Below are 55,852 nucleotides of genomic sequence, written 5' to 3' on the forward strand. Positions count from 1 at the left end.
ATGGCAAGGTGCCGCTGATCACCCGCATCGTGTCGAAGCTCGACGACACCACGCCGGCGCAGATGGCGCCCGACCTGCTGCGCTACACGCGCCGCCTCACGGCGGCCTGGGCCTGGCTGCTGGCCGGACTGGCGGTAGTGAACCTGGTGCTGGCGCTGGTCGCCGTGCCCGACGGCCTGCTGGCCACGCTGGGCCTGCCGTCGCCGCTGCCGGTGACGCGGGCGCAGTGGTCGTGGTTCGCCAACATCTGCAACTACGGGATCGTGGGCGGCTTCTTCATCGCCGAGTACCAGTTCCGCAAGCGCCATTTCCCCGGGCGCTACGACAGCTTCCTGGACTTCCTGCGCAAGCTCGCCACGCTGGGACCGGCCTTCTGGCGGGATTTCCTGAAGCCCTGAGCGGTCGATCGGGCGATCGGGCACCGCCAACGGCCAAGCCTGGCCAGCGCGTTCCGCCCCGGATCCCCGATCCCCGATCCGGCTCTTCGGTATCCTTCGCCCGTGCAACAGCAAGACGACATCATGGACATGCCATCGTCGCCCACGGGGCGAACCGATCGGAACCTCGCCTGGACGGCATTCAACGCGGTGCAGTTCGCCTTCACCCTGGCCTGGACAGCGGTGATGATCGTCATCGCGCTGCTGGTCCACGCGGTGCTGCGCGACCGCCACTGGCCGCTGCGCATGGCGTCGCGCTGGTGGGCCCCCGGCCTGCTGCGGGGCGCCGGCGCGCGGCTGCGGGTGAGCGGGCTGGAGCAGGTGGACTGGTCGCGCAACCACGTCTTCGTCGCCAACCACCAGTCGACCATCGACATCTGCGCGCTGTTCCGCGCGATCCCGGTGCCGCTGCACTTCCTGCTCAAGCAGGAAATGACCCGGGTGCCGCTGGTGGGCTGGTACGCCAAGGCGATGGGGATGGTCTTCATCGATCGCAGCAACCGCCGCGCGGCGCTGGGCTTCATGCGCCGGTCGACCGAACTGCTGCGCGACGGCGGCAGCCTGTGCATCTTTCCCGAAGGCACCCGCAGCCGCAGCGGCGCGGTGGCCGGGTTCAAGGGCGGCGCGTTCCAGGCCGCGATCGACGCCGGGGTCGAGGTGGTGCCGGTGGCGATCGCCGGTTCGGGCGCAGTGCTGTATCCGGAAGGGTTCTTCCGCGTGCGCCCCGGCGTGATCCGGGTAAGTTTCGGGACGCCGCTGCCCACGCGCACCGTCGATGGGCCGGTCGATCGCCAGGTGCTGGCCGACGAGGCGCGCGCCGCGGTGCTGGCGATGCTGGGACGCCGCGCGGACCCGGCATGAGCGGCTTCGTGATCGTCGACGACCACCCGGCGCTGCCGGGGCATTTCCCCGGGCGGCCGATCGTGCCCGGCGTGGTGGTGCTGGACCGCGTGCTGGCCGCGATCGAGGCCACGCACGGCCCGCTCGGCGCGCTGCGCCTGCCGCAGGTGAAGTTCCTGCGGCCGCTGCTGCCGGGTGAGCCGGCGCAGGTGACGCTCGAGCCGATGCCGTCCACCGGGCCCGATGCCCGCGCATCGCGCTGGCGCTTCCGGGTCGAGCGCGCCGGCGAGCTGGTCGCCAGCGGCGAGGTGGCCGCGGCATGAGTACCGGTGGGGCCGGTGGCTGGAAGCAGCGGCGCGAGGGCGGCGGCTGGTTCGCGCTGTGGCTGATCCGCGGCATCGGACGCTACGGCGGGCGCTCGCTGGCACGGCTGTTCCTCTATCCGATCACCGGCTATTTCCTGCTGCGCCGCACGGCCGAGCGCCACGACTCGCGCGCAAGCCTGGCCCGCATCCTCGGCCGACCGGCGACGCTGGGCGACGTGGCCCGCCACATCCATACCTTCGCCGCGACCATCCTCGACCGGGTGTTCCTGCTCGGCGGCGAGATCGAACGCTTCAGGGTCACCGTGCACGGCGTCGCCGCATTGCACGCGCAGCTCGATCGCGGCCAGGGCGCGCTGCTGTTCGGCTCGCACCTGGGCAGCTTCGAGGTGTTGCGGGTGATCGCGCGCCAGCGCCCGGACTACCGGATCCGCGTGGTGCTGGACAAGGCGCACAACGCGGCGATGACCCAGCTGCTCGACGCGCTCAGCCCGGAGATCGCGGCCGGGGTGATCGACGCCAGCCAGGACGGCCCGACGCTGATGCTGGCGATCAAGCAGGCCGCGGACGAAGGCGCGCTGATCGCGCTGCTGGTCGATCGCACCCAGCCCGGCGCCCCGACGCAGGCGGCGCGGTTCTTCGGCGCCCCGGCGCAGTTCCCGGTCGCGCCGTGGCTGATCGCGGCGGTGCTCAAGCTGCCGGTCTCGCTGGCGTTCGGCCTGTATCGTGGCGGCGACCGCTACGACCTGGTGTTCGAGACCTTCGAGGACCGCGGCCTCGACCTGCCGCGCGCGCAGCGCGCTGCGCGCCTGGCCGCGCTCATCCAGCGTTATGCCGACAGGCTGGAGCATTACGCCCGGCTGGCCCCCTACAACTGGTTCAACTTCTATGATTTCTGGAATTCCAATGAGCAACCGCAACCCGCGGCCGAAGTGGCTGCCGATGCTGCTGTCGGCATTGATGCTGGGCGCCGCCGCGACGGCCTCGGCGGCGCCGCAGGCGGCTGATCCCGGCGCCGCGATCGATAGCGACTGGGTGCTGCGGATCCTCGCGCGACCGGCGCCGATGCGAACCAACTTCGTCGAGATCCGCAGTTCGCGCCTGCTCAAGGAACCGCTGCGGCTGTCCGGCGAATACCAGCGTCCCGACGAGAACACCCTGGTGCGGCAGGTGCGCGTGCCGTACGTCGAAACCACCACCATCACCACCGACGCCGCCGGCGCCAGCCAGGCGACCGTGGCGCGTGCGGGCAAGTCGCCGCGCACGTTCTCGCTGGCGCGCGTGCCGGAACTGGCCCGCCTGCAGGCGAGTTTCGGCGCGTTGCTGGCCGGCGACCGCGCCGCACTGCAGCGCCACTACGACGTCAGTGCCCAGGGCACGCGGCGCAGCTGGGTCATGCGGCTGGTGCCGAAGTCGGCCCCGCTGGCGGACAAGCTGCGCGACATCACCCTGTACGGCCGCGGCGTCGAGCTGCGCTGCATCGAAAGCCGGCCGGTGCAAGGCGACGTCCAGCGCACGCTGCTGGCGGGCGCCGCGCGCGTCGCGCACGAAACCACCAGTGCCGCCGGCGTGGTGGCGCTGTGCCGCGGCGAGCAGAAGCCGTAACCGGGCCGCGCCAGATGGCATGCGGCCAGCCGGTGGGGACCGGCATCCGGACGCTGATCAAGGCGAAGATCGTGTGCCCGGTCTCCGTACCCGCGTTGCCCGAGACGGGTAGCGGAACGCTGCGTCCATGAGCGCGCGCCTGCGCATCACGAGCGCCCTGCTGTGGCTTGGCCTCCTGCTGCTGGCCGGCTGGTGGATCAGCGCGCACCTGCAGCTGACCGGCGACCTGCGCAAGTTCATGCCCGCGCCGGAAACAGCGGAGCAGAAGCTGCTGATCGACGAGCTCGGCGAAGGCCCCGGTTCGCGCTTGCTGCTGGTGGCGCTGGCGGGCGCCGATGCGCCGGCGCTGGCGGCCCAGTCCAAGGCGCTCAACGCCGCGCTGGCGGCCGACGGACAGTTCGCGCTGGTCGCCAACGGCGACGCCGACCTGGAGTCGATTCCCGAGCGTCTGCGCCCGTATCGCTACCTGCTCTCGAACACGCTCGACAGCCAGCAGCTCGACGCGGACTACCTTGCCGCGCAGCTGGACGAACGCGTGCAGGACCTGGGTTCGCCCGCCGGCGTGCTGGTCGAGCCGCTGGTCGGCAGCGACCCCACCCTGGAAACGCTGAAGGTCGCCGAGGCGCTGCAGCCGGCCAATGCGCCCCGGCGCCTGCACGGCGTGTGGTTCGACCGCGCCGGAAAGCGCGCGCTGCTGGTGGTGCAGACGCGCGCCGCCGGCTTCGACCCCACCGGCCAGCAGCGCGCGGTGGATGCGATCCACGCCGCCTACGAGCGCGCGCGCGGCGACGGGACTGGCACCCTGGTCCTCAGCGGCCCGGGCGCGTTCTCGGTGGAAATCGGCGGCCGCACCCAGGCCGAGGCGCAGTGGATCGGCACCTTCGACACCATCGGCCTGGTGCTGCTGATGATCGTCGCCTACCGCAGCTGGAAGATCCCAGTGCTCGGCGTGCTGCCGCTGGCGAGCGCGGGACTGGCCGGCCTGGGCGCGGTCGCGCTGCTGTTCGATGGCGTGCACGGCATCACCGTCGCGTTCGGCTTCACCCTGATCGGCGTGGTGCAGGACTATCCGATCCACCTGTTCAGCCACCAGCGTCCGGGCGTGTCGCCGACGCAGAACGCGCGCGCGCTGTGGCCGACGCTGGCCACCGGCGTGGTCTCCACCTGCATCGCCTATGTCACGTTCCTTTTTTCCGGCGTCGACGGCCTGCAGCAGCTGGCGGTGTTCACGATCACCGGGCTGGTGGTGGCCGCGCTGTCGACGCGGCTGTTGCTGCCGCGGCTGATCGACCCGTCGTCGCGCGACTTCGCCGATTCGCGCCTGCTCGCGCGCCTGTGGTCGGCGATCGGCCGACTGCCGCGGCCGCGCTGGTCGCTGCTGGCGCTCGCGCTGGCCGCGCTGGCCGCGATCGCCCTGGCGCCGGGCGCGTTCTGGCAGAACGACCTGTCGAAACTCACCCCGGTGCCGGCCGACGCGCTCGCCCGCGACGCCGACCTGCGGGCCGAGCTCGGCGCCCCCGACGTGCGCTACGTGCTGACGTTGCAGGGGCGCGACGACGAAGCGGTGCTGCGGGCCTCCGAGCGCCTGCGCCCGGCGCTCGATGCGCTGGTGCGCGACGGCGCGCTGTCGGGCTACGACATGGCGGCGCACTACCTGCCCAGCGCGGCGGTGCAGCGCGCACGGCAGCAGGCGCTGCCGGGTGCCGCGGCCTTGCGCACCGCGCTGGACGCGGCGCTTGCCGACAGTCCGTTCCGCGCCGATGTGTTCGACGCCTTTGTCGACGACGTCGCCGCGGCGAGAACGCTGCGGCCGCTGTCGCGGGCCGACCTGGCAGGCACCCCGCTGGAGGCCGGCGTTGGCGGCCTGCTGCTCGGCGGCAACGGCCACGCGATCGCGCTGGTGTCGCTGAGCGGCCTGGAAGACCCGGCCACCGTGGCGCGCGTGGCAAGGCTCAACGGCGCGTCGCTGCTGGACATGAAGGCGGCCTCCGAATCGCTGGTGGTCGCCTACCGCGGGCGCGTGCTCGCCGCGCTCGCGGCCGCGTCGCTGCTGCTGGCGCTGACGGTGTGGATCGCGATGCGCATGTCGGTGGTGGCGCAGCGACGCATGGCGCAGGCCGGAGCCCCCCCCGCATCGCCGTCGACGTCGTCGGCGTCGCGCGCCGAAATCACCCGCGCCACGGCGCAGCGCACGGTGCGCGTGCTGCTGCCGATGGCGCTGACCACGATGCTGATCCTCGCGGTCCTGCGCCTGTGCGGGGTGGAGCTCACCCTGTTCCATCTCGTCGCGCTGATCCTCGCCGCCGGGCTGGGGCTGGATTACGCGCTGTTCTTCGACCATGCCGGCGACGACTACGCCGACCAGCTGCGCACCCTGCACGCGCTGATCGTGTGCAGCCTGATGACGCTGCTGGTGTTCTTCCTGCTTGCCCTGTCGTCGATCCCGGTGCTGCGCGCGATCGGCAGCACGGTGGCGCTCGGCGTGCTCGGCAACTTCGTGCTGGCGCTGCTGGTGTCGCGGCAGCCGGCGGCCAAGGGGCCACGAGCGGCCGAAACCGCCGCGACCCCGACCGCATGACCATCGCACGCGCGCATCGCGGCTTCCGCCGCTCCTGCAATCGCCCGGCCATGCCGCACGCGCCGCTGCCATGATCGATCGCGACGAAATCCTTGCGCTCATCCCGCACCAGGGCGCGATGTGCCTGTGGGACGAGGTCGTGGACTGGGATGGACAGTGCATCCGCCTGCGCGCGCACAACCATTGCGACCCGGCGCACCCGCTGCGCTCCGGCGACATGCTGCGCGCGATCCACCTGTGCGAATACGGTGCGCAGGCGATGGCCGTGCACGGTGGACTGCGCGCGCGCGAATCCGGCGGCGCGGCCAAGCCCGGCATGCTGGTCGCGCTGCGTGGCGTGCAGCTGCAGGTGGCGCGCATCGACGACCTGCCCGGCGCGCTGGAGTGCGAGGCGCGGGTGCTGATGGAAGGCGGGGACAGCCAGCAGTACGAATTCCGCATCCACCACGCCGGCACGCTGCTGGCCGAAGGTCGCGCGGCGGTGATGCTCGGCGCGCCGTCGTAGGCGCGACGGAAGCCGCCGGCCCTCGGCGCCCCGCGACGGCCAGGAAGGATCGGAGGAGTTGCACGGCGCCGGCACCATTCCTCCCGGCCTCTCCCTGACGCCGCGGGAACGACAAGCGCCTGGGGCTGGCTGCCGCTGGGAATCGCTGCGCGAAGTCGCTGCCGTCGCAGACCGGCGATAATCGCCCGATGGACAAACACCCGACCACTCCGCGACGCGCCCTCGTCACCGGCGGCAGCGGCGACCTCGGCGGCGCGATCTGCCGCCAGCTCGCCGGCGACGGCCTGCACGTGATCGTGCACGCCAACGCCAACCTTGCCCGCGCCGAAGCGGTGGTCGCCGAAATCGCCGCGGCCGGCGGCAGCGCCGAGGCGGTCGCGTTCGACGTCGCCGACGGCGAGGCCGCGCGCGCTGCGATCGCGGCGCTGCTCGAGGCCGGGCCGGTGCAGGTGGTGGTCAACAACGCCGGCATCCACGACGACGCGCCGATGGCCGGCATGACCCACGCGCAGTGGAAGCGGGTGATCGACGTGTCGCTGCACGGCTTCTTCCATGTCACCCAGCCGCTGCTGCTGCCGATGGCGCGCGCCCGCTGGGGCCGCATCGTCAGCGTGTCAAGCGTGGCGGCGGTGCTCGGCAACCGCGGCCAGAGCAACTACGCCGCGGCCAAGGCCGCGCTGCACGGTGCGTCGAAATCGCTGGCGCGCGAGATGGCGTCGCGCGGCATCACCGTCAACGTGGTCGCGCCGGGCGTGATCGCCGGGCGCATGGCCGACGCCGCGTTCCCCGCCGAATTGGTGAAGCAGATCGTGCCCGCCGGGCGCGCCGGCACCCCGGACGAGATCGCCGCGGTGGTGCGCTTCCTGTGCTCGGACGCTGCCGGCTACGTCACCGGCCAGGTCATCGGAGTCAACGGCGGGATGGGGTAGCCGGGCCGCTGGCGCAGTGGGCAGCGCTGTTTTTTATGGAACCAGGGGGGTCCGGAATGCGCCGCGCCGCCTTCATCTCCCGGTGCGCGGCGGCGGCGTAGCATCCGCGCATCCCGAGACTGAAGAGGCAACCGCCATGCGCCTGTTCCTGACCGTATTGCTTGGCCTGGCGCTGTCCGCCTGCGCCAGTTCCGCCCTGGTCACCGGCACCCCGCGCGCGCCGATCGATCCGTCCCAGGTGCGGGTGTATTTCCAGGCGCCGCCCGGTGGCTACGAGGAGATCGCGATGCTGGAAAGCAACAGCGGCGCATTCACCTACGGCGAACAGAACAAGATGAATGCCGTGGTGGCCAAGCTGCGCAAGGAGGCGGCCAAGCTGGGCGCCAACGGGGTGCTGTTCCGCGGCACCGACGACGGCTATGGCGGTGGTGGCGTCAGCGTCGGCGCCGGCGGTGGCCGGGTCGGCGGCAGCAGCTTCAGCGGCGGCGGCGTCGGCATCAACATCAGCCCGCGGCAGAAGTACGCGCGCGGCATCGCGATCCATGTCGCCCACCCGGCGGCGGTGGACGAAACCCCGCCTGCGCCGTCGGCCGAGCCGCAACCGCAACCGCGCTGAGGCGGTAGGCCGTCAGGCGGCGCTGGCGTACCACGACGCGGACAGCGACGGCGGTGGCGACGCGTCGCCAACGGCCAGTGCGTCCAGCCCGTGGTCGCCGATTTCGGCGTGTTCGGCGCGCGCGCGCTGCAGGATCTCCGCCCCCAGCCAGCCCATGCGTTCGACATTGGACGTGATGCGCGCGGCGAAGGCGTCGTCGTTGAGCTGGTCGGCCAGCGCCCGGTTGAGCTCGTGGAACCAGTCGATGCGGTACTGGTCGAGCACGCGCGAGTCCAATGGCAGCGCGCGTCCCGCGTTGCGTTTGCCCCACTCGCGCAGCAGTGCCTGCATCGCGGTATTCAGCGCGCTGCCGCGTTCGAACTGCTCGCGCAGGCGGCCGAACATCCCGATATCCGCGATCCGGCCGGCAAAGAACATCGGCGCCAGCAGCGCCCAGTAGAACGTGTAGTCCCAGATGATCTTGACCGGCATCACCTGCGTGTCGCCGAACAGCGCGTACTGGTCCTGGAACAGGGTCATGGTGTTCTCGTAGAACGAGAAGTACAGCTGCTGGTAGATCTCCGCGTGCGAAGTCCAGTTCTGGCCCGCGCGCTCGCGCGCGATGACGTTGCAGATGAAGGTGTTGGAGATGGCGATGAAGTCGCTGCCCGGCGAATAGAACGGATCCAGGAACAGCCCGGCTTCGCCGGTGAGCGCCCAGCGGTTGCCGAACACCTGTCGGCAGCCGTGCGAGAAGTGGCGCAGGAAGCGGAAGTCGCACAGCGCGTGCCCGGGCTGCTCCAGCGACGCGGCCACGCGCGGCTGGTGCTCGCGCAGCCAGGCCATCGCCTTTTCATGCGTGTTCATCGTGTCCAGCGGATGCGTCTTGCCGTCGCAGACGATGCCCAGCGAGTGCGCGCCCGATGCCAGCGGGATCAGCCAGAACCAGTAACCCGGCCCGCACATGTGGTTGGTCGAGCGCCAGCGGTCGGGCGGCGTGCAGCGCGCCAGCCACTGCGGGTCGTCGGACCAGTCGTTCGGATCGATCCGTCCCTCGACGCGCCACCACGCTGCGTTGGCGTCGTGGTCGTTGTCCTGGGCGAGGTCGAGCTTGCGCTTGAGCAGGCCTGCGCGGCCGCTCGCATCCACCACCCAGCGCGAGGACAGCGTGGTCGTGGCGCCGGCGTGCTCGAAGGTGACTTCGTGCGCGGCGTCGCCGTCGTCCAGCGCGATCGCGCGCACCGTGGCGCCGTCGCGGAAGTCGACGCCCAGGCTGCGTGCGCGCAGCCCGAGGAAGTTCTCGAACCGGCCGCGGTCGATCTGCCACGACGGCGTCGGCAGCAGCCGGCTCACGCCCAGCTCGGTGCAGCGCTCGATGTCCTCGCGGCCTTCGGAGAAGAAGAACCGGAAGCCGAATTTGCGCACGTGCGCCTCGTCGAGGTGGTCGCGCAGGCCGAGGACGTGGGCGAAGTAGTGCGCGCCGATCTCCACCGTCGACTCGCCGACCTTGAACGCCGCCTCGCGCACCGGGTGCGCGTTGCGTTCGAGCACGGTCACGCGCAGGCCGGGATCCTGGCGCCGCAGCTGGATCGCCAGGGTCAGCCCGGCGAGGCCGCCGCCGAGGATCGTGATGTCGGTATCGGTGTCGGCTTGCTTGCTCATCCTGCGCGCTCCACTTCCGTGTTGGTCGGCATTGCGTTGAATTCGCCGTCGGGGTCGTCGATCACCGGCGGTCGCGCGCGTGTTCCGCGGTAGGCGCCCATGAGGTCGCCGTAGCCCAAGACCTGCTTCACCACGTGCGAGGTGATGTTCCACAGGTCGCGGAACAGGCGGAAATGACTCTTGCGGAACTGCATCGGCGCATCGGCGCTGGCGTAACGTGTCTCGATCGGGACGGCCACCACGCCGGCGCCGGCGCGACGCACCGCCGACAGCAGCATCTGCGCCTCGAACACGAAACCCTCGCCGGGGATGTCATCCAGGGTGTACACGGCATGCGGATACAGACGCTGGCCGCTCTGGCTGTCGATGATGCGGAAGCCGCAGCCCAGCCCGATGCCCCAGTCGCCGAAATCGTTGCCGATTCGGCGGTACACCGGCTGGTTGGCGCGCTTGCGCAGGCGTGCGCCAATGATGACGGCGCCTGGATTGCGGTTGGCCGCGGCCACCAGGCGCGGGATGTCGGCGCCGCCGTGCTGGCCGTCGCCGTCCATGGTCGCCACCGCCTGCGCGCCGATCCGCTGCGCCTGCGCAAACCCGCTGCGCAGCGCCGCGCCCTTGCCCAGGCGACGCGGATGGCGCAGCACGGTCGCGCCGAGATCGGCGATGCAGTCGGCGGTTCCGTCGTCGGAGCCGTCGTCGACGACGATCACGTGGTCGCAGTGCGCGAGCGCGTCGCGCACCACTTCGCGGATCCGCAGCGCCTCGTTGAGCGCCGGGATGACCACGGCGACGTTGCCGCGGTGCAGGTACGCGGGCGCGGCGGCGTCAGCCATGCGCGAGTTCCACCCGCAGCGCGCGCTCCGGCCCGGCGGGCAGCAGGACCACGTCGCCGTCGCCGGCCAGCGCTTCGAACAGCGGCAGCATCGGCGCCATCGCGTTGCCGGCGGCGTGGCGCGACAGCGCCCCGGTCGCGGCTGGCGCGTGGCCGTCGACCAGGGTCGCGCGCAGGCGCAGGGCGCCGTCGCTCCGCGACAGCACCAGCGCGCCACCGAGCAGGCCGCGGCTGTGCGACATCGATTCCAGCGGCCCGACCGCGTACCCGTCGTAGCCGGCGAGCAGCACCGCTTCGGCGCCGTCGCCCAGCTGCGCCAGCGCTTCGATCAGGCCCTGCGCGAACGTCGCATCGAAGGCGCTGATCGCGGTGCTGGCGTGCATGCAGCCGCTGCCGATGGTCCAGTAGCCGGCGGCTGCGTTGTGCACCGAGTTGTGGAACTTCGTCGGCGAGATCGTGCGCGGATCGCGGGCCAGGGTGGCGCACATGTAGTCGGTGATCGCCAGGTCGCCGTGGGTCGAGGCGAACACCGAGGGCAGCGATGCGGGATCGCGCCCGGCGGCGTTGCACGCGGCGAGCGCGACCTCGAGCGCGACCGACACTGTCTCCGGCGCACGCCGGCGCTCGTTCGCGGCCAGCAGCTGCGGGGACGGGCGCCGCGGCGCGTCGGGCGCGGGTGCGCCGCTGGCGACAAAATCGCGCGCCGCCTGCCAGGACGGCAGGGCGTCGGTCCAGAAACCGATGCCTTCGATGGTGACCGTGCGTTCTGGCATGGTCAGGCCATCCCGAACACGAGCGAGCAGTTGTTGCCGCCGAAGCCGAAGGAGTTGTTCATCGCGTAGCGCAGGCTGCCCGAGCGGGCGTTGTCGAAATGTATCTGCGGCCCGCAGGCGTCGTCGCGAACCGTGCTGTTGAGGGTGCCCGGCAACAGGCCTTCTTCCAGTGCGATCAGCGCGAATACCGATTCGACGATCCCCGCCGCGCCAAGCGTGTGGCCGGTCCAGCCCTTGGTCGAGCTGGCGTGCAGGGTGTCCGGGAACAGCGCCGCCACCGCCTGCGCCTCGACCGCGTCGTTGGCGGGGGTCGCGGTGCCGTGCAGGTTGAGGTAGCCGACCTGCGCGGCGTCGATGCCGGCGCGCGTCAGCGCGGCCTGCATCGCCAGGCGCGCGCCCAGGCCCTGGGGATGCGGCGTAGACATGTGGTGGGCGTCGCTGGACTCGCCGTAGCCGCACAGGCGCAACCCCGGCTTGCCGGGTTCGGCGCGCTCCAGCAGCGCGTAACCGCCGGCTTCGCCCAACGACAGTCCGTCGCGTGCCGCATCGAACGGACGGCACGGCGCCGACGAGACCAGCCCCAGCGCGTTGAAGCCGAACAGCACGCTGCCGCACAGGGTGTCGACTCCGCCCACCAGCGCAGCATCCGCCAGTCCGGCCTGGATCAGCCTGGCCGCCTGTGCGAACACCTTGGCGCTCGACGAACAGGCGGTGGCGATCGTGATGCACGGCCCGCGCAGGCCCGTGGCCTGCTGCACGAAATGACCCAGCGAGTGTGGCGTGTGCACGATCGGCTGGTCGAGGTCGGGCGGGAAGTGCCGGCCGTCGTCGACCAGCCGCGTGTAGGCCTCTTCGGTGGCGCCGATGCTCGAGGTCGACGTGCCGAGCACCAGCGCCACGCGCCCGGCGCCGTGGCGCGTGCGCACGGCGTCGACCCGCTCGGCCATGGCGTCCTGCTGCAGGGCCAGCCAGGCCAGCCGGTTGTTGCGGCAGTCCCAGGGCATGAGCGCGTCCGGCAGCGCGGCCTCATCGAGGCCGTCCACCCGCCCGATCCAGGTGTCGAGCCGCTGTTCGTCCGTGGCGCCGGTGCCGAAGTCGTTGCGGCGCAGCCCGCCGATGCGTTCGCGCAGGGCGCGGGCCTGGGCATCGCGTCCGCGCCCGAGCGCGGTGGTGGCGGTGTGGGCCGTGATCGCCAATGCCGGCGGGATTGGCGACGATTGCACTTGCGGCACGCGTGGGACGTCCATTCGGGAAAGTCCGGAAGTATAGCGAGCAGGCCGTGGCGCCCGGCGTGCATGCGTGCATTCCAGCCGCCGCGTGGATCGGCGGTGGAGGATGTGCCCGGATTGCGTGGCGGTCGCGCTGATCCGCGGTATCTCGCGCTCACGGGGCTGCTGACGACCCGATCGAGCCATCCGCGATCGGCGTTGATCGGTACCAGTGGTCGAAAGTCGCGTCGCCGCGGATGGGCAGTCGCCGGTAGCACGGCATCGCCGTTCAGCGGAACGGAGAGCAGAATCTCCGCGTTCGAGGATGGGGCCGGGCGGGCCAGCAAGGCATGCCCGTTGATCTTCGCCGGTGCAGAGCGGGTCCGGGTACCGATCCCGGGCGCGACGCGGGACTCGCTGGTCGCCTGCTACGAGTTGCCCGCCGCCGTGTCCGGCGCCTTCAGCGCGCGATAGCGCGACAGGGCTTCCTCCAGGTCGCTGCCCAGCGACTGGCGATCCTTCAGCTGCTGCTCGAGGACCACCTGCTGGCGCAGCAGGTCGCCGTGCTGGCGCTGGATGTTGCCGGTCAGGGCCTTATTGACCGGCTTGGACTGCAGTTCCAGGTCGGCCGCCTGGCGCAGCAGGCTGAGCAGGCTCTGGCGCAGGTTGACCAGGCCCAGGCGCGATGTCTTGAGCGACTCCTCCACCAGGGTGATGCGCTCGCCGTAGGCGCGGCGCAGGTCGTCCTCGGTGGCGTAGGACTCGACCATCGCCAGGTCGCGGCGCTTGGCGGCCGCCTCGGCCTCGGCGTCGAGCGCGGCCTGCTTGCGGGCGCCGGCCGCGGCGGCGCGCTCTTCGTCGGTCGGCGCACGCTCGACCGAGCGCACGGCGATGCCGGTGCGGGCGCTGATCTCGGTGCGGGCGGCGTCGGCGGCATCGGCGGGCAGCGCGTCGCCGCAGACCTTGTGCCCGTTCTCGTCCCAGCAGTAGATCTTCTTGTTGGCCGGCGCCTTGTCCTGCGCCGGCGCCGCCATGCTCGCCAGCAGCAGCGCGCAGGCCAGTCCCGTGATCGTTGTCTTCATCGTTCCGTCCCCCCGGCCGGTCGATCGCTGCCATGGCGCTCGCGATAGGCGAGCAGGCGGTCGCGTTCGGCGGCCAGTGTCGCGCTTTCGCCGGCAAACGCCAACAGGTCCGACAGCCCGGCGATGGCGATCACCGGGATGCCCTGTTCATGTGCGACCACCCGCGCCGCCGAGCGGTCGTCGCCGTCGGCCACGCGCTCCTGGCGGTCGAGCGCGATGGCGATCGCCGCCGGCGTGCCGCCCCCCGCGGCGATGATCGCCAGCGCCTCGCGGATCGCGGTGCCGGCGGTGATCACGTCGTCCACCACCAGCACCCGGCGCCCGGCCAGCGGCGCGCCGATCAGGCTCCCGCCCTCGCCGTGGTCCTTGGCCTCCTTGCGATTGAACGCCAGCGGCAGGTCGCGGCCGCGGCGCGCGTACTCGCAGGCCAGCGCGGTGGCCAGCGGGATGCCCTTGTAGGCGGGGCCGAACAGCAGGTCGAACTGGATGCCGGCCGCCTCGATGGCGTCGGCGTAGCAGCCGGCCAGCGCCGCCAGGACCGCGCCGGAGTCGAAGTGCCCGGCGTTGAAGAAGTACGGGCTCACGCGCCCGGACTTGAGCGTGAACTGTCCGAAGCGCAGCGCCTGCGCGTCGAGTGCGAGCTGGAGGAAGCGGGTGCGGTGGTCGGCGGACATCGGGCTGGCGGGCGTGGCGATCCGGACATGATGCCAGCCGCGGCGATGCTCTTGTGGGAGCGGCTTCAGCCGCGAGCTTTTGGCTTCCTCCTCGAAGGCTGGGGAGGGTCAAGAGCAAGAGCGCGCGGCTGAAGCCGTTCCCACGGGAGCCGGGGTGTGTGGCGTGGGGCGCGGGAATGCGGGCCTCAGAGCTTGCGCACCATCAGGTGCTGTGGCCCGGCGCTGCCGCCCAGGTACAGCTCGCCGGTGTCGACGAAGCCGGCCTTGCGGTAGGCGTTGATCGCGGCGACGTTGCGGCAATTCACGTTCAGCGCCAGCAGGCGGCGGTCGGGATGGCGCGCCTGCAGGTCTTCGCAGCAGGCCTGCACCGCACGCGTGCCCAGGCCGCGGCCCTGCCAGCCGACAGCGAGGAAGAACGCACGCAGGCCGACGCTGGCCTCGCCGATCGAGCGGCGCGCGACGATCGTCGGCGCGAAGTCGAGGCGGTAGAAGCCGACCGGCGTGGCGCCGACCAGGATCGCCATCGCCTCGCTGTTCTCGTCGCGCAGCGCGTCGTCGAGGTTGAAGCCGGTGTCGCCGACGAAGGGCGCCTGCTCCGGCGCCACGCGCAGTGCGCGCACGGCGTCGACAAGTTCCGGGGTGACCGGTGCGACGTGGAGATCGGGCTTGGCGAACATGCCGGCATGGTAGCGGGGTCGGTCATGCATCGCAGCGCCGCACGCCCGCGCCGCGAATGCGTTGCGTTACGCTTTCCCCTGCCGAATCCATAACGGCGTCATTCCCGCCTTCGCGGGAAAGAAGGCCGGAAGGCGTGACCGCCAGTCGCAATCTCCGGCCCCAACCCCCAATCCCCAAATCCCGGCTCTCCATCCATGCGCATCATCAGCTTCAACGCCAACGGCGTGCGTTCCGCGGCACGCAAGGGCTTCTTCGACTGGTTCATCACCCAGGACGCAGACCTGCTGTGCATGCAGGAAACCAAGGCCCAGGAGCACCAGCTCGCCGGCACGGACGGGACGCACGCCGACTTCCTGCCGGCCGGCTACAAGGCCTGGTTCCGCGACGCCAGCACCAAGAAGGGCTACAGCGGCGTGGCGATCTACAGCAGGCGCGAACCCGACGAGGTGCGCACCGCGCTGGGCCGTGAGTCCTTCGACGAGGAGGGCCGCTACATCGAGGCGCGCTTCGGCAACCTGAGCGTGGTGTCGTTCTACATCCCGTCCGGCTCGTCGGGCGAACTGCGCCAGGGCTTCAAGTTCGAGGCGATGGACTGGCTGGGGCCGATCCTCGACCAATGGCTGGCCAGCGGCCGCGACTACGTGCTGTGCGGCGACTGGAACATCGTCCGCAGCGCGCTGGACATCAGGAACTGGAAGTCGAACCAGAAGAACTCCGGCTGCCTGCCGCCCGAGCGCGCCTGGCTCAACGGCAGGATCTGCGAGGACGGCGGCAGCGATGGCACGGCGGCCTGCGCGGGCGGCTGGGTCGACGCCTACCGCGCGCTCAATCCGGAAGGCCAGGACTACACCTGGTGGAGCAACCGCGGCGCGGCGCGCGCCAACAACGTCGGTTGGCGCATCGACTACCAGTTCGTGACGCCGTCGCTGCGCGACCGGCTGCGGGGGTGTTCGATCCTGCGCGAGCCGCGCTTCTCGGACCACGCGCCGTTCACGGTCGACTACGCCGACTGAGTCACGCGACCACGTCGGTCAGTCGTCGCCGCGATGGGCCGCGGCGCGGCGCACGTCCTGCTCGGCGATCGACGCATCGACCAGCCCGGCCTTCATCATCCACGTGAACAGCGCCACGCCCGGCAGCGCCAGCACCGTGGTCAGCAGGTAGAAGTTGACGTAGCCCATCTGCTCGATCATCGCCCCGGCGGTGGTGCCGCTGACGAAGCGGCCAACGATCGACGCCGCGGCCGACAGCAGCGCGAACTGGGTCGCGGTGAACGACAGGTTGCACAGCGCCGACAGGTAGGCGACCACGACCACGCCGCCGATCCCGCTGGCGAAGTTCTCGAAGCCCATGGTGAACGCCAGCATGCCGTTGCTGTGGCCCAGGTGCGCGAGCACCGCGAACGACAGGTTCGACACCGCCATCAGCACCAGGCTCAGCAGCACCGAGGCCTTCAAGCCCATCCGTGCGTACAGGATGCCGCCGACGAAGATTCCCAGCAGCATCGTCGCGAAGCCCACGCCGACGTCGTAGGTGGCGATCTCGGTGTTGCTGAAGCCCAGGTCGTTGAGCAGCAGCCGCAGGGTCAGGTTGGCCAGGGTGTCGCCGATCTTGTGCAGCAGCACGAACAGCAGCACCAGCATCGCGCCCTTGCGGCGGAAGAACTCGCCCAGCGGCCCGGCGACCGCCGCCCAGGCCGCCGCCATGCCGCGCCGCGATGCAGGATCGCGATGGCGCGCCGGTTCGCCCAGCCAGAGGCCGACGAACGCGGCCGGCAGGACGAAGGCCGCGCACGCGGCGTACGCCGCGCTCCATCCCAGCGGCTCGGCGACCAGCAGCGCCAGCGCGCCCGCGCCCACCGCGCCCAGGCGCCAGCCGTACTGCGACATGCCGGAACCCACGCCCAGCTGTTCGGGCCGCAGCAACTCGATGCGATAGGCGTCGATGACGATGTCGAACGTGGCGCCGGCCACGCCCAGCGCCACCGCGGCGAATGCGACCTGCGCCAGGTTCGCGTCCGGATCGATCAGGCCCAGGTGGATCGTCGCCAGCGCGACCAGCGTGGCCGACAGCCACAGCCACGACCGGCGCTGGCCGAGCCGGCCGAGCAGCGGCAGGTGGAAGCGGTCGACCAGCGGCGCCCACAGGAACTTGATGTTGTAGACCAGGAACGCCAGGGCGAAGGCGGTGACGCTCTTCTTGTCGATCCCGTCCTGGGCCAGGCGGGTGGTCAGGGTCGCGCCGATCATCGCGTACGGGAAGCCCGACGAGATGCCCAGCAGCAGCGCGCCCATCGGCGCCGGTTCGAGGTAGGGCCGGATCCAGGCCAGCGGGCCGCCGCGTGCCGGCGAGGAGGATGTCGTCATGGCGGCATGCTAACTGATGCGCCGGCGGCTCCCGCGGGCGTGTGCCGGCGTCGTGTGCCGCCGGTCGCGCCGGCAGCCGGTCGCCTGCGGGTCGATGTCGGGAGTGGCACGGGCTTGCCTGCGTCGCCAGCGCGGGGTATCAAGGAGCCGCGCCGGCGGATGGTGCGCCGATGCAGGAAGCCCCGGGGCCCGACATGACCGAGATCGTCCTCCACGACGTCGACCAGGTGCTGGTCGACCGCATCCGACGTGTCGCCGACGCGCGCGGCTGGACGTTGCCGCGCACCCTGCTGCACCTGCTCGAACAGGGCCTGCATGTCTACGAGGGGGATGGTCGGGTGCACTTCGACAACTCCGAGAGCGAAGTGCTGCAGGCCGCGCTGGCGGCGCTCCAGGAGATTCCCGACGATCACGGCTTCGCGATGATCGGCAAGGTGCCCGAGCAGCCCGTGTCGTAGCTGCGGCGGCGCCTTGTGGGTCGGTCAGGACTGCGGCCCGGGCCGGTCCAGTGGAGGCGGCCTCGGCGGTGATTCCGCCGGCGACACCGCGACCATGGCTGCTCCGACAACCCTCGTTCCCGCAGAGGCTCGCTCCCAGAGCCCGTTCCCACATGGGCCGCGACCGCGGAGGTCTGCCCATCGGGCTTTGATCGAGAAAGCCGGGCTTTACGCGGGGTAGATTCCGCCCAGCACCCGCGGCCCGCAGGCGCCGGTGACCGACGGCAGGTTGCCCGCCTCGCCGCGCAGCGTCGCGCGCGCCAGCCATGCGAACCCCATTGCCTCGATGGCGTCCGGGTCCAGGCCGTGTGCGGCGCTCGACTCCACCGCGCAGCCGGGCAGGGCTTCGGCCAGGGCCGCCATCAGCGTGCGGTTGTGCACGCCGCCCCCGCAGGCGATCACGCGCGCGGGGCCCGGCTGCGTGGCGTGCAGGGCATCGGCGATGGTGCGCACGGTCAGCGCCAGCAGTGTGGCCTGCACGTCGTGCGGCGCCTCGCCGCCGCGCAGCTGCGACTCGACCCAGCCCAGGTGCAGGCGATCGCGGCCGGTGGATTTCGGCGGCGGCAGCGCGAACCACGGTTCCGCGAGCAGGCGCGCGAGCAGGGCGTCGTCGACCCGGCCCTGCGCGGCAAAGGCGCCGTCGCGGTCGAAGGCCTCGCCGCGATGCCGCAGGCACCACGCGTCCATCAGCCCGTTGGCGGGCCCGGTATCGAAGCCGCGCACCCCGGCCTGGCCTGCGCGCGGCAGCAGGGTGAGGTTGGCGATGCCGCCGAGGTTGAGCACCGCGCGGTCCTCGGCGCCGCTCTGCAGCAGGGCGGCATGCAGGGCGGGCAGCAGGGGAGCGCCATGGCCGCCGGCGGCCACGTCGCGGCGACGGAAGTCGGCGACGGTGCAGATGCCGGTGCGCTCGGCGATGGTGCTCGGGTCGCCGAGCTGCAGCGTGTAGGACACGGGGTCGTCCTCCCCGGCACGGCCCTCGGGGCGGTGGCGCAGGGTCTGTCCGTGCGACCCGATCGCGGCGACGCTGGCGGCGCCGATGCCGCTGTCGGCCAACGCCCGCAGCGCGGCGTCGGCAAACGCCCGACCGATGCGCACGTCGAGTTCGGCGACCGCGTCCAGCGACACCTGCGCCGATTGCTGGCCCAGTTCGACCAGCTGCGCGCGCAGCGCGGGTTGCCAGGCATAGGTGCGGCCGAAGAGCAGACGCGCCTGCGTCGCGCTCGCCCCCGTCGCGTCGTCGAATTCCACCAGCGCGGCATCGATGCCGTCGGCGCTGGTGCCGGAAATCAGGCCGAGGTAGAGGGATGCGGGCATGCCGGCATTGTAGGAGCGCGGCGGGCTGCGACGGGCGTCGGCTGCGCGCAGCGGCGTCCGCGATTGCGTCGTGCCGTGCCAGCGGGTGCCGAGGCGGGGTGTGTCAGTGAGGACGCCTCGATCGCCGGCGATCCCTCGAGCGCCGCGGATCCAGGCCTTGCCGGGTTTCGCGATCGGTCCGGGCCGGCGCAATGCCGGCCCGGGATCAGCCCTTCTTGGCGCCGGGCCTGGTCGCGCTCGCCACGCGCTTGTCGCCGGCATCGCCGCCCACATCGGCGTAGATGATGTCCTCGACCTTGCGGATGCGGGCCAGGGCGGGGCCGGTCTGGGAGCGGAATTCGGCCAGCTGCGCGCCGTGCAGCGGCTCGGGCGGCGGCATCGTCACCGCCATCGGATTGCGGTGCACGCCGTTGATGCGGAATTCGTAGTGCAGGTGCGGGCCGGTGGCCAAGCCGGTGCTGCCGACGCGGCCGATCACCGTGCCCTGCGACACGTGCTGGCCGGCCTTGATCTTGCCGAACCCTGACAGGTGTCCGTACAGGGTGGTGTAGCCGCGGCCGTGGTCGAGGATCACGGCGCGGCCGTAGCCGCCCTTCCAGCCGACGAAGGCCACGCGCGCGTTGCCGGCGGCCATGACCGGGGTGCCGGTGGGCGCGGCGAAGTCCACGCCCTGGTGCGCGCGGGTGCGGCCGAGGATCGGATGCTTGCGCGCGCTGGTGAACCGGGAACTGATCCGGGTGTACTGCACCGGCATGCGGATGAAGGCCTTCTTCAGCGGCCGGCCGTCGGCGCTGAAGTACTCGGCCTTGTCCTTGCGCTCGTAGCGGAAGCCGCTGTGCATGTCGCCGTGCGCGGTGAACGTGGCGGCCAGGATCGGACCGCTCTTGATCATCTCGCCCTCGCGCCAGGTCTGCTCGACCACCACCGAGAAGCGGTCGCTGGCGGCGACGTCGGAGTTGAAGTCGATGTCGTACTTGAAGATCTCGTCGGTCAGGGTGCGCACGTTGTCGCCCGACAGCCCCAGCCTGCGCGCCGAATGGAACAGAGAGCGCCCCACCCTGCCGCTGACCACCGCGGTGCGGACCTCGACCGGGCGCTCGACCACCTTCTCGGTGACCTTGCCGCCATCGACGTACAGCTCGACGCGGTGGATGTCGTCGCGGTCGTAGCGGAACGCGCGCAGCGCCGCCGGCTTGCCGGCCGCGGCCGGCTGCAGTTCGAACGCCAGTTCGGTGCCCGGCCGCAGCCGGCGCAGGGTGTCGCGCGCGCCGGGTTGGGCAAGCACGCGCTGCAGGTCGGCCTGGCCGAGCTGCATGCGCTCGAACACATGGCTGAGGGTCTCGCCCTTGGCGACGCTGACCAGCTGCCAGTTGGAACCGGTGGCGACCGGCTGCGTGGCGGCGCGCGGCAGCGGCGGCAGCAGCAGCGACAGCGTGGTGCTCGGCGCCATGGAGGCGCTCTGCGACGCGCTCGACGACATCGCATTGGAGAACCCCGGCACCAGCGCCATGGTCAGCGTGCCGAGCATGGCGAACAGGCTGGCGTGGGCCCAGTGGCGGCGGGTCCAGCGGCCGTTGAAGCCGGCCGGCAGCACGGCAGCGAGCTCGCGCCCGTTCAGGGCGGCGGCGCGGAGGTTGCGGATCCGGATCAGGCGCCCACGGGCGGAATCCTGGGGCGAAGTGGGCTGGGTCATCGAAAGCGGTCCCGGCCCAGCGTGAAGGGCCCGTCAGGGCGCTACCATAGTCACGCGAAAAGTGCGCGTCAAACGCTTGACCCTGAAGGGAATTCCGACAACCACCCACTTAACTGCGTGTTAACTTTGTGTCCACGAACGCCGTCACGGCGATTGTCACTTCATGCCCTTCATCGTCACCGGATCCGCCGTGTCCCACCTTCCCGAACTGCCTGATGCCTCCGACTCCGCCGCGCTGGACATTCTCGGCCGCGGCGCCGACGAAATCCTCAAGCGCGACGAGCTCGAAGCGCGGCTGCGGCTCGGCCGCCCGCTCCGCGTCAAGGCCGGCTTCGATCCGACTGCGCCGGACCTGCACATCGGCCACACCGTGCTGCTCAACAAGATGCGGCAGTTCCAGGACCTCGGCCACCAGGTGATCTTCCTGATCGGCGACTTCACCGGGATGATCGGCGACCCGACCGGCAAGAACGTCACCCGCAAGCCGCTGACGCGCGAGGACGTGCTGGCCAACGCCCGGACCTACGCCGCGCAGGTGTTCAAGGTGCTCGACCGGGAGCGCACCGAGGTGCGCTTCAACAGCGAATGGTTCGGCAAGATGACCGCCGCTGACATGATCCGCCTGGCCGCGCAGCACACCGTCGCGCGCATGCTCGAGCGCGATGATTTCGCCAAGCGCTACACCGCGCAGCAGCCGATCGCGATCCACGAGTTCCTGTATCCGCTGGTGCAGGGCTACGACTCGGTGGCGCTGCAAGCCGACGTCGAGCTCGGCGGCACCGACCAGAAATTCAACCTGCTGATGGGGCGCGGCCTGCAGGAAAACCACGGCCAGGCGCCGCAGGTCGTGCTGACGATGCCGCTGCTCGAGGGCCTGGACGGCATCAACAAGATGTCCAAGTCGCTCGGCAACTACATCGGCATCGACGAGCCGGCGATCGACATCGTCAACAAGACCATGCGGATCGGGGACGCGCTGATGTGGCGCTGGATCGAACTGCTGAGCTTCGAGATCGGCATCGACGAGGCCGCGCGACTGCGCGACGACGTCGCTTCCGGCGCGCTCAACCCGCGCGACGTCAAGCTGCGCCTGGCGCGCGAGCTGGCAGCGCGCTTCCATGATCCGGCTGCCGCCGACACCGCGGTGGCCGGCTGGCATGCCGCCGTGCGCGGCGAGGGCGACACCGCGCTGCTTCCGCTGCAGGACGTGGCGGTGCCCGGCGAAGGCATCCGCATCGCCCCGCTGCTTACGGCCGCGGGCATCACCCAGAGCAACTCCGAGGCCAACCGCAAGCTCAAGGAGCGCGCGGTGAAGGTCGACGGCCACGTGGTCGAAGACCCCGGCACCACCTTCGCGCCAGGTTTCGAGGGCGTGTTGCAGGTCGGCAAGCGCAACTTCGCGCGGGTGCGGCTGGTAGCCTCGGCGTAGTCACGCACCCTGACGCAACGGGCTTTCCCGGGCGACGCGCGTCGCGACTGGATATCGCCTGCGGATTCGGATTGCGCATGGTCGTGCGTCGCCGGCTTCTCGTCGCGGCGCCGCAGCTACCCATGACGTGGCAGTGACGGCGCTCGTTGCACTGTCGGCGCATGGAACAGCTTGTCAACGACTGGACCGCGCAGCTCAACGTGCTCATCGCCACCGCCTACGCGATGGTGCTCGGCGGGGTGATCGGCTTCGAGCGGGAGATGAAGGACCGGCCGGCGGGATTTCGCACCCATATGCTGGTTGCCGGCGCCGCCGCGCTGCTGGTGGGGCTGGCCGACCTGCTTGCGGTGCGCTACAGCGGCGAGCACTACCGCGAGCTGGTCCGGGTCGATCCGCTGCGCCTGATCGAAGCGGTGGTGGCGGCGGTCGGCTTCCTCGGCGCAGGCGCGATCTTCCGCAGCGGCGACGACCGGGTCACCGGGATCACCACCGCGGCCTCGTTGCTGATGGTCGCGGCCATCGGCATTGCCGTGGGCGTGCATGCGCACGTGCTGGCCTTCGGCGCGACCGCGCTGACGCTGGCGGTACTGCTCATCCTGGCCTGGGTCGAACGCCAATCCGGTGCGCGCCGCCGCGATTCGCGCACGGACTGACTTCAGCCGCCAACCTGCAGCGCGGCCGCAACCATCATCCACAGCACGCAGGCGAAGCCCGCCATCCAGGTTACGCTGCGCATCAGGTGCAAGTCGGTGACGTAGAAGATCCCGTGCAACACGCGCAGGGCCACGAAGATCAGGGACAGCGTCGCCACCAGCGCGGGATCGACGCCTGCCGCCTGCGCCATCAGCACGGCGGCGGCGAACGGCGCGAACGCTTCGAACGCGTTGAGATGTGCCGCATTGGCGCGATGCGCGCGCGGGTCGTCCCGCTTCGCCAGCCAGCCGCGCGGATCGTGGTTGTCGTAGCGCGGCCCGCGCTTGGCCAAGAAAGCCCAGACATACGGCAGCAGCGCGGCAGCGAGGATGCACCAGTAGGCGATGGACATGCGGACTCTCCGGCGGCGGTGGCGGTATGTCGCCAATACAACACAAATCGGTGGCCGAGCGTAAACGCCGCAGCCCGGCCCTGGGAGGACGGGGTCAGACGTGCCTCGTGGCGGCGCTGCGCGCCTGGTGCTCCTGCTCCTGGGCCGCCTGCTCCTGTCGCGCCTGCTCCACGGCGTAACCCGACCGCCCGTGATCCAGCGCCGCGATCTCGCGGAACGACGCCTCGGGCTCCTTCGCCACCGCCGCATCCGTGCGCATGTGCGCACGCCGGTGCGCAGGATCGCCGAGCGCACCCTGCACCACGAACACGTTCTGGCCTGCCTGGACCTCGCCGCTGCGGATGCTCAACAGCACGTGGTCCACGCGGTCCAGTCCGTTGCGGATCGCAAGTTCGGCCAGGCTGGCCTTCATGCATGCGCTGCGTGCGTCCGATGTTCGTCCAAGCTGGCGGTCGAGCGCATTCACCCCGGCGGCGCAGTCCTGGTAGAGCGCGTGGCGCGGATGGGCGGGGTGCGACAGATCCAGGTTGTCGCGCGCATCGCCCACCGGCTGGCCGAGGCCCGGAGCGCCGCGCCCCTCCGCCGTTGGTCTCGCGCCCTGGATGGCATCGTCCCGGCGCCGTTCCGGCTCGCCGGCCGGCGGTGGCACTGCCGGCGCTGCCTGCGCGCGGGGCGCCCTTTCAAGCTGGTACTCGGCGCGCGTGTAGGGCGGCGGCATCGGCGGCCAGTTTTCGGCGCGGTCGAATTCGGTGGTGGGGGCGAGGCCCTGGGCAACGGCCAGGTCGTTCAAACTTCGGCGAGTGTCCGTTTCGGCCACCCCGGTTTGGGCGGTGTTCTGTGATTGCTGGAACTCGATGATCGCGGCTTCCATGGTGCCGCCGTAGTCGCGATCCTGGGCCCAGCTTCGCCGCGGATTTCTGATGTAACCGAGCCCTTCCAGCTGCAGGCGAAGCTCGTACACCGGCTCGCCGCGATCGCCGCGCTGGAGTTGGCCGTCCTGCAGCGGTCCGTGCAAATCGGTCATGGTGCGGCGCCTGAAACCCGGTTGCGCCTGCAGCGTATCGTCCCGGAGATGGGTGAACAGCGCAGCATCCACTTGTCCACTCGGTGGCTCCACACCGCGGGCAAGCTCGTAGCGCCGCACCGCCTGTTCCGTCCCTGGTCCGAAGTCGCCGTCCGGCACGATGTCCCTATTCTGATCGTCCCGCATGTTCAGCGCGGCGAGGTACTGCTGCATCTCGAACACGTCCTGGCTGGCGTCGCCCTTGGCCAGGAGCATGGCGGGCGGCTGCGCGGCCTGTACGGGAAGGGGATCGATCCCCTCGCGCTCGATCCTGCTGACCAGGGCAGGCACTTCGCCTTCCCAGTGCCGCGCCAGGTTGGCGATGGGAGTTGCCGTCGCCGTGTCACGGGAATTGATGATCGCGCGGGCGCCCTCGTAGTCGGCCTGACGGTCGTTGATGTAGCGATCCAGCGTATGCCCGGGCGTGAACCTGCCTTCTTGCATGCCGATTACCAGAACCCGCGTGGCGATCCCCGGCTCGGCGGCGCGCTGCGGCGTGGCGACCAGCGCGTCCCCAAGCCCGAGCCGATCGCCCATGTCCCGGTAGTTCTCGTGGTGGGTGAGGTGGGCGTAGCCGCGGCCGTAATACGCCTCGCCGCCGTGATAGGCGAGGGTCACGGCCTGCTTGCGGCCCCAGTCCTCTTCCGGCGAGCGGAAGTTGCCCGACTCGTGCTGCGCGGTGGCGAGCACGTAGGCGATCTGCCGGGTGTCGCTGATGCCGTTGTCCAGGCAGGACTGGACGATCAGATCGACCGATTGCTCGCGGGTGATTCCGAACCCGGAGGTGTGCTTGCCGTAGCCGTCGCTCATCGGACATCCTTTTCGTTGAACCGACGGGTCCTCCGCCGGGAAGTGGCGTTGCTAGTCGCAGGTGCTGTAGTCGTTGCGCGAGATCTCGACCGGCGTCGTTCCCCGGATCTCGAGGACCTTCTCGCCGCGCAGGCACGGGCCGTCGCGGTACCACAGGTCCATCTGGTTGAGGCGGATCCGGGACAGGGTGAAGCCGTGGGTGGCCTTGGCCAGCGTCGGGGCTTCCACGAATGCCTGGTGGGCGGGATCGAACAGGTAGTAGGTATACGAGGGATCCCCGTAGCTGCCGTAGAAGTCGGTCCACAGCATCAGGTCCTCGTGGCCGTCGCTGTTGAGGTCGTAGACGATGAAGGTGGGCAGCATGCTGGTGAAGCCCGAGGACAGGTCGCCGCGATAGGCGGTGACGTCGAAACCGAACCGTGGGTCGGCGGCGTCGAGGAAGGCCAGCTGCGGCGGCTTGAACGACTGCTCGTCGTGGCGCGTGGCCACGGTCAGCGACCGGACCGCGCAGTAGCGCTTCACCGATCCCTTGCAGTCCTCGACCTGGCCCCGGATCTGGATGTCGCCGAGCTGCAACTCGAGGTTGCCGTCCGGATCGGGCAGCCCGAAGTCGCCGAGCGCCGGTATTTCCCGTTCTTCCGGATTGTCGCGCTTGCGCGGGTTGATCTCGCTCTGGATGAGCAGCGCGACGTAGTTGGAATCAGACAGGTTCCGCCACTGGCTGATCGTTGTGGCAGTCAGGCATTGTTTGACAGCCAAGCGCTGGGTAGCTGTTGGCCTGTCAGGCATCTTGCAGCGAACGTCATTGTGAGATTGCTGAATCCAGCGGCGTAGGATGTCACCCAAGACATTCTGATCGCGAGGTGACAGCGTCGCGAGCTTCTCATGGTAGATGCGTTCAAGCTCGCCCTCTTGGTAGGCAAACTCCTCGTCCACACATGTCTCCCGCGCTTCTGCACCCGCGGCATAATCCATGCAGGAAAAGTAGGACGGGCGAAGCGATTCGTGCCGGGATTGCAGCAGTTCCGCTCCCGTCGGCGGAGGAGGCCTGCGTACCGGTTCGCGTGCGGGCACCGTTGCGGAAGCCATGACGAGCACGAGCAAGGCGAGAGCCTGCGAAAGCCGGTGCGTGCGCAGGAGCAGGTGACGCGCGGGTCGACGCTGGATGCCGCCTAGTTCGCGGCCAACAGATGCGGGCCGATGACTGATGCAATCCATGGCAATGATTCCGTGTCCCGGGACGATGCGATCCTAGCAGGCCACAATCCGGGGCCTGCGGCAGGCGATGTGACGCCATCCACAGAACTCTGCTGTCCCGGCGCCGCCCGCGCGCCGCGGTGGAACGGGCACGGAATCCTTACCGGCCCACAAACAGAAACGGCGCCCACCGGCGCCGTTTCCGCAACGATCGAATGCCGACGTCAGTTCGCGTCAGGCTTCGGCTCCTGCCGATCGCCGTTGTTCGAACCTTCGCCGTTGCCGGCCATCATCTTCTCGCGCGCCGCGCGGAAGGCGTTGCCCTCGTACCAGTTCGGCCACTGGTCCCCGTCGACCAGCACGCGGCCGACGCCGTACAGGGCCTGCAGGTCCTCGACCACGCCATCTAGCTTCCAACTGTCGGAATATTCGTCGGACGGCTTGTGGTAGCGGTTGGCGTTGTAATCCTTCGCCGCCGCCTCGCCCGCGGCGCGGCCGCCCTCGACCAGGTCCTCGCCGCTCTCGGTGTACAGCGCCGGCACGCCGGCCTTGGCGAAGTTGAAATGGTCGGAGCGGAAGTAGAAGCCGCTTTCCGGGGTGCTTTCCTGCTCGAGCGTGCGGCCCTGCTTGTCGGTCTGCGCCTTGAGCAGGTCCTCGAGCTCCGAGTTGCCCTTGCCGACCACCACCAGGTCGTGCGACCTGCCGTACACGCCCATCGCGTCGATGTTGATCACGCCGACGGTCTTGTCGAGCGGGAACGCGGGGTGCGCGACGTAGTACTGCGAGCCGAGCAGGCCGGATTCCTCGAGCGTCACGGCAACAAACACCAGCGAACGCCCGGGCGCCGGCGTGGTCCTGGCGAACTTCTCGGCGACCTCGATGATGCCCGCCACGCCGGTCGCATTGTCGACCGCGCCGTTGTAGATCACGTCGGTCTTGCCGTCCGGCGTCTGCTCGCCGTCGTGTTGGCCGAGGTGGTCCCAGTGCGCCATGTACACCACCGCCTCGTCGGGCTTCGCGGTGCCGGGCAGCACGCCGATCACGTTGCGCGACGACTTCTCGGAAATCGTGCTCTTGAGGTCGAACGACACCATCGCCTTCATCGGCACCGCCTTGAAGCCGCGCTTGTTGGCCGCCTTGTACATCGCGTCGAGGTCGAGTCCGGCGTCGGCGAACAGCGTCTTCGCCGCCTCGCCCGTGATCCAGCCCTGCGCCGGGAGGCGCGGCGCCGGATCGTCGGCCGCGCGCAGGTCGTACTGCGCGCCCGACCACGAGCCACGCACCACGTCCCATCCGTACGACGCGCCGGCGGTATCGTGGATGATCAGCGCCGCCCTGGCGCCCTTGCGCGCGGCTTCCTCGAACTTGTAGGTCCAGCGGCCGTAATAGGTCATCCGCTTGCCTTCGAACAGTGCGTCGTCGTTGGCGTGGAAGCCCGGGTCGTTGACCAGGATCACCACCGTCTTGCCCTTGACGTCGACGCCGGCGTAGTCGTTCCAGCCCAGTTCTGGCGCATCGACGCCGTAACCGACGAACACCAGCGGGCTGTCCTGCACCTTGACGTCCGACTCGCCCGAGCGGGTGCCGATCACCATGTCGTCGCCGAACGCGAGCACCGACGTCTTGCCGGCGACATCCAGCGTCAGCGCGGTCGACTCGTCGGCGGTGGTCTCGGTCATCGGCACGTCCTGGAACCAGGCGCCGTTGTTGCCGGGCTGCAGGCCGATGCGTTCGAACTGGGCCTTGATGTACTCGACCGACTTCTCCCCGCCCGGCGTGCCGGGTCCGCGGCCGGCGAACGCGTCCGACGCCAGGGTCTTCACCAGCTCGGAGAAATCACCGGCATCGATGTCGTCGTTGAACGTGTGCGCGGAGGCGGGGGCTTGCGTGTCGGCCGCCGCGGGCGCCATGGGCGCCGGCGCGGCGGCGGTATCGGGCGCGGTCGGTTCGCGGTGGCATGCGGCCAGCGCGGCGCCGGCGAGCAGGCAGAACAGGAGATGTCGGGCGTGCATCCGGAAGGTTCCTGCGGTGGAAACCCCGGATTCTAGGCGCATGCGGTCGGGCGTGCCGGAGCGACCGGCACGCGCGCGGCCTTCAGTCGCGCGGCGCGCTCGGCGTGTCGAAGGCGACCGGCGTCGCGCCGGTGACCTTGCCGATGCGGGCGCTGGTGTGCACGTACAGGGTGACTTCGCGTTCGAACACCAGCTCGCCGTCGACCACCGCGTTGGGTCCGATCACGATCCGCGGCTTGCGGTTGTTGCCGAACTTGATCGGCATCCAATTGCTGGTCGGCTTGCTGACCTTGATGCCGCCGTGGACGTGCGAATCGACCCCGACCGTGATGTCGCCGTTGACGGTCTCGATGCCGCCGCCCAGCTCGGTCCCGACGATGCCGATCGCGCCATTGACCGTTTCGATGTTGTTGGCGACATTGCCGCCGCTGTCGACGAAGATCCCGCCGTTGACGGTTTCGATGCCGCCGGTGATGCGCGCCTGCCTGCCGACGCGGATGCCGCCATTGACTGTCCCCAGATCCTCGGCCTCGATGTTGTCGCCGGCCTTGACGCTGCCGTTGACGGTCTGCGCGTCCCTGGCATGTGCCCCGTCCTGCAGGCGGATGCTGCCGTTGACGGTTTCCAGGTTGCCGTAGGCCTGGCCGGATTCGGCGGTGATGCTTCCGTTCACCTTGTCGATGTCGCCGCCTGCCGCCGCATCGTCGGATGCCGCAACCGCGGTCCCGGCGGCCAGCAGCAGCGACAGGGCGAAGGCGAGGGGCAGGCGGCGAATGGCGGACATGGCGGACTCCGGTGCGGCGATGGGGCGAGGATAGCGTTGTGCGGCGCTCGGCCGTCAGGGCTTAGCCTGCGCGCGCTTCGCTACAATCGCATCTGTCCTTAGTCACTGGCCCTCCCGACGTGTCCGACGCCTCCCGCGCTCCCCGCCCCAAGCCGGTCGTCCTGCTGATCCTCGATGGCTGGGGCCATCGCGACGACCCGGCGGACAACGCGCTGGCGCAGGCGGACCTGCCGAACTGGCGGCGCCTGTGGAGCGGCAGCCCGCACACCCTGATCCACACCGAGGGCCGCCACGTCGGCCTGCCGGACGGGCAGATGGGCAACTCCGAGGTCGGGCACATGAATCTCGGCGCCGGCCGCATCGTCTACCAGGACTTGACCCGGGTCGACGCCGCGATCGAGGACGGCAGCTTCCTCGACAACCCCGCCCTGGACGCCGCCTGCGAGGCGGTGAAGGCCAACGGCGGCACGCTGCAGGTGATGGGCCTGCTGTCCCCGGGCGGGGTGCACAGCCATGAGCGCCAGATCTTCGCGATGCTCGATCTAGCGCATCGTGCCGGCGTGCCCAAGGTGGCGGTGCACGCCTTCCTCGACGGCCGCGACACCCCGCCGCGTTCGGCCGCGGCCAGCCTGGCCGCGCTGCAGGCGCGCTGCGATGCGCTCGGCAATGCGCGCATCGCCACGGTGAGCGGTCGCTACTACGCGATGGATCGCGACAAGCGCTGGGAGCGGCTGCGGCTGGCGTGGGATGCGATCGTCGAGGCGAAGTCGGCGCACCACGCGGCCACTGCCGCCGACGCGCTCGAGGCGGCGTACGCGCGCGGCGAGAACGACGAATTCGTGCTGCCGACCGTGCTCGACGGCGCCGCGCCGATCGCCGACGGCGACGCGGTGGTGTTCATGAATTTCCGCGCCGACCGCGCGCGCCAGCTCACCGCGGCGTTCGTGTCGCCCGCTTTCGAGGGCTTCGGCGAGGCCGGCGGCGGCGTGCGGCGGCCAGCGCTTGCGCGCTTCGTCTGCCTGACCGAATACGACGCCAGGCTGCCGGCCGACGTGGCGTTCGCGCCCGACGACCTGCGCGACACGCTCGGCGAACTGGCGGCGCGCAGCGGACTGACGCAGCTGCGCATCGCCGAAACCGAAAAGTACGCGCACGTCACCTTTTTCTTCAGCGGCGGCCGCGAGGACGTGTTCGAAGGCGAGGAACGGATCCTGGTGCCGAGCCCCAAGGTCGCCACCTACGACCTGCAGCCGGAGATGAGCTGCCCGGAGCTGACCGCGAAGCTGGTCGCGGCGATCGGCTCGGGCCGCTTCGACCTGGTCATCTGCAACATCGCCAATCCCGACATGGTCGGCCACAGCGGCGACCTGCAGGCCGCGATCCAGGCCGCGCAGGCGGTCGACGTCGCGTTGGGCGCGGTCGAGGCCGCGGTCCGCGACGCGCACGGCGCGCTGGTGGTCACCGCCGACCACGGCAACCTGGAAATGATGCGCGACCCCGCCACCGGCCAGCCGCACACCGCGCACACCGTCGGCCCGGTGCCGCTGGTGTACGTGGGGCAGCGCGGCGACGCGACGCTGCGCGCCGGCGGTTCGCTGCGCGACGTGGCGCCCACCGTGCTCGACCTGCTCGGCCTGCCGAAGCCGGAGGCGATGACCGGCCGCAGCCTGTTCGCCGCCGGCTGATGCGCGCTGTGCACCGCCCCGGATGGTGGTCGGCGGTCGTCCTCGCCGGCGTCCTGGGCGCGGCCGTCGTGCCGGCGCAGGCGCAAAGCAGCCGCGATGCCCAGCGCAAGCTGGAGAAGGTCAATCGCGAGCTGAAGCAAGTCGCCGCCGAGCGCCGCAAGATCGAGGAAAAGCGCGGCGATGCGAGTCGCCAGCTGCGCCAGGTCGACGAGAAGGTCGGCACGTCGGTCCGCAGCCTGCGCGAGACGGAGGCCGAACTCGCCCGCCAGCAGGCGACGCTGGCCGGGCTGCGCGACCAGCGCGATGCGCTGCAGGGATCGCTGGCCGCCCAGCGTCGCGAGCTCGGCGACCTGCTGCGCGCCGCGTACGTCATCGGCGACGACGCGCCGCTCAAGCTGATGCTCGCGCAGGACAAGGTCGCCGAAGCCAGTCGCGCGCTGGCCTACCACCGCTACCTGCAGCGTGATCGCACGGCGCGCATCGCAACGTTGACCGCGCAACTGGCCGAACTCGAACGCGTCGAGCGCGAAATCGGCGAGCGACAGGCGGCGCTGGACGCCGCCAAGGCGCGCCAGCGCGAACAGCTGGCCGAGTTCGAGCGCGACCGGCGCGAACGCAGCGCCACGGTCGCCCAGCTCGACAAGCGCTACCAGGACCGGGCTGATCGCGAGAAGGCGCTCGGCCGCGACGCGAAATCATTGCAGAAGCTGCTGGCGCAGTTGCGCGCGGCCGCGGCGAAGGCCGCCGCGGAGCGCCGTGCCGCAGCGGCGGCGGCCGCGGCCGCCGAGCGGGCGAAGCGCGAAGGCGGATCGGCCCCGGAGCACAAGCGTCGACCGCCGCCGATCGACGTGGCCAAGACCGCGCCGATCCAGGTCGGCGGCCTCGGCTGGCCGGTCTCGGGCACGCTGGTCGCCGGCTACGGTGCGGCCATGCCCGACGGCCACAAGAGCTCGGGCGTGCTGATCGGTGCGCCGGCGGGCACCACCGTCAAGGCGGTCGCCGACGGCACGGTGGTGTTCTCCGAGTGGATGACCGGCTATGGGCTGATCCTGATCGTCGATCACGGCAACGGCTACATGAGCCTGTACGCCTACAACGACGCGCTGCTCAAGGATGCCGGTGCCCGGGTCAGCCGCGGCGATCCGGTCGCCAGCGTCGGCAACTCCGGCGGCCAGGGCCGCCCGGCGCTGTATTTCGAGCTGCGCCGCAACGGCAGCCCGGTCAACCCCAACAGCTGGCTGCAGAAGCGCTGACCGACGGCGTTCGATGGGAGACCGCCGAAGAGCGGTCGTGGACACCAGCGGTTGCGCATGGCATCGCGGCCTTGGCGCGCGCCACGGCAGGCCTTGCATGCGCCGCTGCCCGGGCAGCCTGCAACGCCGGTCGACTCCATTCAGGGGCTCCTTAACGGAACCCGGTCGCCACCCCGCATAATCCAGAGAACCCGCGCGCGGCCCGGTGGTCCAACGCGCGCCACGCCACGATGTCCCGCGGAGTCCTGCATGCGTCCTACCCTTCCGATCCTCGCCATCGCCCTGCTGCTCGCCGCGCCTGCGTTCGCGCAGCAACTGCCGGTCGAGGCGCAGGACGGGGATCCCGCCGTCGATGTGGTGGAGCCGGGCGACGATCCCGACGCGGTCGAGAGCGCGGCCAGCGGCGTGCCGCTGGAAGAGATCAAGCGCTACGTCGCGGTCTACAACGCGATCAAGGAAGCCTACGTCGAGCCCGTCGACGACAAGGCGCTGATGGGCTCGGCGATCCGCGGCCTGCTGCTGGACCTCGACCCGCACAGCGCGTACCTCGACCGGGACGACGCCGAAGCGTTCGACGAGGACACCAACGGCGCCTACGACGGCATCGGCGTGGAGGTGCAGCAGCTGCCCGACGGCAAGGTCAAGGTGATCGCGCCGATCGACGACACGCCGGCCGCGCGCGCCGGAATCAAGGCCGGCGACACCATCATCGCCGTCGACGGCAAGACCCTGACGCCCGCGAGCGCCGAAGGCCAGGGTCCGCTGCGCGGCGAGCCGGGCAGCACAGTCAAGCTCACCGTCGTGCGCGAAGGCGAACCAAAACCGCTGCAGATCAGCGTCACCCGCGGCACCATCAAGGTGGCCAGCGTGCGCGGGCGGATGCTGGAGCCCGGCTACGCGTACATCCGCATCAGCGCGTTCCAGGCCGACACCGCCACCGATTTCGAATCGACCCTCAAGCGCCTGCAGGCGGGCAGCGGCAGCGGCAAGCTGCGCGGGCTGGTGCTGGACCTGCGCAGCAACCCCGGTGGCCTGCTCACCACCGCGGTGCAGATCGCGGACGACCTGCTCGACGCCGGCGGCATCGTCAGCACCCGCGGCCGCACCCCCATCAGCGACGCCAAGTTCTCCGCCACGCCGGGCGACCTGATGCAGGGCGCGCCGGTGGCGGTGCTGGTCGACGCGGGTTCGGCGAGCGCCTCGGAAGTGCTGGCCGGCGCACTGCACGACAACAAGCGCGCGCGCGTGGTGGGCAGCCGCACGTTCGGCAAGGGCTCGGTGCAGACCCTGCTGCCGCTGGACAACGGCGACTCGGTCAAGCTCACCACCGCGCGCTACTACACGCCCAGCGGCAAGTCGATCCAGGCGCGCGGCATCGAGCCGGACGTGGTGCTCCAGCCCGAAGGCAAGGAGGCTGCCGCCGCGCACGCCGACTATGCCGAGGCGCTGTTGCCCGGTCACCTGCAGGGAGACGAGGAGGTCGCCGGCAGCAATGCGGGCGACGTGCTCGAGGGCGACGCGCCGATCGCGGCGGCGCTGGCCGAGCTCAAGAAGCCGGCGGTGTCGGCATCTGCGTCAGTGGAGAGACCCTGAGGTACTGTTTCAGCCCACCCAAAGTGCTGCAGCGGCGTTTACAGACCGGATAAGTCATTGCGCTGGATCCGTGGACGACTGCCTGGCGAGTCGACGATCTCTGATCCTTGAGCGGAACGATCTCGGTCGGTGATTTCGAAACAAGATCGCTGGTTGGGCAGTAGCACGCGGGGCACGCAACTCAAGACTCAGCTTCGCAACGTGAAACTCAAGGAGGATGGCATGAAGGGATTCATCTCTATCGCAGCATGGTTGGTATTGCCGTTGACTTCGCCATCGTGGGCCACGGAGTCTGCTCCGCTGGCTGAAACCTTGCCGATCCACAATGTCGTGGATCTGGCGATCCAGAAGTGCGATGGGATGGCAGCCACACTGTCGAACGTTCACCAGGAGCGCGCCGAGATCCAGCGGTCCGGGCTCATCGTGCTCGGCGAGCTCGGATATCAGGTGAATCTGATGCAGATCCCGGACTTTCGAGGATGGACAGCTGCGATCCGCCTGCATGACCGGTCCCGTGAGGTCGACGATAGCTATGTCCTGTTTACCAGGACCGGCACGTCACCATTCGACGCCGGCTATGTCATCACGCGGCTGCCGGACGAAGTCGCGAATGCCGAACATGCGCTTCAGATCGTGATGCAATTGCAGCAGAAGAACGCGGGCACAGGGAAAGTCTCGTTTGTTCACACCGAGACGCCTTTCGGGCAAGGCCTGGAAATGGTTGTGGGTGGCAGAGTCGGGTCGATGTGCTTCCCCACGTCACACTTCCGTTACGCGAAAACTCCGCAGGCCGGATCAATCGGGATCAGCCGATTCGTCGTCAGGGGCAAGGATCTCATTGAGTATGCCTTGGTGCTGCCATGGCCCGAGGCAATGCCGCAGGTTGATGCGATCCAGTCGGCACAGTCCCGGATGAACGTGTTCCAGCGTGGGCTGCAATCCGTGGCCAAGTAAGCGTCGTCGCTCTCCTTTAGCCCAGGAGAAGCCAAGGTGGCGCCACGAACTGAAAGCGGTCACGGGATATTCGGCAAGCATCCAGTGTGTCCGCGAAGCGGCATGGCTGCCGTTTAGCCACGCCAATGAAGTTTCTGCGGGCTGTCGTCGCTGGCCATCTTCTGCAGGAAGCTGCGACGTGTCCCGACCTCTTGGAGTCACGGACCGTCCAGCGTATCCGCGAGGACCCATGACGTCAGCGCGGTTTGGCCGGCAGCGGGAATGGCGTCACCACGCGCTCGCCCGATTCGGCGTCGCGGATCGCCGACTGCCCCTTCTTCTCCACTTCCTCCACCCGCACGATGCTCTGCATCGGCAGGTGCAGCACGCGGGTGTTGCCGAACTCGGCCTGCAGCCGCTCCTCGGTGGGATCGACCACCACGCCGCCGTGCACGTCGAACACCAGCTCGCCGACTTCGGTGAAGCCCCAGATCCCGCTGGCCGCCACGTGCCGCGCATACAGCTCGTAGACCTTGCCGTGGTTGTGGAAGACGATCTTGTACAGGGGCTTGGCCATGGCGGAATTGTAAGGCCTCAATATCCCTTCAGTTTCCGCAGCCGCCGCGCGATGCCGCGGCGCGCAAGCAGCGCGAACACGATGCCGAATGCGAAGCCGGAAATGTGCGCGGCCCAGGCGACCGCGCCGAAGGCCGGGCCGATGTAGGCGAACACCACCTGCAGCAGCGCCCAGATCCCGATCAGCAGGGACGCCGGCGCGCGCACGAATTCCAGGAACAGCCCCAGCGGAAGCACCACGCCCAGGCGTGCGTTGGGGAACAGCGCCAGGTAGGCGCCGATCACCGCCGAGACCGCGCCGCTGGCGCCGATGATCAGGCGGTCCGGCGTGCCGATCGCCAGCACCGCGACGAAATTCGCGAAGCAGCCACCGACCAGGAACAGCAGCAGGAAGCGCCACGGGCCCATCACCCGCTCGGCCGGCAGGCCGAAGATCAGCAGGAACACCAGGTTGCCCAGCAGGTGCGCCCAGTCGGCGTGCAGGAACAGCGCGGTGAGCAGGCGCAGCCAGTGCTCGCCGTCGGCCCAGGACCGCAGGATGTCCTCCGGGAGCTGGCCGCCGCTGAGCGCGGCCCATTCGAGCAGCAGCGCCCGCTGCTGCCCGCCTGGCCGGGTGCTCGCCCACAGGAAGGCCAGCCACAGCACCGCCACCAGGGTCGGCGTGGCCCAGCGCAGCTGGTGGCGCTGGCGGGTGGGGATGGAGACGAACATCGGCGGGTCCAGTGGCGGCAGCCGGGGCCACGATAACCGGTTGGCCGCAGCGCGCCACGCTTGACGTGGACGCTTGCGCACCCGTCCACACGCCACGGTATAGTGCCTCCGCGTCGTCGGTCGGGAGGGGGCTTCCGGCAGAACTGGCCAGGGCGGGGGACATCGCCCATGCCACGCGGCGTCACCCGAAAAACCTGCCTACGGAGAGAGACCCAGCAATGCAGACCCAACCTCGCCTCATCCAGATTTCCGCCCTCGCGCTCGGCATTGCCGGCGCCATGGCCTTCAGCCAGGCCCATGCGGCCGCGTTCCTGCTGAAGGAAAACAGCGTCAAGGCCCAGGGCCGCTCGATGGCCGGCGCGGCATCGGCCAAGGGCGATGCCTCGGTCGTCGCCAACAACCCGGCGGTGATGTCGACCTTCGACAAGAACACCTTCCAGGCCGACATGACCGCGATCGACCTGTCGTTCAAGTTCACCGGCGGCGGCAGCGCCGCGGCCGGTTCGCCGCTCGCGCAGCCGCTGACCGGCGGCAACGGCGGTGACGCCGGCGGCCTGAACGCCGTCCCGGCGATGTCGTTCATCGCGCCGCTGAGCGGCCAGTTCGAGTACGTCACCCTCGGCGCCATGATCAGCGCGCCGTTCGGCCTGAAGACCGAATACGACGAGGACTGGGTCGGCCGCTACCACGCGATCAAGTCGGACGTGAAGATCATCGACCTGACCCTGGCCGCGTCGCTCGACCTGAGCGATCGCTTCTCGGTCGGCGCCGGGCTGATCTACGAGCACTCCGACGTGACGCTGTCCAACGCCATCGACTTCGGCAGCGGCATCTGCGCCAATCCGCAGACCCAGCCGCTGTGCTTCATGCCCAATCCGGTGACCGGCCCGTACGGCCCGCAGAAGCAGGACGGCAAGGTCTCGGTCAACGGCACCGACAACAGCTTCGGCTGGATCTTCGGCATGAACTGGCGCCCGACCGACAACCTGTCGTTCGGTTACTCGCATCGTTCCGAGGTCGACCATGAAGTCCGCGGCAGCGCCGACTTCACCGTGCCGGGCACGGCGCCGTTCCTCACCAGTGGCGGCGCGTACGTCGACACCGGTGCGGGCGCGAAGCTGACCCTGCCCAGCACCGATACCTTCAGCGCCACCTGGGACGTCAACGAGAAGCTGGCGCTGATGGCCGAGGCTTCGCTGGCCGGCTGGGACTCGCTGAAGGAGATCCGCATCGAGTTCGACAACCCGGTGCAGGCCGACTCGGCGGAGAACTACAGCTGGAAGGACAGCTGGTTCTACTCGATCGGCGCGGAGTACAAGTTGAACGAGCGCTGGACGCTGCGCGGCGGCGTCGCCCGCGACGACTCGCCGGTCAGCCTGCCGCACCGCACCCCGCGCATGCCCGACCAGGATCGCCAGTGGTACTCGATCGGCGCGACCTGGGCGGCGAGCGACAACTTCGACATCACCGCCAGCTATTCGCGCATCCAGCTGGTCGATACCCCGGTGGTGGGCATCGCCTCGTCGAGCGGTTCGTACATCAGCGGCGAGTACGACGGCGGCGCCGACAACTACGGTATCTCGGCGCAGTTCCGCTTCTGATCACATGCATGACGAAAAAACCCCGCTTCGGCGGGGTTTTTTTTGGCCCCGTGCGCGAAGGAAATTGCCGGGAACACGTCAACCAGGGGCGTTCGCTCGTTCCGGCCCGCCGGAGCATGGCGGCCGGTTCGCTCGTACGCGACGCGGGCGAGCTTGTGGCCGCCATCCATGGCCCAACCTCCGGGGCTTCGGCGCCCGGCCCGGCTATCCATGACCGGGCGTTCGCGAACGCGGTTGATGCCGATAGGGCATCAACCAGGCGCGTTCACTCACCCAGCGTCAGCAGGGAGGCGTTGCCACCGGCCGCGGTGGTGTTGATCGACACGGTCTTTTCGGTGGCGAAGCGCGGCAGGTAGTGCGGGCCGCCGGCCTTAGGGCCGGTGCCCGACAGTTTCTGGCCGCCGAACGGCTGCACGCCGACTACCGCGCCGATCTGGTTGCGGTTGACGTAGACGTTGCCGACGTTGGCGCGCGCCACGATGCGTTCGATGGTTTCGTCGATGCGCGAGTGGATGCCGAGCGTGAGGCCGTAGCCGGTGTCGTTGATCGCGTCGATGACCTGGTCCAGCTCGGTGGCCTTCCAGCGGATCACGTGCAGCGCGGGGCCGAAGTTCTCGCGGGTCAGCTGCGACAGCGACTGCAACTCCCACGCGCGCGGGGCGAAGAAGGTGCCGTGCTCGGTGCCCGGGCCGAGCTGCGCCTCGGCGATCAGGCGCGCCGCGCCCTGCATGCGCTGCGCATGCTCGTCCAGCAGGCACTTGGCGTCGGTGTCGATCACCGGGCCAACGTCGGTCGACAGCAGGCCGGGATCGCCGACGGTCAACTCGGCCATGGCGCCGGCGAGCATGCCGATGACCTTATCGGCGATGTCCTCCTGAACGAACAGCACGCGCGCTGCCGAGCAGCGCTGGCCGGCGGAGGTGAAGGCCGAGGCCAGCGCGTCCTTGACCAGCTGTTCGGGCAGGGCCGACGAATCGGCGATCAGCGCGTTCTGGCCGCCGGTCTCCGCGATCAGCACGCCGATCGCCGCGTCGCGCGCGGCCAACGCGCGATTGATCGCGCGCGCGGTGTCGGTGGAACCGGTGAAGGCGACGCCGGCCACGCGCGGGTCGGCGGTGAGCGCGGCGCCCACGGTCGCGCCGTCGCCGGGGACGAACTGCAGCACCGCTTCGGGCACGCCGGCCTCGTGCATCAGTTTGATCGCGTGGTAGCCGATCAGGTTGGTCTGTTCGGCGGGCTTGGCGATCACCGCGTTGCCGGCGGCGAGCGCGGCCGCGATCTGGCCGCTGAAGATCGCCAGCGGGAAATTCCACGGACTGATGCACACGAACACGCCGCGGCCGGCGAGTTGCAGGGTGTTGGATTCGCCGGTCGGGCCCGGCAACGCGTCGACCGTGAACTGCTGTCGCGCTTGCCCGGCGTAGTAGCGCAGGAAATCGACCGCCTCGCGCACTTCGGCGACGCCGTCGGGGATGGTCTTGCCGGCTTCGCGGGTGCACAGCGCGATGTACTGCGGCATGCGCTGTTCCATGAGGTCGGCGGCGTGTTCGAGGATCGCGGCGCGCGAGGCGGCCGGGGTGCGGTCCCAGGCCGGCTGCGCGGCGACGGCGTTGTGCAGGGCGCGATCCACGGTGGCGCCATCGGCGGCCTGCCACTGGCCGACCGTCTGGCGGCGGTCGGCGGGATTGGTCACCGCGATGTCGGGGCCGGACACGCTGGCGCCCGGCACCAGCGGCGTCGCGCGCCAGGGTCCGGTGGCGGCGGCATTGACCTGTTCGGCCAGCGCGCGCAGTTGATCGTCGTTGGCGAGGTTGGCGCCCATGGAGTTGGTCCTTTCAGCATGTGGTTCCGCCACCTGGCTGCGATACAGATCGGCCGGCAGCGGAATGCGCGGATGCGGGATGTCGTCGAACGCGGCCACCGTCTCGACCGGGTCGCGCACCAGGTCGTCGATGGCGATGTCCTCGTCGGTGATGCGGTTGACGAAGCTGGAGTTGGCGCCGTTTTCCAGCAGCCGGCGCACCAGGTAGGGCAGCAGGTCCTCGTGCGATCCGACCGGCGCGTAGACGCGGCAGGGCACGTCGAGGCGATCGGCGGGAATGACTTCGGCGTACAGGTCATCGCCCATGCCGTGCAGCTTCTGGAACTCGTAGCCCTTGGTCTTCCCGTTCCCGTTCGGGAGCAGCGAAGACGCCATGCGGTGGATCGCGGCGATGGTCTGCGCGTTGTGGGTGGCGAACATCGGATAGATCGCGTCGGTCGCCATGAGCAGCCGCCGCGCGTTGGCCTGGTAGGACACGTCTGTGTTCGGTTTGCGGGTGAACACCGGGTAGCCGCGCAGGCCATCGACCTGGGCGCGCTTGACCTCGCTGTCCCAGTACGCGCCCTTGACCAGGCGTACCGGGATCCGGCGGCCATGGCGGCGGGCGAGGTCGGCGATCCAGTCGATCACGAAGGGCGCGCGCTTCTGGTACGCCTGGACCACGATGCCGAAGCCGTTCCAGCCCGCGAGCGAGGGATCCGACCACGCGGCCTCGATCACGTCCAGCGACAGCTCCAGGCGATCGGCTTCCTCCGCGTCGATGGTCATGCCGATCCGATACCGCCTCGCGCGCTGCGCCAGGTCGAGCAGACGCGGCGCGAGTTCGGCCAGCACCCGGGCGCGCTTGGCGTGCTCGTAGCGCGGGTGCAGCGCCGACAGCTTGACCGAGATCGACGGCGCGGTGATCTCGTCCTCGAACTGGCCGCTGCGGCCGATGGCGTCGATCGCGCTGCGATAGGCCTCGAGGTAGCGGTCGGCGTCGTGCTGGGTCAGCGCGGCTTCGCCGAGCATGTCGTACGAATAGCGGTAGGCGGCGTTGGCGCCCTTGCGCGAGCGCGCCAGCGCCTCGGAGATGGTCCGGCCCATCACGAACTGGTGGCCCATGATCCGCATCGCCTGGCGCACGGCCAGCCGGATCACCGGCTCGCCGACGCGCCCGACCAGGCGCTTGAAGGCGTTGTGCACGTCCCGGCGGGTGTCGTCGGCCAGGTCGACCAGGTGTCCGGTCAGCATCAGGCCCCAGGTGGAGGCGTTGACCAGCACTGAGTCCGACTGGCCCATGTGGCGTTTCCAGTCAGCCTCCCCGAGCTTGTCGCGGATCAGGCGGTCGGCCGTGCCCTGGTCGGGGATGCGCAGCAGCGCCTCGGCCACGCACATCAGCAGCACGCCTTCCTCGCTGCCCAGGTCGTACTGGCGCATGAAGGCCTCGATCGCGCCCTGGTCCGCGGCGCGGGCGCGGACCCGGTGCACCAGGTCGGCCGCCGTGGCCTGGATCGCGGCCCGATCCGCGTCGCCCCATGCCGGATGCGGCTGGCGCGCCTGCGCCAGCATTTCGCGCACATGTTCAGTTTCATCGCGGCTCCAGGCCGCGGTGATGGCCGCGCGCAGCGAAGCCGGCAGCGGCGGAAGCTCTGGAGACAGGATGGTGGTCACGGGGCACCCGGGCACGTAAGGCCGGCGATTCTAGGCTTTGCGCGCGTGCGCGAACAGCGGGCAGGGCCCGACAAGGGCGCCGCGCCGGCCACCGTTGCTTGCCCGCAAACGCCCCTCGCAGCTACCATTTGTAGGTTATCCGCAGCTCGCCACTGTTCCTGCGCACGTTTACTGGCCCTTGGTGGCCGCGTGCGGGATCGGTCGCGTACTCGCCAGCCATGACGCCAACGAGGCATTCGGGGTTCGATGTGATGCAAGCCGGTCAGCTGAAACAAATGCGCACCAAGCGGTGGGCCATGCTCCGATTCGGGGCGGGTCTGGGCATGCTCGGGTTGTCCGCCAGCGCGTCCGCGCAGTCCGCCGACCCGGTGGAATGGCAGCTCAACATGGGCCGTGGCGTAACCACGCTGTCCAACCATGCCTACGACGCCCACATGATGGCGCTGTGGATCTGTGTCGGCATCGGCGTAGTGGTGTTCGCGGCGATGGCCTACGCGATCTTCGCCTTCCGCAAGTCCAAGGGCGCGGTGGCCGCCACGTTCACCCACAACACCACCGCCGAGGTCATCTGGACGATCATCCCGGTGCTGCTGCTGATCGGCATGTCCTGGCCGGCCACGACCAAGCTGATCGCGATGTACGACACCCGCGATTCGGAGATGACGGTCAAGGTCACCGGCTACCAGTGGATGTGGAAGTACGACTACCTGGGCGAGGACGTGGCCTTCACCAGCCGCCTCGCCCGCGACAGCGACCGGATCCGCCAGAGCGGCGAACGCCCCAGTGCGGAATCCGATCCGCATTACCTGCTCGAAGTCGACAACATGCTGGTGCTGCCGGTCGACACCAAGGTCCGCTTCGTGATCACCGCAGACGACGTCATCCACTCCTGGTGGGTACCGGCGCTCGGCTGGAAGCAGGATGCGATCCCCGGCATCGTCAACGAGGCCTGGGCCGACATCCAGGAGCCCGGCATCTACCGCGGCCAGTGCGCCGAGCTGTGCGGCAAGGACCATGGCTTCATGCCGATCGTGGTCAAGGCCGTGTCGAAGGCCGAGTACCGCCAGTGGCTGGCGGCGCAGAAGGCCGGCGCCGCGCCGGCTCCGGCCGGCGCGCCCGCGGCTGCACCGGTCGAACCGGCGCCCGCGCCCGAACCGACCGAAGCCGCCCCCGCGACCGCGCAGACGGACCCGCAGCCCGCCGCCATCCCGGCAGGCTGACCGGACGCACGTCCGCCGTAACCACACGCTGACAGACAAGCACACCCGAGGTAGGCAGCACATGTCCACGTATCCCGCAGCCGCAGACGGCTCCCAGGTCCACGACGACCACGGCCACAAGCAGAGTTTCGTCGACCGTTGGTTCTTCTCGACCAACCACAAGGACATCGGCACGCTCTACCTGCTCTTCAGCTTCACGATGGCCATCATCGGCGCGGCGTTCTCGGTGGTGATCCGCAGCGAGCTGGCGATCCCCGGCCTGCAGTTGGTCGATCCGGAATTCTTCAACCAGATGACCACCATGCATGCGCTGGTGATGATCTTCGGCGCGATCATGCCGGCCTTCGTGGGCCTGGGTAATTGGATGATCCCGCTGCAGGTCGGCGCGCCGGACATGGCGCTGCCGCGCATGAACAACTGGTCGTTCTGGATCCTGCCGTTCGCTTTCATCATGCTGTTGGGCACGCTGTTCCTGCCCGGCGGCGCGCCCGCCGGCGGCTGGACCATGTACCCGCCGCTGATGCTGCAGGGCGGCGCCAACGTCGCGTTCACCATCTTCGCCGTGCACATGATGGGCATCAGCTCGATCATGGGCGCGATCAACATCATCGCCACCGTGCTCAACATGCGCGCGCCGGGGATGGACCTGCTGAAGATGCCGCTGTTCACCTGGAGCTGGCTGATCACCGCCTTCCTGCTGATCGCGGTGATGCCGGTGCTCGCCGGCGCGGTGACCATGCTGCTGACCGACAAGTTCTTCGGCACCAGCTTCTTCAACGCGGCCGGCGGCGGCGACCCGGTGATGTACCAGCACATCTTCTGGTTCTTCGGGCACCCCGAGGTCTACATCATGATCCTGCCGGCGTTCGGCATCGTCAGCGAGATCATCCCGACGTTCTCGCGCAAGCCGCTGTTCGGCTACCAGGCGATGGTCTACGCGCTGGCCTCGATCGCGTTCCTGAGCTTCATCGTCTGGGCCCACCACATGTTCGCCGTGGGCATGCCGCTGGGCGGCGAGATCTACTTCATGTTCGCGACCATGCTGATCTCGGTGCCCACGGGCGTGAAGATCTTCAATTGGGTCAGCACGATGTGGAAGGGCTCGCTGTCGTTCGAGACGCCGATGCTGTGGTCGCTGGCGTTCGTGGTGCTGTTCGCCATCGGCGGCTTCTCCGGCCTGATGCTGGCGATCGTGCCGGCCGACTTCCAGTACCACGACACCTACTTCGTGGTCGCGCACTTCCATTACGTGCTGGTGACCGGCGCGCTGTTCGCGATCATCGCGGCGATCTACTACTGGTGGCCCAAGTGGACCGGCCGCATGTACAGCGAGTTCTGGGGCAAGTTCCACTTCTGGTGGACGATCGTGTTCGTCAACCTGGTGTTCTTCCCGCAGCACTTCCTGGGCCTGGCCGGCATGCCGCGCCGCATCCCGGACTACAACGTGGTGTTCGCCGACTGGAACCTGGTCAGCTCGATCGGCGCGTTCGGCATGTTCGTCACGCCGTTCCTGATGTTCGCGATCCTGTGGCACTCCAAGCGCCATGGCGCGTTGGCCACCGATCGCGTCTGGGAAGGGGCCAAGGGCCTGGAATGGACGGTGCCGTCGCCGGCGCCGCACCACACCTTCACCGTGCCGCCGGTGATCCGCGACGGCGACCTGGCGCACGGCGACATCACCCACTGAGATCGTGACGAGCGACCTGGCCATGACGTCCCCCGACCATCGCAGTGACGCCTCGCGCCGGTACGGCGTGCGCCGCACCGCGCTGGTGGTGGCTGCGATCGCCGCGGTGATCTACATCGGCTTCATCCTCAGCGGGGTGCTGGCGACATGAGCGCTCCGGGCGACAGGCGCAATGGCCGCGGCGCGGCCAAGATGGTGGGCGTGGCGATCGCCGCGTTCGCGTTCACCTTCTCGCTGGTGCCGATGTACCGGATCGCCTGCGAGAAGGTGTTCGGCATCCGGGTCGAGCAGTCGGCCATCGGTGGCGATCGCACCGCCGCGCTCGAAGCGCGCAAGTCGGACCGCGTGATCACGGTCCAGTTCGATGGCGGCGTGAACTCGAAGTTGCCGTGGTCGTTCCGTCCCGAGCAGACCAGCATGCAGGTTCGCCCGGGGCAGCAGTACGACACCATGTTCTACGCTCGCAACGACGGCGAGCGCGCCATCGTCGGCAACGCGGTGCCTTCGATCGCGCCCGCGCGCGCGTCGGGCTATTTCAGCAAGACCGAGTGCTTCTGCTTCACCGCGCAGACGCTGGCGGCGGGCGAAGCACGCGACATGCCGGTCCGCTTCATCGTCGCGCCGGACCTGCCCGACAACGTCAATACCATCACGCTGTCCTACACGTTCTTCAAGAACAACGAGTTGACCGCCCAGCTCGAGGCGCCGAGCGGTTCGGCCGTCGGCTCGCGCGCGGCACCCTGACGACACCACCGGTTCGAGACGGAAGACCACCATGGCCCAAGCCCACACCCACGATCCCAACGCCTATTTCGTGCCGCACAGCAGCCGCTGGCCGGTGTTCGCGTCGGTCGCGCTGTTCATCACCATGTACGGGCTGGCCAGCTGGTTCAACGAAGCCAGCTACGGCAAGACGATGTTCTTCGTCGGCATCGCCGGGATGATCGCGATCCTGTTCAAGTGGTTCGCCGACGTGATCCTCGAGTCGATCTCCGGCTACTACAACAAGCAGGTCGACACCTCGTTCCGCATGGGCATGGTGTGGTTCATCTTTTCCGAGGTGATGTTCTTCGGCGCGTTCTTCGGCGCGCTGTTCTATGCCCGCCAGTACGCGCTGCCGTGGCTGGGCGGTACCGGCGACGGCGTGATGACCAATGCGCTGCTGTGGGACGGCTTCAGCGCGGCTTGGCCGAGCAGCGGTCCCGGCCAGGTCGGCGGCCACTTCCAGACCATCCCCGCCTGGGGCCTGCCGCTGCTCAACACCCTCATCCTGCTGACTTCGGGCGTCACGGTCACCATCGCGCACCACGCGCTGAAGGCCGGCCATCGCACGCAGCTGCTGGTCTTCCTGGGCCTGACCGTGCTGCTGGGCTGCACGTTCCTGTTCTTCCAGGTCGAGGAGTACATGCATGCCTACACGGAGCTCAACCTGACCCTGGGCTCGGGCATCTACGGTTCGACGTTCTTCATGCTGACCGGCTTCCACGGCGCGCACGTGACCCTGGGCACGATCATGCTGGCGATCATCTGGCTGCGCTGCGCCAAGGGCCACTTCAGCAAGGACGACCACTTCGCGTTCGAGGCGGTGGCCTGGTACTGGCATTTCGTCGACGTGGTGTGGCTGGGCCTGTTCCTGTTCGTCTACGTGCTGTAGCCCGTCACGACCAGCCTGCAACCGTTGCGATGTGGTGGTGACCGGCGATTCGCGATGCGAAAGGCCAGCAGCGAAAAAGCGACGGCCCGCCGTCGCTTTTTCGTCTGGTGAAGCGCTTTGCCTGCAGCCTCGAGTGGCAACGGTCAGGGACTTCTTCCTACCCCGTGCGGCGTGATCCACCCCATCCAGATCGCCAGGGCAACGAGCAGGATCAGGGCGACCGACAGCGCGATGCGCCGGGTCAGCGCGTTCACGGTGCGCTTGGTCTGCCCCTTGTCGACCAGCATGTAATACAGGCCCGCGCCGAGGTTCCACAGGATGACCAGCAGGAAAGCCACGATCAGCAGCGTTTTCAGCGAATCGTTCATGTGCATCTCCGGGTCCGTCGCGGCGGGCGTGTGAACGGATTATCGCAGGCGCGAAGGCGACAAGCGTGAGCGCGGTGCGCAGCATCGTCGGCTGGTGGCTGCTGGCACTGCTGGTGGCGGCCGGACTGGGCGCGCTCGGTGCCTGGCAACTCGACCGCATGCACCGCAAGCAGGCAATGCTCGACGCCGTGCAGCAGGTCCTGGCGCAGCGGACCGCGCAGCCGCTGGCGATTGCCAGCGACCCCGGCCGCAAGCGCGACTACGACTGGGCGGCGGGTTCGGGCACGTTCGCCGATGCGCCGGCCGTGCTGCTCGACAACCAGCAGCGCGACGATCGCCCCGGCGTTCGCATCTATCGCGTATTCCAGCCGTCCGCGCCGGGTGCGGCGCCCCTGCTGGTCGAACTGGGGTGGCTGCCGTTGCCAGGCGACCGCAGCTTGCCCGACGTGCCGCGCCCCATGGGAGAGCGCCGTCTGGCCGGCCTGCTCGCGCCGCCGCCTTCGCACGGGATCCTCGCCGCGGTGGCCACGCCGCAGCCCGGTGGGCAGGTGCTCGCCACGGGGCTCGATGCCGACGGCCTGCGCGACCGGCTGGGCCAGCCGCAGCTGGCGGCGCGGATCCTGAAGCTCGATCCCGCCGACCCGCTGGGCTATGCGCGCGACCTCGACGTGCTGCCCAATACCCTGCCACCCGAACGCCATCTGGGCTACGCGGTGCAGTGGTTCGCACTGGCGGCGGCGGTACTGGCAATCGCGCTGTTGCTCACCTTCCGCAAACGAAAACCGGACCAGACCACGCCATGAACGACCAGACCCGCAACAAGCGCAACCGGCTGACGTTGCTCGCGGTCGTCGCGATCTTCCTCGGCGGCATGCTGGTCGCCGGTGCGCTGCGCTTCTCCGGGTGGCAGCCTTCGGGAATGAAGAACCATGGCGAGCTGCTGCAGCCCCCGGCCGACCTGCGCGATGTCGGACTGCGCCTCGAGAGCGGAGGCGAATACGCATGGAAGCCGCAGGAGCGCCGTTGGCGCGTGCTGGTCGCGCCGCCGGCCGACTGCGGCGATCCGTGCCGCGAAATCGCCCGCGAACTGGACCTGGTCTGGCGGCTGTTCGGCAACAAGGCCGATGAGCTCGATCTCCTCTGGCTCGGCGCGCCGCCCGCGGACGCGACGCGCAATGCGGCCACGCGCGTGCTGCGTGCCGATCCAGCGGCGCGCGCGAAGCTGCCGCGTGTCGACGATCCGGCGGGCGTGCCGGTCTACGTGGTCGACCCGAACGGCTTCGTCATTCTGCGTTACGCTCCCGGCTTCGACCCGGGTGGACTGCGCGCGGACGTGGCGAAGCTGCTGAGACTGATGTGATGGCTTGCGCATGAACGTGGGTACCAAGACCTCCCCCGCCGCGATCGCCTACGCCAAGCCGACGCTGTATCGCCACTTCCATCGCATTGCGTGGCTGGCGGTGGCGCTCGCACTGGGCGTGATCGTGTTCGGCGCCTTCGTGCGCCTGTCCAACGCTGGCCTGAGCTGCCCCGACTGGCCGACCTGCTACGGCCGCGCGTCGTGGCCCACGGCGACCAGCCAGGGCCTCGCCGACCACGCCGCCACCGCGATCCGCCCGGTGGAGATCCACAAGGCGTGGCGCGAGCAGCTGCACCGCATGATCGCCGGCGGGCTTGGCGTGCTGGTGCTGGTGCTGGCGCTGCTGGCGGCGCGCAAGCGCAGGCATGGCGTGCTGCAGGTGGCGGCGGCCGCTGTGCTGGTCGCGCTGGCCATCCCCTTGTACATGCGCGGCATGCACGTCGCGGCGTCGGCGCTGGCGATCGCCGGCGAGGCGGTCCTGCTGTTCGCCGCGCTGCGCTGGTCCAACGTCGACCTCGCGCGCACCGCCGCGCTGACCCTGGCGGTGATCATCTTCCAGGCGCTGCTCGGCATGTGGACGGTGACCTGGCTGCTCAAGCCGATCGTGGTGATGGGACACCTGCTCGGCGGGCTCACCACGTTCGCGCTGCTGACGTGGATGGCATGGCGTGCGACGCATTCGCCGATCCGGCTGGTCGACGCGCTGGCGCTGCGGCGCTGGGTGATCGTGGTGCTCGCGCTGCTGGCGGTGCAGATCGCGCTCGGCGGGTGGACCAGCGCCAACTACGCCGCGCTCGCGTGCGCCAACGATTTTCCGAAGTGCGTGGGCCGGTGGTGGCCGCCGCACGATTTCCGCGAGGGCTTCGTGCTCTGGCGCGGGATCGGCGTGGATTACGAGGGCGGCGTGCTCGACGGCGCCTCGCGCATCGCGATCCAGCTGGCGCACCGGATGATGGCGGTGGTGGCGTTCACTGCGCTGGTCGCGCTGGCGCTACGGCTGCTGCGCACGCCGGGCCTGCGTGGCTGGGCGGTCCTGCTGGCCCTGCTGGCCTGCACCCAGGTCGCGCTCGGCATCGCCAACGTCAAGCTGTCGCTGCCGCTGGACGTGGCCGTGGCGCACAACGCCGGCGCGGTGCTGTTGCTGTTCGTGCTGGTGTCGCTGCTGGCGCGGCTGCGGGCGGTGGACTGATGAAGGGCATCGCCGGCCAGTACTGGGAGCTGACCAAGCCACGCGTGGTGTCGCTGATCGTGTTCACCGCAGTGGTCGGCATGTTCCTCGCGCGGCCCGGCCTGCCGCCGCTGCGCGAGAGCGTGTTCGGGCTGCTCGGCATCTGGCTGGCCGCGGCGTCGGCCGCCGCGATCAATCACCTGATCGACCAGCGCATCGACAAGGTGATGGTGCGCACCGCCAACCGGCCACTGGCGACCGGCACGCTGCGCCCGGCCCAGGTGCTGGCGTTCGCGGTGTTCCTGGGCGCGGCGTCGATGACGATCCTGATCGCGCTGGTCAATCCGCTCACCGCGGCGCTCACCTTCGCCTCGCTGATCGGCTACGCGATCGTCTACACCGGGTTCCTCAAGCGCGCGACGCCGCAGAACATCGTCATCGGCGGCATTGCCGGCGCCGCGCCGCCGCTGCTGGGCTGGGCGGCGGTGACCAACATGCAGGGCCCGTGGGACTGGGCGTACGCCTGGCTGCTGGTGCTGATCGTGTTCGTGTGGACGCCGCCGCACTTCTGGGCGCTGGCGATCTTCCGCCGCGCCGACTATGCGCGCGCGTTGGTGCCGATGCTGCCGGTGACCCACGGCGTCGAGTACACGCGCTGGCAGATCCTGCTCTATACCGTGCTGCTGTTCGTGGTGACGATGCTGCCGGCGATCGCCGGCATGAGCGGCTGGTTCTACCTCGGCGGCGCGATCGTGCTGGGGGTGATGTTCCTGTGGTACGCGTGGAAGCTGATGGATCCGCCGGACGAGTTCTTCGCCATGCGCGTGTTCAACTATTCGGTGGTGTACCTGATGGCGCTGTTCGCGTTCCTGCTGGTCGACCACTGGCTGATGCCATGGCTGCAGCCGGCAGCGGCGCTGCAGTTCGTGCCGACCTGAATCGCGGAGCCGTCCCGGCTTCTTGTGGGAGCGGCTTCAGCCGCGAGCTTCTGATCCGGGACTTCTTCTTTCGTCATCCCCGAGTGCCTGGGCGGGGATCCATGGACGTTTGCCGGAGCGTGAAAGGCTCGCGGCTGAAGCCGCTCCCACAAGGGCAGCGTTCGCAGGAGGGCCGATCCACCAACGCGTCGACCCGCCAATCGCCACAGTCAATAAGCTCGCGGCTTCCGCCGCTCCTGCAACGATCGTCCAACGTGCGCGCGCGATCCTGGCGCGAGGTCAGCGCATGCTGGCAGCGAGCAGCGCGCGCAGTTCGGATTTGTCCTGCTCGTCGAGTCCGCCGTCGCGCTGCTTGGCCTGCAGCTCGTCGATGCGCTGCTGCAGCACCTGGCGATCGATCTGCGCCATGGTGTCGAGGAACTCGTCGTGCCAGCGGGCCTCGTCGCCCGGCATCTCGTGGCTGGCGAGCTTCTGCAGCGCCGGGGCTTCGTCGCGATCGGCGAAGTGCTCCAGCAGCGCGCCGGTGGCGATGTCCGGGCGCGCGCTGACCAGTGCGACCAGTTCGGTGAGCAGTTCCACGCCGGGCTGGCGCAGGGCCACGAAGCGGTAGGGCGGCGACAGTTGCAGTGCCAGCGCCGGCTTCTGCAGCAGCAGCGCGATGGCGCTGCGCACCAGGCTGCGCCGTGGCGCCGGCACCGCGGGCGACCGGTGCGCGCGCTGCGCCGGCACGTGGGTGGTGGGTGCGCTCTCGCGCGCGCCCACGCCGGTGAGTTCGGTCAGGCGCTGCCGCATCAGGTCGCCGAAGGCCCCGTCAGGGATCTGCGCGAGCATCGGCTTGGCGCGTTCGGCCAGCCGCGCCTTGCCGTCGAGCGTGGCCAGGTTGACGTCGGCGGCCAGCGAGTCGAACAGGAACTGCGACAGCGGCGTGGCCTGCTGCAACCGCGCGTCGAAGCCCGGCGCGCCCTCGGCGCGCACCAGCGTGTCCGGGTCCTCGCCTTCGGGCAGGAACAGGAAGAACGCCTGGCGGCCGTCGCGCATCCGCGGCAGCACCGATTCCATCGCCCGCGTGGCCGCCTTGCGCCCGGCGTTGTCGCCATCGAAGCAGAAATACACGTCCGGCGCGTTGCGGAACAGCAGTTCGGCGTGGTCGGGCGTGGTGGCGGTGCCGAGCGTGGCGACCGCCTGGGTCACGCCGTGCTCGAACAGCGCCACCACGTCCATGTAGCCCTCGACCACGATCAGCCGCTCGATCCGCGAGTTGGCCTGGCGCACCTGCCACAGCCCGTACAGCTCGCGCCCCTTGTGGAACAGCGCGGTCTCGGGCGAGTTGAGGTACTTGGGCGACGCGTCCGCGTCGAGCACGCGGCCACCGAACGCGATCGGACGGCCGCGACGATCGTGGATCGGGAACATCACCCGGTCGCGGAACTTGTCATAGACGTTGCCCTTGTCGTTCTTGGAGAACAGGCCCACGCGCTCGAGCAGGTTCATCCGCCGCGCATCGGTGCCGAGCGCATCGCGCAGCGCGGAAAAGCCGTCGGGCGCGTAGCCGACCGCGAACTGGGCGCGGATGCGCTCATCGACCCCGCGACGGTCCAGGTAGGCGCGCGCCTTGTCGCTGGAGGCCAGCTGTTTCTGGAAGAACTGCGTGGCGGCTTCCAGCGCCGCGAACAGCTCCTTCGCGTCCGAATTCTCGTTGTGCTGCCGCGTCTCGCGCGGTACCTCGATGCCGGCCCGCCGCGCGAGATCGTCGACCGCGTCGAGGAACTCGAGCCGGTCGTAGTTCATCAGGAACGAGATCGCGGTGCCGTGCGCGCCGCAGCCGAAGCAGTGGTAGAACTGCTTGACCGGCGAGACCGTGAACGACGGCGAGCGCTCGTCGTGGAACGGGCAGCGCGCCGAATACTCCTTGCCCTGCCGCTTCAGCGGCACGCGCGCGTTGATGACCTCGACGATGTCCGTGCGGGCCAGGAGATCATCGATGAAGGCGTCGGACAAACGCGCCATCTCAGCAGGCCCCCAGTGATCCGGCGATTGCGCCGGCAGGTCGAATGCCGCCGCGCGCCGCGCGCCGACCCGCACCGGGAGGGGTGTTCTCGGGCGCGGGATCGTCGACGAAGGCGTGGGGCAGGCGGGCCATGCGCCATGATCGCATTACGCCGCCCCGCGGACGCGCTCAGCCTGGCGGGACGGCCGGTTCACGCGCGCCGCCGAAGCGCTCGTCGATCACGGCCGTGATCAGTGCGCCAATGAAGAACACCACCGCGGCGTAGTACATCCACACCAGCAGCAGCACCAGGGTGCCCATCGAGCCGTAGGCGCTGCCCGGCGCCGCTTCGGCCAGGTACAGGCCGATCGCCCAGCGCCCGAGCACGAACAACCCGGCGGTGAGCACGCCGCCGGCGAAGGCCTGGCGCCAGTGCACGCGGCGGTCGGGCAGGTAGTGGTAGAGCAGGGCGAAGGCCAGCGAGTACAGCGCCAGCGAAGTCGCGTTGCCGAGCACCGGCAGGATCGAAGGCAGCCGCGCGAACACCACCTGCAGCACGGTGCTGAGGGTCATCGACACCAGCAGCAGGAAGCCCAGCGCCAGCACCACGCCGAACGACAGCACCCGCTTGCGCAGCCATGGCCACAGGCCGCCGGCCAGCTGGCGCGAATCGCTGCGGAAGATCAGGTTGAGCGCGGTCTGCAGCCGGGCGAACACGATCGTCGCGCTGACGAACAGCAGCGCCGTGCTCCAGATCCCGGCCAGCGAGCCGATGTCGGGCTGTCGTTCGGCGTTGGCGATCACGGTTTGCGCCACGTCCTGCGCGCCGCGGCCGGCGAGGTCGGCCATCTGCTCGACCAGGGCGTCCTGCGCCGAGGGATACAGCGAGGCGGCAAGCCACAGCAGCAGCACCAGCAGCGGCGCCAGCGAGAGCAGGGTGTAGAACGACAGTGCAGCGGCGTGGGTCAGCAGGTCGGCCTCGCTGAACCGGCGCGCGAGCGCAACCGGGAGGCTTTGCTGCAGCCGCGCGACGAGCGGCTGGAATCGGGAGGGAATGCGCATGCCCCGAGGATAGGGGGCGGGTGTGCAGGGAATGTCCAGCCGGGCGGCGCGTGCCGTGCATGCTCCGGCGGGGCGCGGTATGGACACCGAGACCGCACAAGGATGACGCGCGCGGCTTGCGGCAACCGGGACGGAACGGCTGCCGGGGCGGTCGGACCGGTCGCAGCCTATGGTGGCGCTGCCAGCGCGACCGCTCCGCGATCGCGCGCCCAGCGTTGCCGTCTCAGCCGGCGGTCAGGCGTTCCTTCACCAGCGCCGACACCTGGCCCATGTCGGCCTGCCCGGCGAGCTTCGGCTTGAGCACGCCCATCAGCTTGCCCATGTCCGCCGCGCCGGTCGCACCGGTCTGGGCGATGGCGTCGTCGATGGCGGCCAGGATCTCGGCCTCGCCCAGCTTCTCCGGCAGGTAGTGCTCGATCACCACGATCTCGTCGCGCTCGATCGCGGCCAGGTCCTCGCGGCTGGCGGCCTCGTACTGGCTGACCGAATCCTTGCGCTGCTTGACCATCTTTTCGAGCACCGCGAGCACGGCAGCGTCATCGAGCTCGATGCGCTCGTCCACCTCGCGCTGCTTGATCGCGGCGTTGACCAGGCGGATCACGCCCAGGCGCTGCTTGTCGCCGGATTTCATCGCGGCCTTCATGTCGTCGACGAGTTGCTGCTTGAGGGTCATCGGGATCTCCGTGGAGTGGCGGGGCCGTTCGCGCGCAGCGCGTGGGCGGGAAAGTCCGTGGGAGCGGCTTCAGCCGCGAACTTCTAGTGTGGTGCGGTACGGCCAGGAGCTCGCGGCTGAAGCCGCTCCCGCAAGACACCTTCGGCGACCCGGTGCGCTGCAAGACAAAAAGCCGGCGACGCTTGCGCGTGCCGGCTTCGTGGATCTCCTGCTGCGGCGCGCCGGGCGCGCGCGCGGAAGAATCCGCGCCTGCCTCAGTAGAGGCGCTGGCGCTTGGTGACGTCGCGCGAGGTGCGGCGCGCCTGGCGCTTCACGGCGGCGGCGGCCTTGCGCTTGCGCTCCTGGGTCGGCTTTTCGTAGTACTCGCGCTTGCGGGTTTCGGCCAGCACGCCAGCCTTCTCGCAGGTGCGCTTGAAGCGGCGCAGGGCAAACTCGAAAGGCTCGTTTTCGCGGACTTTGACGCTGGGCATAGGAATCTCTGTGGGTTGGAAGCCCCGGCCGGAAGGCCGCGAGCCCGCGCGAGGGACCGCGCATGTCGCCGGATTCCCTCCGGCGAGCCGCGTATGATAGCGGCCTGCCCCTCGGGCGCGCAACCGCAGCCGGCTGCCCGGGGTAGCCCGGGCCTCGACCTGGCAGGACGCTGGGTGACCAGGCCGCGCCGCACCCATCAAGGCGCGATGCCAGACCGGCGTGGCTCGGGATTCACCCGCGGACCAAGCGCCCGGTCCCCGCTTTCGTGGGAATGGCGAGCAAGCCGGGGCTTCGTACCAAGGCCCATGATCGAGCGCCGGCCAGTGCAACCTCAGCCCCAGCCGGGTCCCTTTCGCCCCCAGCCCCAGCCCCCAGCCCAAGCCTCCAGCCCCCATGAAAATCCTCGGCATCGAATCCAGCTGCGACGAAACCGGCGTTGCCGTCTACGACACCGCCCTGGCCGGCGCCGCGGGCCTGCGCGCCCACGCGGTCTACAGCCAGATCGCCCTGCACGCCGAGTACGGCGGGGTGGTCCCCGAGCTGGCCAGCCGCGACCACGTCCGCAAGCTCCTGCCGCTGATCCGCCAGACCCTGGCCGAGGCGGGGCTGGGCGTGGGCGACCTCGACGGCGTGGCCTACACCGCCGGCCCCGGCCTGGTCGGCGCGCTGCTGGTTGGCGCCGGCGTGGCGCGCTCGCTGGCGTGGGCGCTGGACCTGCCGGCGATCGGCGTCCATCACATGGAAGGCCACCTGCTGGCGCCGCTGATGGAGGATGACCCGCCCGAGCCTCCGTTTGTCGCCCTGCTGGTCTCCGGCGGCCACACCCAGCTGGTCGCGGTGGACGCGATCGGCAGCTACCGGCTGCTCGGCGAAACCCTCGACGACGCCGCCGGCGAGGCCTTCGACAAGACGGCGAAGATGATGGGCCTGCCGTATCCGGGCGGCCCGCAGCTGGCGAGGCTGGCCGAGGACGGCGCGCCGGGCAGGTACAGGTTTTCGCGGCCGATGACCGACCGCCCCGGGCTCGACTTCAGTTTCAGCGGCCTGAAGACCCAGGTGCTGCTGGCCTGGCAGGGCAGCGACCGGGCCGACCAGACCCGCGCCGACATCGCGCGCGGCTTCGAGGACGCGGTGGTCGATACGCTGGCGATCAAATGCCAACGCGCGCTGGATGCCGCCGGCTGCGACTTGCTGGTGGTCGCCGGCGGCGTCGGCGCGAACAAGCGCCTGCGCGCGAAGCTGCAGGCGATGTGCGAGGCCCGAGGCGGCCGCGCGTGCTTCCCGCGCCCGGCGCTGTGCACCGACAATGGCGCGATGATCGCCTTTGCCGGCGCACTGCGGCTGCAGGCCGGCCAGCGCGACGACGCCGCGGTGCGCGCGACGCCGCGGTGGGACATGGCAACGCTGCCCGCTGTTGGCCTCCCCCTTTGAAAAAGGGGGATTGAGGGGGATTTGCTCTTGCTGTTGTCTCGGGATGCAGAGCAAGGGCAAATCCCCCATACCCCCTTTTTCAAAGGGGGCAAAGGCAGGATCTCCGCCAGTCGCCAGTCGCCAGTCGCCAGTCGCCATCCCCAATCCCCAATCCCAATCCCCAATCCCCAATCCCCAATCGCGGCTCTTCAAATGGACACCGTCTTCATCGAAACCCTCGAAGTCGAAGCCCTGATCGGCATCTACGACTGGGAGCGACGCATCCGCCAGCCGCTGCTGTTCGACATCGAGATGCAGTTCGACAACCGCGTGCCCGCGGCCAGCGACGACATCGCCGACACGCTGGACTACAAGGCGGTGAGCAAGCGGGTGAGCGACTACGTGTCGCAGTCGGAATTCGGGCTGGTGGAAACGCTGGCCGAGCGCGTGGCGGCGATCATCCTCGCGGAATTCGCCGTCGCGCATGTGCGCCTGAAGCTCGCCAAGCCCGGAGCCGTGCGCGGCGCGCGCGCGGTCGGGGTGATCATCGAGCGGGCAGCCGCTACCCTGTAGCGCATGCCCGATTTCATCGATTCGAACCTCGTGCGGCCGCTGGGCGGCATTCCCTACGCCTCCATGGTCGTGGGCCTGCTGGCGGTGGCGCTGGTCGCCTGGATCGCCAACTGGCTGACCCGCGGCGTGCTGCTGGCGGTGGTCGGGCGCCTGGCCAAGGCGTCGCCGAGCAAATGGGACGACGCGATCCTGGGGCACCACGTGCTGGCGCGCCTGGCGAACGTGGTGCCGGCGCTGGTCGTGTCCGGCGGCATCGCCCTGGTGCCCGACGCTCCGGCGTGGCTGGTCGTGGTGGTGCGCAACGTCGCGCTCGCGTACGTGGCGCTCACGGTAGCCATGGCGATCGGCAACCTGCTCAACGCGCTCAACGCCATCTACGAGCAGACCAGCCGCCACGCCGTGCGACGTCCGATCAAGGGCTACCTGCAGCTGCTGAAGATCGCCGTCTACATCATCGCCGGGGTGTTGATCATCGCTTCCCTGGCCGGCCGTTCGCCGCTGGTGCTGCTGACCGGCCTGGGCG

General features: G+C 69.8%; 52 protein-coding genes and 1 pseudogene (2 of these 53 cut by a window edge). 30 read left to right on the top strand and 23 right to left on the bottom strand.

Annotation, left to right across the window (positions count from 1 at the left end; translation table 11 throughout):
* The 9 genes from ACFOM9_RS11680 to ACFOM9_RS11720 form a co-directional block, all read left to right on the top strand.
* On the top strand, positions 1-398 hold the 3' portion of the coding sequence (locus ACFOM9_RS11680) for a ketosynthase (protein ID WP_386710669.1). It extends 289 nt beyond the left edge of the window; only the last 398 of its 687 coding nucleotides appear in the window; its start codon lies off the left edge, out of view; it ends in the stop codon at positions 396-398.
* Positions 399-527: 129 nt separating this feature from the next.
* On the top strand, positions 528-1,298 hold the full coding sequence (locus ACFOM9_RS11685; protein ID WP_386711058.1) for a lysophospholipid acyltransferase family protein: 771 nt from the start codon (positions 528-530) through the stop codon (positions 1,296-1,298).
* Positions 1,295-1,600 (top strand): hypothetical protein, encoded by a 306-nt coding sequence (locus ACFOM9_RS11690; RefSeq protein WP_386710672.1) that lies wholly within the window; start codon positions 1,295-1,297, stop codon positions 1,598-1,600. The genes ACFOM9_RS11685 and ACFOM9_RS11690 overlap by 4 nt, the downstream gene beginning before the upstream one ends.
* Positions 1,597-2,607 carry an LpxL/LpxP family acyltransferase gene (locus ACFOM9_RS11695; protein WP_386710675.1) on the top strand — a complete coding sequence of 337 codons (1,011 nt, stop codon included), beginning with the start codon at positions 1,597-1,599 and terminating at the stop codon, positions 2,605-2,607. The genes ACFOM9_RS11690 and ACFOM9_RS11695 overlap by 4 nt, the downstream gene beginning before the upstream one ends.
* The gene (locus tag ACFOM9_RS11700; protein ID WP_386711061.1) at positions 2,543-3,205 is read left to right on the top strand and encodes a LolA-related protein; all 663 of its coding nucleotides are present in this window, start codon (positions 2,543-2,545) and stop codon (positions 3,203-3,205) included. The genes ACFOM9_RS11695 and ACFOM9_RS11700 overlap by 65 nt, the downstream gene beginning before the upstream one ends.
* A gap of 127 nt (positions 3,206-3,332) precedes the next feature.
* Positions 3,333-5,783 (top strand): MMPL family transporter, encoded by a 2,451-nt coding sequence (locus ACFOM9_RS11705; RefSeq protein ID WP_386710678.1) that lies wholly within the window; start codon positions 3,333-3,335, stop codon positions 5,781-5,783.
* Between the two features lie 70 nt (positions 5,784-5,853).
* The gene (locus ACFOM9_RS11710; protein ID WP_386710681.1) at positions 5,854-6,288 is read left to right on the top strand and encodes a phosphotransferase; all 435 of its coding nucleotides are present in this window, start codon (positions 5,854-5,856) and stop codon (positions 6,286-6,288) included.
* Between the two features lie 188 nt (positions 6,289-6,476).
* The gene (fabG, locus tag ACFOM9_RS11715) at positions 6,477-7,217 is read left to right on the top strand and encodes a 3-oxoacyl-ACP reductase FabG (protein WP_386710684.1); all 741 of its coding nucleotides are present in this window, start codon (positions 6,477-6,479) and stop codon (positions 7,215-7,217) included.
* A 136-nt stretch (positions 7,218-7,353) separates the two neighbouring features.
* Entirely contained in the window at positions 7,354-7,833 is a 480-nt protein-coding gene (locus tag ACFOM9_RS11720) for a hypothetical protein (protein WP_386710687.1), read from the top strand.
* 12 nt (positions 7,834-7,845) lie between these two features.
* Here ACFOM9_RS11720 and ACFOM9_RS11725 read toward each other — a convergent pair whose 3' ends face one another.
* From ACFOM9_RS11725 to ACFOM9_RS11755, 7 genes are all read right to left on the bottom strand, one after another.
* Positions 7,846-9,474, bottom strand: a complete 1,629-nt coding sequence (locus ACFOM9_RS11725) for an NAD(P)/FAD-dependent oxidoreductase (RefSeq protein WP_386710690.1) — start codon at positions 9,472-9,474, stop codon at positions 7,846-7,848.
* Complete coding sequence (locus ACFOM9_RS11730) at positions 9,471-10,307, bottom strand: glycosyltransferase family 2 protein (protein WP_386710693.1); 837 nt, start codon at positions 10,305-10,307, stop codon at positions 9,471-9,473. The genes ACFOM9_RS11725 and ACFOM9_RS11730 overlap by 4 nt, the downstream gene beginning before the upstream one ends.
* The gene (locus ACFOM9_RS11735) at positions 10,300-11,079 is read right to left on the bottom strand and encodes a beta-ketoacyl synthase chain length factor (RefSeq protein WP_386710696.1); all 780 of its coding nucleotides are present in this window, start codon (positions 11,077-11,079) and stop codon (positions 10,300-10,302) included. The genes ACFOM9_RS11730 and ACFOM9_RS11735 overlap by 8 nt, the downstream gene beginning before the upstream one ends.
* 2 nt (positions 11,080-11,081) lie before the next feature.
* A complete protein-coding gene (locus ACFOM9_RS11740; RefSeq protein ID WP_386710699.1) occupies positions 11,082-12,326 on the bottom strand; it encodes a beta-ketoacyl-[acyl-carrier-protein] synthase family protein in 1,245 nt (414 codons plus the stop codon).
* A gap of 389 nt (positions 12,327-12,715) precedes the next feature.
* Positions 12,716-13,369, bottom strand: coding sequence for a hypothetical protein (locus tag ACFOM9_RS11745; protein WP_386710702.1), 654 nt, complete (start codon positions 13,367-13,369; stop codon positions 12,716-12,718).
* Positions 13,366-14,043 (bottom strand): orotate phosphoribosyltransferase, encoded by a 678-nt coding sequence (gene pyrE, locus ACFOM9_RS11750; protein WP_386710706.1) that lies wholly within the window; start codon positions 14,041-14,043, stop codon positions 13,366-13,368. The genes ACFOM9_RS11745 and pyrE overlap by 4 nt, the downstream gene beginning before the upstream one ends.
* Positions 14,044-14,228: 185 nt before the next feature.
* Positions 14,229-14,720, bottom strand: a complete 492-nt coding sequence (locus ACFOM9_RS11755; protein WP_386710709.1) for a GNAT family N-acetyltransferase — start codon at positions 14,718-14,720, stop codon at positions 14,229-14,231.
* A 195-nt stretch (positions 14,721-14,915) separates the two neighbouring features.
* On the opposite strand from ACFOM9_RS11755, the gene ACFOM9_RS11760 reads away from it, so the two are divergent.
* Complete coding sequence (locus ACFOM9_RS11760) at positions 14,916-15,734, top strand: exodeoxyribonuclease III (protein ID WP_386710712.1); 819 nt, start codon at positions 14,916-14,918, stop codon at positions 15,732-15,734.
* Positions 15,735-15,752: 18 nt separating this feature from the next.
* Here ACFOM9_RS11760 and ACFOM9_RS11765 read toward each other — a convergent pair whose 3' ends face one another.
* Positions 15,753-17,087: an AmpG family muropeptide MFS transporter gene (locus tag ACFOM9_RS11765; RefSeq protein ID WP_386710715.1), complete on the bottom strand. Its 1,335-nt coding sequence runs from the start codon at positions 17,085-17,087 to the stop codon at positions 15,753-15,755.
* Positions 17,088-17,281: 194 nt separating this feature from the next.
* On the opposite strand from ACFOM9_RS11765, the gene ACFOM9_RS11770 reads away from it, so the two are divergent.
* Positions 17,282-17,545, top strand: a complete 264-nt coding sequence (locus tag ACFOM9_RS11770; protein ID WP_386710718.1) for a hypothetical protein — start codon at positions 17,282-17,284, stop codon at positions 17,543-17,545.
* 207 nt (positions 17,546-17,752) lie between these two features.
* On the opposite strand, the gene ACFOM9_RS11775 is transcribed toward ACFOM9_RS11770, so the two are convergent.
* Complete coding sequence (locus ACFOM9_RS11775) at positions 17,753-18,898, bottom strand: anhydro-N-acetylmuramic acid kinase (RefSeq protein ID WP_386710721.1); 1,146 nt, start codon at positions 18,896-18,898, stop codon at positions 17,753-17,755.
* A 205-nt stretch (positions 18,899-19,103) separates the two neighbouring features.
* Positions 19,104-20,591, bottom strand: a complete 1,488-nt coding sequence (locus tag ACFOM9_RS11780; RefSeq protein ID WP_386710724.1) for a M23 family metallopeptidase — start codon at positions 20,589-20,591, stop codon at positions 19,104-19,106.
* Between the two features lie 190 nt (positions 20,592-20,781).
* Here ACFOM9_RS11780 and tyrS point away from each other — a divergent pair, with 190 nt between their 5' ends.
* Both tyrS and ACFOM9_RS11790 read left to right on the top strand, forming a co-directional pair.
* Positions 20,782-22,020, top strand: coding sequence for a tyrosine--tRNA ligase (gene tyrS / locus ACFOM9_RS11785; protein WP_386710727.1), 1,239 nt, complete (start codon positions 20,782-20,784; stop codon positions 22,018-22,020).
* Between the two features lie 161 nt (positions 22,021-22,181).
* Positions 22,182-22,673: an MgtC/SapB family protein gene (locus ACFOM9_RS11790; protein WP_386710730.1), complete on the top strand. Its 492-nt coding sequence runs from the start codon at positions 22,182-22,184 to the stop codon at positions 22,671-22,673.
* A 2-nt stretch (positions 22,674-22,675) separates the two neighbouring features.
* Here the strand turns inward: ACFOM9_RS11790 and ACFOM9_RS11795 are convergent, their stop codons facing one another.
* The 5 genes from ACFOM9_RS11795 to ACFOM9_RS11815 all read right to left on the bottom strand — a co-directional run bounded on the left by ACFOM9_RS11795 (position 22,676) and on the right by ACFOM9_RS11815 (position 28,931).
* A complete protein-coding gene (locus tag ACFOM9_RS11795) occupies positions 22,676-23,065 on the bottom strand; it encodes an MAPEG family protein (protein WP_386710733.1) in 390 nt (129 codons plus the stop codon).
* A gap of 94 nt (positions 23,066-23,159) precedes the next feature.
* On the bottom strand, positions 23,160-24,938 hold the full coding sequence (locus ACFOM9_RS11800) for an XVIPCD domain-containing protein (RefSeq protein WP_386710736.1): 1,779 nt from the start codon (positions 24,936-24,938) through the stop codon (positions 23,160-23,162).
* Positions 24,939-24,989: 51 nt separating this feature from the next.
* Entirely contained in the window at positions 24,990-26,156 is a 1,167-nt protein-coding gene (locus tag ACFOM9_RS11805; protein ID WP_386710739.1) for an XAC2610-related protein, read from the bottom strand.
* Positions 26,157-26,359: 203 nt separating this feature from the next.
* Positions 26,360-28,147, bottom strand: a complete 1,788-nt coding sequence (locus ACFOM9_RS11810; protein WP_386710742.1) for a M28 family metallopeptidase — start codon at positions 28,145-28,147, stop codon at positions 26,360-26,362.
* 82 nt (positions 28,148-28,229) lie between these two features.
* The gene (locus tag ACFOM9_RS11815) at positions 28,230-28,931 is read right to left on the bottom strand and encodes a hypothetical protein (RefSeq protein WP_386710745.1); all 702 of its coding nucleotides are present in this window, start codon (positions 28,929-28,931) and stop codon (positions 28,230-28,232) included.
* 119 nt (positions 28,932-29,050) lie between these two features.
* Here ACFOM9_RS11815 and gpmI point away from each other — a divergent pair, with 119 nt between their 5' ends.
* The 4 genes and pseudogenes from gpmI to ACFOM9_RS11835 all read left to right on the top strand — a co-directional run bounded on the left by gpmI (position 29,051) and on the right by ACFOM9_RS11835 (position 34,416).
* On the top strand, positions 29,051-30,616 hold the full coding sequence (gpmI, locus tag ACFOM9_RS11820; RefSeq protein WP_386710748.1) for a 2,3-bisphosphoglycerate-independent phosphoglycerate mutase: 1,566 nt from the start codon (positions 29,051-29,053) through the stop codon (positions 30,614-30,616).
* Entirely contained in the window at positions 30,616-31,869 is a 1,254-nt protein-coding gene (locus tag ACFOM9_RS11825) for a murein hydrolase activator EnvC family protein (RefSeq protein ID WP_386710751.1), read from the top strand. Before gpmI ends, ACFOM9_RS11825 begins: the two co-directional genes overlap by 1 nt.
* Positions 31,870-32,118: 249 nt before the next feature.
* Positions 32,119-33,456 (top strand): annotated as a pseudogene (locus tag ACFOM9_RS11830) (S41 family peptidase); the annotation flags it as partial.
* 228 nt (positions 33,457-33,684) lie between these two features.
* Positions 33,685-34,416: a hypothetical protein gene (locus ACFOM9_RS11835; protein WP_386710757.1), complete on the top strand. Its 732-nt coding sequence runs from the start codon at positions 33,685-33,687 to the stop codon at positions 34,414-34,416.
* A gap of 235 nt (positions 34,417-34,651) precedes the next feature.
* Here the strand turns inward: ACFOM9_RS11835 and ACFOM9_RS11840 are convergent, their stop codons facing one another.
* Positions 34,652-34,972 carry a DUF1820 family protein gene (locus ACFOM9_RS11840; protein WP_386710760.1) on the bottom strand — a complete coding sequence of 107 codons (321 nt, stop codon included), beginning with the start codon at positions 34,970-34,972 and terminating at the stop codon, positions 34,652-34,654.
* Positions 34,973-34,989: 17 nt separating this feature from the next.
* Positions 34,990-35,682, bottom strand: coding sequence for a rhomboid family intramembrane serine protease (locus ACFOM9_RS11845; protein ID WP_386710763.1), 693 nt, complete (start codon positions 35,680-35,682; stop codon positions 34,990-34,992).
* Between the two features lie 218 nt (positions 35,683-35,900).
* Here ACFOM9_RS11845 and ACFOM9_RS11850 point away from each other — a divergent pair, with 218 nt between their 5' ends.
* The gene (locus ACFOM9_RS11850) at positions 35,901-37,283 is read left to right on the top strand and encodes an OmpP1/FadL family transporter (RefSeq protein WP_386710766.1); all 1,383 of its coding nucleotides are present in this window, start codon (positions 35,901-35,903) and stop codon (positions 37,281-37,283) included.
* A gap of 265 nt (positions 37,284-37,548) precedes the next feature.
* Here the strand turns inward: ACFOM9_RS11850 and putA are convergent, their stop codons facing one another.
* Positions 37,549-40,749 carry a bifunctional proline dehydrogenase/L-glutamate gamma-semialdehyde dehydrogenase PutA gene (putA, locus tag ACFOM9_RS11855; protein WP_386711063.1) on the bottom strand — a complete coding sequence of 1,067 codons (3,201 nt, stop codon included), beginning with the start codon at positions 40,747-40,749 and terminating at the stop codon, positions 37,549-37,551.
* Positions 40,750-41,054: 305 nt separating this feature from the next.
* Between putA and coxB the strand changes: the two genes are divergently transcribed.
* The 5 genes from coxB to ACFOM9_RS11880 all read left to right on the top strand — a co-directional run bounded on the left by coxB (position 41,055) and on the right by ACFOM9_RS11880 (position 45,319).
* Complete coding sequence (gene coxB, locus ACFOM9_RS11860) at positions 41,055-41,978, top strand: cytochrome c oxidase subunit II (protein ID WP_386710769.1); 924 nt, start codon at positions 41,055-41,057, stop codon at positions 41,976-41,978.
* A 61-nt stretch (positions 41,979-42,039) separates the two neighbouring features.
* The gene (ctaD, locus tag ACFOM9_RS11865; RefSeq protein WP_386710772.1) at positions 42,040-43,665 is read left to right on the top strand and encodes a cytochrome c oxidase subunit I; all 1,626 of its coding nucleotides are present in this window, start codon (positions 42,040-42,042) and stop codon (positions 43,663-43,665) included.
* 4 nt (positions 43,666-43,669) lie between these two features.
* A complete protein-coding gene (locus ACFOM9_RS11870; RefSeq protein WP_386710775.1) occupies positions 43,670-43,816 on the top strand; it encodes a hypothetical protein in 147 nt (48 codons plus the stop codon).
* Positions 43,813-44,409, top strand: a complete 597-nt coding sequence (locus ACFOM9_RS11875; RefSeq protein ID WP_386710777.1) for a cytochrome c oxidase assembly protein — start codon at positions 43,813-43,815, stop codon at positions 44,407-44,409. The genes ACFOM9_RS11870 and ACFOM9_RS11875 overlap by 4 nt, the downstream gene beginning before the upstream one ends.
* Positions 44,410-44,440: 31 nt before the next feature.
* A complete protein-coding gene (locus ACFOM9_RS11880) occupies positions 44,441-45,319 on the top strand; it encodes a cytochrome c oxidase subunit 3 (protein ID WP_386710780.1) in 879 nt (292 codons plus the stop codon).
* Positions 45,320-45,462: 143 nt separating this feature from the next.
* On the opposite strand, the gene ACFOM9_RS11885 is transcribed toward ACFOM9_RS11880, so the two are convergent.
* Entirely contained in the window at positions 45,463-45,687 is a 225-nt protein-coding gene (locus ACFOM9_RS11885) for a twin transmembrane helix small protein (RefSeq protein ID WP_386710783.1), read from the bottom strand.
* A gap of 65 nt (positions 45,688-45,752) precedes the next feature.
* Here ACFOM9_RS11885 and ACFOM9_RS11890 point away from each other — a divergent pair, with 65 nt between their 5' ends.
* From ACFOM9_RS11890 to cyoE, 4 genes are read left to right on the top strand one after another with little or no spacing between them, the layout of a single operon-like run.
* Positions 45,753-46,490 carry an SURF1 family protein gene (locus ACFOM9_RS11890; RefSeq protein WP_386710786.1) on the top strand — a complete coding sequence of 246 codons (738 nt, stop codon included), beginning with the start codon at positions 45,753-45,755 and terminating at the stop codon, positions 46,488-46,490.
* Positions 46,487-47,047, top strand: coding sequence for a hypothetical protein (locus ACFOM9_RS11895; RefSeq protein WP_386710789.1), 561 nt, complete (start codon positions 46,487-46,489; stop codon positions 47,045-47,047). Before ACFOM9_RS11890 ends, ACFOM9_RS11895 begins: the two co-directional genes overlap by 4 nt.
* Positions 47,048-47,057: 10 nt before the next feature.
* The gene (locus ACFOM9_RS11900) at positions 47,058-48,236 is read left to right on the top strand and encodes a COX15/CtaA family protein (RefSeq protein ID WP_386710792.1); all 1,179 of its coding nucleotides are present in this window, start codon (positions 47,058-47,060) and stop codon (positions 48,234-48,236) included.
* Entirely contained in the window at positions 48,236-49,153 is a 918-nt protein-coding gene (gene cyoE / locus ACFOM9_RS11905) for a heme o synthase (RefSeq protein WP_386710795.1), read from the top strand. The genes ACFOM9_RS11900 and cyoE overlap by 1 nt, the downstream gene beginning before the upstream one ends.
* Before the next feature lie 279 nt (positions 49,154-49,432).
* On the opposite strand, the gene dnaG is transcribed toward cyoE, so the two are convergent.
* The 4 genes from dnaG to rpsU form a co-directional block, all read right to left on the bottom strand.
* Positions 49,433-51,160, bottom strand: coding sequence for a DNA primase (dnaG, locus tag ACFOM9_RS11910; protein WP_386710798.1), 1,728 nt, complete (start codon positions 51,158-51,160; stop codon positions 49,433-49,435).
* A 169-nt stretch (positions 51,161-51,329) separates the two neighbouring features.
* Positions 51,330-52,202, bottom strand: coding sequence for a YihY/virulence factor BrkB family protein (locus ACFOM9_RS11915; protein WP_386710801.1), 873 nt, complete (start codon positions 52,200-52,202; stop codon positions 51,330-51,332).
* A gap of 223 nt (positions 52,203-52,425) precedes the next feature.
* Positions 52,426-52,875, bottom strand: a complete 450-nt coding sequence (locus ACFOM9_RS11920) for a GatB/YqeY domain-containing protein (RefSeq protein WP_386710804.1) — start codon at positions 52,873-52,875, stop codon at positions 52,426-52,428.
* 254 nt (positions 52,876-53,129) lie between these two features.
* Positions 53,130-53,345 (bottom strand): 30S ribosomal protein S21, encoded by a 216-nt coding sequence (rpsU, locus tag ACFOM9_RS11925; protein WP_027069919.1) that lies wholly within the window; start codon positions 53,343-53,345, stop codon positions 53,130-53,132.
* A 394-nt stretch (positions 53,346-53,739) separates the two neighbouring features.
* Here rpsU and tsaD point away from each other — a divergent pair, with 394 nt between their 5' ends.
* The 3 genes from tsaD to ACFOM9_RS11940 form a co-directional block, all read left to right on the top strand.
* On the top strand, positions 53,740-54,777 hold the full coding sequence (tsaD, locus tag ACFOM9_RS11930) for a tRNA (adenosine(37)-N6)-threonylcarbamoyltransferase complex transferase subunit TsaD (RefSeq protein ID WP_386710807.1): 1,038 nt from the start codon (positions 53,740-53,742) through the stop codon (positions 54,775-54,777).
* Positions 54,778-54,969: 192 nt separating this feature from the next.
* Complete coding sequence (folB, locus tag ACFOM9_RS11935) at positions 54,970-55,329, top strand: dihydroneopterin aldolase (protein WP_386710810.1); 360 nt, start codon at positions 54,970-54,972, stop codon at positions 55,327-55,329.
* 3 nt (positions 55,330-55,332) lie between these two features.
* Positions 55,333-55,852 carry the 5' portion of a mechanosensitive ion channel family protein gene (locus ACFOM9_RS11940; RefSeq protein ID WP_386710813.1) on the top strand. It continues 773 nt past the right edge of the window, so only the first 520 of its 1,293 coding nucleotides appear in the window; it begins with the start codon at positions 55,333-55,335; its stop codon lies beyond the right edge, outside the window.

Origin of the sequence: Luteimonas notoginsengisoli (assembly GCF_042648885.1) — a bacterium.
GTDB lineage: Bacteria > Pseudomonadota > Gammaproteobacteria > Xanthomonadales > Xanthomonadaceae > Luteimonas > Luteimonas notoginsengisoli.

Coding starts and splice junctions, on each gene's coding strand:
- ACFOM9_RS11685 (WP_386711058.1), top strand. CDS start 528: ATGCCATCGTCGCCCACGGGGCGAACCGATCGGAACCTCGCCTGGACG.
- ACFOM9_RS11690 (WP_386710672.1), top strand. CDS start 1,295: ATGAGCGGCTTCGTGATCGTCGACGACCACCCGGCGCTGCCGGGGCAT.
- ACFOM9_RS11695 (WP_386710675.1), top strand. CDS start 1,597: ATGAGTACCGGTGGGGCCGGTGGCTGGAAGCAGCGGCGCGAGGGCGGC.
- ACFOM9_RS11700 (WP_386711061.1), top strand. CDS start 2,543: ATGCTGCTGTCGGCATTGATGCTGGGCGCCGCCGCGACGGCCTCGGCG.
- ACFOM9_RS11705 (WP_386710678.1), top strand. CDS start 3,333: ATGAGCGCGCGCCTGCGCATCACGAGCGCCCTGCTGTGGCTTGGCCTC.
- ACFOM9_RS11710 (WP_386710681.1), top strand. CDS start 5,854: ATGATCGATCGCGACGAAATCCTTGCGCTCATCCCGCACCAGGGCGCG.
- fabG (WP_386710684.1), top strand. CDS start 6,477: ATGGACAAACACCCGACCACTCCGCGACGCGCCCTCGTCACCGGCGGC.
- ACFOM9_RS11720 (WP_386710687.1), top strand. CDS start 7,354: ATGCGCCTGTTCCTGACCGTATTGCTTGGCCTGGCGCTGTCCGCCTGC.
- ACFOM9_RS11725 (WP_386710690.1), bottom strand. CDS start 9,474: ATGAGCAAGCAAGCCGACACCGATACCGACATCACGATCCTCGGCGGC.
- ACFOM9_RS11730 (WP_386710693.1), bottom strand. CDS start 10,307: ATGGCTGACGCCGCCGCGCCCGCGTACCTGCACCGCGGCAACGTCGCC.
- ACFOM9_RS11735 (WP_386710696.1), bottom strand. CDS start 11,079: ATGCCAGAACGCACGGTCACCATCGAAGGCATCGGTTTCTGGACCGAC.
- ACFOM9_RS11740 (WP_386710699.1), bottom strand. CDS start 12,326: ATGGACGTCCCACGCGTGCCGCAAGTGCAATCGTCGCCAATCCCGCCG.
- ACFOM9_RS11745 (WP_386710702.1), bottom strand. CDS start 13,369: ATGAAGACAACGATCACGGGACTGGCCTGCGCGCTGCTGCTGGCGAGC.
- pyrE (WP_386710706.1), bottom strand. CDS start 14,043: ATGTCCGCCGACCACCGCACCCGCTTCCTCCAGCTCGCACTCGACGCG.
- ACFOM9_RS11755 (WP_386710709.1), bottom strand. CDS start 14,720: ATGTTCGCCAAGCCCGATCTCCACGTCGCACCGGTCACCCCGGAACTT.
- ACFOM9_RS11760 (WP_386710712.1), top strand. CDS start 14,916: ATGCGCATCATCAGCTTCAACGCCAACGGCGTGCGTTCCGCGGCACGC.
- ACFOM9_RS11765 (WP_386710715.1), bottom strand. CDS start 17,087: ATGACGACATCCTCCTCGCCGGCACGCGGCGGCCCGCTGGCCTGGATC.
- ACFOM9_RS11770 (WP_386710718.1), top strand. CDS start 17,282: ATGACCGAGATCGTCCTCCACGACGTCGACCAGGTGCTGGTCGACCGC.
- ACFOM9_RS11775 (WP_386710721.1), bottom strand. CDS start 18,898: ATGCCCGCATCCCTCTACCTCGGCCTGATTTCCGGCACCAGCGCCGAC.
- ACFOM9_RS11780 (WP_386710724.1), bottom strand. CDS start 20,591: ATGACCCAGCCCACTTCGCCCCAGGATTCCGCCCGTGGGCGCCTGATC.
- ACFOM9_RS11790 (WP_386710730.1), top strand. CDS start 22,182: ATGGAACAGCTTGTCAACGACTGGACCGCGCAGCTCAACGTGCTCATC.
- ACFOM9_RS11795 (WP_386710733.1), bottom strand. CDS start 23,065: ATGTCCATCGCCTACTGGTGCATCCTCGCTGCCGCGCTGCTGCCGTAT.
- ACFOM9_RS11800 (WP_386710736.1), bottom strand. CDS start 24,938: ATGAGCGACGGCTACGGCAAGCACACCTCCGGGTTCGGAATCACCCGC.
- ACFOM9_RS11805 (WP_386710739.1), bottom strand. CDS start 26,156: ATGGATTGCATCAGTCATCGGCCCGCATCTGTTGGCCGCGAACTAGGC.
- ACFOM9_RS11810 (WP_386710742.1), bottom strand. CDS start 28,147: ATGCACGCCCGACATCTCCTGTTCTGCCTGCTCGCCGGCGCCGCGCTG.
- ACFOM9_RS11815 (WP_386710745.1), bottom strand. CDS start 28,931: ATGTCCGCCATTCGCCGCCTGCCCCTCGCCTTCGCCCTGTCGCTGCTG.
- ACFOM9_RS11825 (WP_386710751.1), top strand. CDS start 30,616: ATGCGCGCTGTGCACCGCCCCGGATGGTGGTCGGCGGTCGTCCTCGCC.
- ACFOM9_RS11835 (WP_386710757.1), top strand. CDS start 33,685: ATGAAGGGATTCATCTCTATCGCAGCATGGTTGGTATTGCCGTTGACT.
- ACFOM9_RS11840 (WP_386710760.1), bottom strand. CDS start 34,972: ATGGCCAAGCCCCTGTACAAGATCGTCTTCCACAACCACGGCAAGGTC.
- ACFOM9_RS11845 (WP_386710763.1), bottom strand. CDS start 35,682: ATGTTCGTCTCCATCCCCACCCGCCAGCGCCACCAGCTGCGCTGGGCC.
- ACFOM9_RS11850 (WP_386710766.1), top strand. CDS start 35,901: ATGCAGACCCAACCTCGCCTCATCCAGATTTCCGCCCTCGCGCTCGGC.
- coxB (WP_386710769.1), top strand. CDS start 41,055: ATGCTCCGATTCGGGGCGGGTCTGGGCATGCTCGGGTTGTCCGCCAGC.
- ctaD (WP_386710772.1), top strand. CDS start 42,040: ATGTCCACGTATCCCGCAGCCGCAGACGGCTCCCAGGTCCACGACGAC.
- ACFOM9_RS11875 (WP_386710777.1), top strand. CDS start 43,813: ATGAGCGCTCCGGGCGACAGGCGCAATGGCCGCGGCGCGGCCAAGATG.
- ACFOM9_RS11880 (WP_386710780.1), top strand. CDS start 44,441: ATGGCCCAAGCCCACACCCACGATCCCAACGCCTATTTCGTGCCGCAC.
- ACFOM9_RS11885 (WP_386710783.1), bottom strand. CDS start 45,687: ATGAACGATTCGCTGAAAACGCTGCTGATCGTGGCTTTCCTGCTGGTC.
- ACFOM9_RS11895 (WP_386710789.1), top strand. CDS start 46,487: ATGAACGACCAGACCCGCAACAAGCGCAACCGGCTGACGTTGCTCGCG.
- ACFOM9_RS11900 (WP_386710792.1), top strand. CDS start 47,058: ATGAACGTGGGTACCAAGACCTCCCCCGCCGCGATCGCCTACGCCAAG.
- cyoE (WP_386710795.1), top strand. CDS start 48,236: ATGAAGGGCATCGCCGGCCAGTACTGGGAGCTGACCAAGCCACGCGTG.
- dnaG (WP_386710798.1), bottom strand. CDS start 51,160: ATGGCGCGTTTGTCCGACGCCTTCATCGATGATCTCCTGGCCCGCACG.
- ACFOM9_RS11915 (WP_386710801.1), bottom strand. CDS start 52,202: ATGCGCATTCCCTCCCGATTCCAGCCGCTCGTCGCGCGGCTGCAGCAA.
- ACFOM9_RS11920 (WP_386710804.1), bottom strand. CDS start 52,875: ATGACCCTCAAGCAGCAACTCGTCGACGACATGAAGGCCGCGATGAAA.
- rpsU (WP_027069919.1), bottom strand. CDS start 53,345: ATGCCCAGCGTCAAAGTCCGCGAAAACGAGCCTTTCGAGTTTGCCCTG.
- tsaD (WP_386710807.1), top strand. CDS start 53,740: ATGAAAATCCTCGGCATCGAATCCAGCTGCGACGAAACCGGCGTTGCC.
- folB (WP_386710810.1), top strand. CDS start 54,970: ATGGACACCGTCTTCATCGAAACCCTCGAAGTCGAAGCCCTGATCGGC.